This is a genomic window from Streptomyces sp. NPDC093225 (genome assembly GCF_044753805.1).
Classification (GTDB): Bacteria; Actinomycetota; Actinomycetes; order Streptomycetales; family Streptomycetaceae; genus Streptomyces.
This window is the reverse complement of record NZ_JBIVNX010000012.1, coordinates 110232-165409: the sequence shown is the minus strand read 5'-3', so window position 1 is coordinate 165409 and position 55178 is coordinate 110232. Positions and strand designations below refer to the sequence as shown.

Here is a 55178-nt window from a genome sequence, read left to right as displayed (position 1 = left end):
CTCGTCGATGCCCGCGGCCGGGAAGAACCCGCGCGAGACGAAGTCGTAGCCGTGCCCGGGGTCCTCGGCCGCCGCGGTGACGATCACCCCGCGCCGCGCGTACGCCCGCAGGGCCCCGAGGTCGGGGCGCACCTCGCGCACGGTCCGCTCGTCGCGCAGTTCGACGACCAGGTCCCCGATGTGCTCGGCCGTGTCGTGCACCGTGAGCACCTCGGTGCCGAGCGCGTCCGCGATGTCCTTCGGGGTGTCGACGGGCGTGAGGGAGGAGGTCGGGAAGTCCATCGTGTACGTGCCGTCGCCGGCCGCCTCCGCGGTCAGCAGCCCGCAGCGGGCCGTGAAGGTGACCGTGCCCCGGGCCCGGCCGGTGATGGCCAGCACGTGGGCGGCGGCCAGGGTGGCGTGGCCGCACATGTCGACCTCGACGGCCGGGGTGAACCAGCGCAGGGCCCAGCCGGCCGGGCCGCCGGGCGGGAGCGGGTGGACGAAGGCGGTCTCGGAGAGGTTCATCTCGGTGGCCACGCGCTGCAGCCAGGTGTCGTCGGGGAAGCCGTCGCCGTCCAGGACGAGGACGGCGGCGGGGTTGCCGGCGAAGGGCCGGTCGGTGAAGGCGTCGACGATTCGGATGCGCATGCGCTCGAACGTACGGGGGCGGGTGGGGGCTCCGACAAGGCCAATTCGGGGGAACTGGCCTGGTCGGGGCGCCGGCGGTCGGCCGGCGGTCACTCGTCGGTCAGTCGGCGATCAGGGGGAGGGCCGGGAAGGCGTGGTCCTCCCAGAGCAGCCGGGAGGCCTCTTCCGGGTACGCGGCGACGGCCGGATCCGCGTCGAGGAGCATGACCCGGCGCCGGTGCTCGTCGTACGCGGGCCAGCCGGGGTCGCCGTGCGCGGCGAACGCCGTCCACGCGGCGCGCATCCGGGCGGACAGGGCCTCCGCCTCGGGGGAGGGGTCCGGGCCGATCAGCAGGGCGGGCTCACCGCTGTGCAGGTTGCCGAAGACGAGCGGTACGTCGAGGCCGTGGCAGGCACCGAGGGCACCGCCCATGCCCGGGGCCGTCCAGGTCAGCTCGTAGGCGTGGACCCGGCCGCCGCCGGCGGCCTGCGCGCGGGCGAGGTGGAGGCTCGGCATGCGGAACAGCCAGTCGGCGTTGACCAGTTCCCAGAGCTCTTCGGGCCCGGCGGCCGGGAAGGACGTGCGGTAGCGGCGGGCGCCGTCCGGCCCGGGGGCGAGCAGGCGGAGGGCGGTCGCGGCCAGCTCCTCGGTGACCTCGCCGAGCAGGCCGTCGATCAGCGTGAACAGCCGGTGCTCGTCGCGGGTGTGGCCGACCAGCAGGTCGACGTCCCGGCCGGCGCCGTCGGCCAGTGCCTGCCACGGCGTGGCCGGCAGGACGTCTCCGTCGACGACGGGTGCGAAGGGGATCGGCCGGTGCGTGACCGGGCCCCACCGGTCCTCCCACTGCGCCATCTTCGCCGCGACCGCGTCGCCGGCGGCGGGCAGCTCGGACGGGGGTACGCGCGACAGGTCGGCCGCGGTGGGCCGCAGCCCGAGCTCGGCGGCGCAGGCGGCGGCGATGTCGGCGGCCAGCCCGGGCGTGAAGAACGTACCGGGCACGCTCTGGGCGACGGCCCGCCGGAACAGCCCGGCCGCGCGCGGTACGGCGGTCAGCGAGGCGACCGAGCCGGCGCCGGCGGACTGGCCGAAGAGGGTGACCCGGTCGGGATCGCCGCCGAACGCGCGGACGTTGTCGCGCACCCACTCCAGGGCGGCGACCTGGTCGAGCAGGCCCCGGTTGGCGGGGGCGTCGGCGAGGTGGGCGAAACCCTCCATGCCGAGCCGGTAGTTGAGGGTGACCACGACGGTGCCGGCCCCGGCCAGGACGGCCCCGTCGTACTCGGGCCGGCCGGCGTCCCCGATCACGTACCCGCCGCCGGGGATCCACACCAGCACCGGCAGCGCGGCGGTGGGGTCGGGGGTCCAGACGTTGAGGGTGAGCCAGTCGCAGTCGGTGGCCTCGGGCCCCTGCGGGGCCGCCGTGCCGAGGAGGCCGGACTGCGGGGGCGGCGGGCCGTACGAGAGGGCCGGCCGGACCCCGTCCCACGGGCGCACCGGCCGCGGCGCGGCGAAGCGGAGCGCGCCGACGGGCGGTTCGGCGTACGGGACGCCGCGGAAGACCGCGACCCCAGCCTCCAGGCTGCCGCGCAGCACCCCCGCTGCGGTGCGCACCTCGGGTCCGGGCGCGGCAGGGGAGGGCGTGGACTGCGGAGCGCTCACGGGCGGTCTCCTCTCGGCTCGACACCGGGGATCGTTCCACCCGGGCGCGGGGCGGGCCACTCGATTTCCGAGGGCGTGCCAGGGGGTGTCCGGGCCTGATGCGCCGGGCATCCCCAGACCTCCGGCCGGACCTCCGTCCAGATCTTCGGCTAGACGTCCGGCTCCCAGGCCACGAGGCGGTCGAAGACGTGGCGGTCGCCGTCGAGCTTCAGGGAGTCGACGGGGACGCGGCCGTAGAAGGCGAGGACGAGGTCGGCGGCGGCCCCCCGGGCGGAGGCGTCGGTCGCGTCCGGGTCGGTGGCGGGCGTGGGCGGGGCGGTGACCCGTGCGCCGTCCGCGGACAGTCGGAGGCGCCAGGAACGGCCCTCGGCGGCGTGGTAGTCGACGGTGGCGGGCTCGTGCGGCCAGGCGGCCGTCGTCGCGCAGCAGGTGGTCAGGAACTCGTCGACACCGTCGAGCGCCACCTCGTCCGGCAGCGGCTGCGGCGCACCGACGGTGATCTGGGCGTCGTAGGTGTGGACCGCGACCTCCTGGAGCTGGTGCCGGGCGACGGCGCCGCAGGTCTGCGGTGACTGCGAGTCGCCCCACCACGTCCAGCAACCGCGGTCCGGTCCGGCCTCCCGCAGCGCGTCCAGCAGCAGTTGCGTCGATGCCGCCAGCCAGGCCACCAGGGCTTCGCGCTCCCGGGGCGGGGTCGGGGCGCCCGCCGGCCCGGACGCGGCCGGGGGCGCGTCGGCGGGCCCCGCGGCCACGATGCCGGCCCACTTGCGACGTCCTTCGCCCAGGTGCTGTGCCAGGTCGAACAGCGTCCACTCGGGGCAGGTCGGTACCTGCGCGTCGAGGTCGGGTGCGGCGGCGATCGCGGCACGGAACGCGGTCGATCGCTCGTCGATCAGGCGCAGGAGGGTGGGGAGATCGAGGTTCGTCGTCACCCGGACCTTGTATCACCGCGCTCCGGAAGTCGAACTCGATTTTCCGGCGACGGGGTCCGCCGGGGCGGACACGTCACCGGTGCCTTCGGAGGGGGTTGTCGGACGATCGGTTCCGATATATCGTTGAAGCATCGCGATGGCATCGTGAGCCATCGCGACTGATCAACGAGCTCGACAGCCGGGCTCGACGTCGAAAGGAGCGCACCATGCGCGCACACGGACACGACTGCGGACATGACTACGGCCACGAGCGCGGCCACGACCGGGGCCGGGGTTTCGGTCCCGGCGGGCGGGGCGGGTTCGGCCCCGGTGAGAAGCCCGGCTTCGGGCCCGGGCGGCGGGCGGCCTTCGGCCCCTTCGGACCGCCGTTCGGCGGACCCTTCGGCGGCGGTGGCCGCGGGGGCGGTCGCGGCGGGATGCGGGGGCGGGCCCGGCGCGGTGACGTCCGCGCCTCGATCCTGGCCCTGCTGGCCGACCGGCCGATGCACGGCTACGAGATGATCCAGGAGATCGGCGAGCGCAGTGGCGGGGCCTGGAAGCCCAGCCCCGGCTCGGTCTACCCGACCCTCCAGATGCTGGAGGACGAGGGCCTGATCACCAGCGAGAGCGAGGGCGGCAAGAAGCTGTTCACGCTCACCGACACCGGTCGCACCGAGGCCGAGGCGGGGCCGCAGGCCCCCTGGGAGGAGGCCGGTCGCGGCGTCGACTGGGAGGCCATGCACGAGATCCGGCAGGCCGGCTTCGGCCTGATGGAGGCGTTCGGGCAGGTCTGGAAGACGGGCACGCCCGAGCAGCGCGAGAAGGCGGTCTCGGTCATCAACGAGGCCCGCAAGAAGCTGTACCTGATCCTGGCCGATGAGCACTGAGCCGCCCGGCACCGGGCCGGCGGCGTCCGGTCCGGCCGGCCCCGACCGGGTGCGCGTCGGGCCGGTGCCCGGAACCGACTGCGCCCCCGCGGACCGCCGCGGGGGTGCACGCGTACGCGGGGCGGGGTCTCAGGTCACGAGGCCTGCGAGCTTGCGCAGGGATTCGTTGAGGGTGGCCGTGGCGGAGTCCTTCAGCTTCCCCGCCATCAGGGCCACCGCCGCGCCCGTGAACTCGCCGTCGATGCGGACGGTGGTGGCGTCCGGGCCGTCGGGGGCGAGGGTGTAGCGGGTTCCGACGATCACGCCCATCGGTCCCTTGCCGCGGATCGCCAGGACGCGCTCGGCCTCCAGGGCCTCGACCGTCCAGACGACCTCCGCCGGGAAGCCCATCATCTTCATGTTCTCCTCGTAGGTGGTGCCCACCTCGAGGTGCTCGGGCCCGCCCTTCGGGAAGTTCGTGTGGGTCTGGCTCCACCGGCCGTACGCGTCCCAGTCCAGCAGCTGCGTCCAGACCTTGCCGGCGGGCGCCCCGATGCGCGCCTCCGCGGTGACTTCGGCCATGCGACCACCCCTTAGTCGTCGGTTCGGTGCGCGGAAGGTAGTCCGGGGCGGCGGAACATTCAATACTGACGACACGTCAGATTCGGCTGTTGATCACGGCCCGGACGCGAAGCCGTCTCAACAGGTGTCTCGGTGGTGACGGTCCTGACGGCGGCTGTCATGATGGCCGGATGCAAGCGTCAGGGAGAAACGCGGGACTGGGCCTGGCCCTGGTCTCCGCGGTCGCGTTCGGTGGTTCCGGTGTGGCGGCGAAGCCGCTGATCGAAGCGGGTCTCGACCCGCTCCACATGGTCTGGATACGGGTGACGGGCGCGGCCCTCGTGCTCAGCCCGCTCGCCTGGCGCCACCGTGACCTGCTGCGCCGCAAACCCGCCCTGCTCGCCGGCTTCGGCCTGCTCGCGGTGGCGGGCGTCCAGGCCTTCTACTTCGCCGCCATCTCCCGGATCCCGGTCGGCGTCGCCCTGCTGCTGGAGTACCTCGGCCCCGCGCTGCTGCTCGGCTGGATCCGGTTCGTCCAGCGCCGCCCGGTCACCCGGGCGGCCGCGGCCGGCGCCGCACTCGCCGTGGCCGGTCTCGCCTGCGTCGTCGAGATCTGGAACGGGGTCAGCCTCGACCCGGTCGGCGTCCTGCTCGGCGTGGCCGCCGCCTGCTGCCAGGCCGGCTACTTCGTGCTGTCCGACCACGGCACCGAGGAGGCGGACGCGCCCGACCCGCTCGGCGTCATCGCGTACGGCATGCTCGTCGGCTCGCTCGTGCTGACCGTCGTCGCCCGTCCCTGGAACCTGCCCTGGAGCATCCTCGGCGGCACCGCCGAGCTGGCCGGGACCCGGCTGCCGGCCCTGCTGCTGGTCGGCTGGGTGATCCTGATCGCCACCGTCTTCGCGTACGTCACCGGTGTCGTGTCGGTGCGCAAGCTCTCGCCGCAGGTGGCCGGCGTGGTGGCCTGCCTGGAGGCGGTCGTGGCCACCGTCTTCGCCTGGATCCTGCTCGGCGAGCACCTGTCCCTGCCCCAGATCGCGGGCGGCGGGCTCGTCCTCGCCGGCGCCTTCGTCGCCCAGACCGCCCGCGCGGCGCGGGCCGCGGACGCCCCGACCGGGCCCGTGGCGCGCGGCGGCCAGCCCGCCGAGGGCGACGCGGAGCCGGTGGCGCGGCCGGTCGCGGCGGCCGCGGTCGAGCCGGGGGCCGTCGCGGCGGCCGATGCCGGGTCGCAGGCGGCGCTGGACCGCGGGACGAGCGCGACATAAGGTGCTGCCCATGTATTCGACCGTGCTTTCGCCGCCCGCCGCGTAACGCGGGCGGCGATCCTCGGGCCCACCGGCCCGCCGTCACGCTGCGCCCCGGCCTCCAAGTTGCCGCGGGCGTAGCCGTGCTGCCCGCGTACGGAGCCGCGGACCCGGCCGTTCCCGGCCGTCCTCCGCCCTGTCCTCCTGTACAGCCGTACTTCGCGGAGAAGCAAACGTGTCGAACACTCCTTCCCCCTCTCCTGCCGCCGCGCCGTCCGCGGCCGCCCCGCACGTCGGACCGTCGTCCGTCGGGCGCAGCCTCGGCCAGCTCGCCGTCGCGGGTGCCGCCTGGGGCACCGCCGGGGCCGCGGCCTCGCTGCTCTTCCTGGCCAGCGACCTCGGGCCGCTGGCCCTGACGTTCTGGCGCTGCGCGGGCGGGCTGGCCCTCCTGCTCGGCGTGCTCGCGGTCCGACGGCGGCCGGCCGTCCCCGGCCCGCGGGTGCGCGACCTGCTCGTCACCGGCGTGCTGTTCACCGTCTTCCAGGCCGCGTACTTCGCGGCGGTCCAGGACACCGGGCTCGCCGTCGGCACGGTGGTGACCCTCGGCGCCGGGCCCGTACTGATCGCGCTCGGCGCCCGGCTGTGGATGGGCGAGCGGCTCGGCGGCGGGGGCACCGCCGCCGTCGCGGGCGCCCTGGGCGGCCTGGTGGTCCTCGTGCTGGGCAGCGGCGGCGGCACGGTGCGCCCGCTCGGCGTGGTGTACGCGCTGCTGAGCGCGACCGGGTACGCCGGGATGACGCTGCGCACCCGCTGGTTCGGGCGCACCGGCAACGGCGGCGACCCGCTGGTGACCACCGGGTGGTCGTTCGCGGTGGCCGCGGTCGGACTGCTCCCGTTCGCGCTGGCCGAGGGGCTGCTGCCGACGGTGGGCGACCCCGCGCGGGTGGTGCTGCTGCTCGCCTACACCGCGAGCGTGCCGACCGCGCTGGCGTACGCCCTGTACTTCACGGGGGCGGCCCGGGTGCGGGCCGCCACGGTGTCCGTGATCATGCTGATCGAGCCGGTGAGCGCCGCCGCGATCGCGGTGTTCGGCCTCGGGGAGCGGCTCACCGCGGCGACCGTCGCGGGCACGGTGCTGCTGCTCGCCGCGGTGGCCGGGCTGGCGATCGGCGAGGCGAGGCGGCCCGCCGCATCGAGCGGGCCCGCGACGGATTCCGTCACGGATCCCGTCTCGGATCCCGTCTCGGCGTGACCGTACGGGACGCGCCGCCCACCCCCGTGCGGCGGGGCGTCCCGCACCTCAGCGGCCGGCCGTCGGCAGGTACGCCGGCACGGCCGTGGCCGGGTCCAGGTCGGCGGCCGGGACCGGGACGCCGTAGGCCGGGGCGACCGGGACGACGCCCGCCCAGTAGGGGAGGGCGAGGTCCTCGGCGTCGTCGTTGGGGCCGCCGGTACGGATCTTCGCCGAGACCTCCGACAGGTCCAGGCGCAGCACGGCCGTGGCGGCCAGCTCCTTCTTGTCGGCCGGCCGTGAGTCGGCGGACCGGCCCGGGACCACCTGGTCGACCAGCGCGTCGAGGGCCGTGCGCCGCTCCTCCTCGTCGGTCACCTGGTGGGCGGTGCCGTGCACGACCACCGAGCGGTAGTTCATCGAGTGGTGGAAGGCGGACCGGGCCAGCACCAGACCGTCCACGTGCGTGACCGTCAGGCACACCGGCAGCCCCGGCTCCCGGCCCTCCGGCGACGCCCCCTGCGCGTCCCCGGCGGCCATCCGCACCGGGCGCGAGCCGGTCGAGCCGTGCACGTACAGGGTCCGGCCCACCCGGCCGTACAGCGTCGGCAGCACGACCGGGGCGCCGTCGCGGACGAAGCCGAGGTGGCAGACGTAGCCCTGGTCGAGGATCGCGTGCACCGTCTCGTGGTCGTACGCGGCGCGCTGGGGCGAGCGGGTCGGCACGGTGCGCTCGGTCGGGGCGTAGGAGGCGGTGTCCATGTGCGCAATCCTTTGTACTAGTGCATAATGTTCTTTGTGCTAGGAGAGTATGCAATCACGGGCGGTCGCGCCAACGAAATCGCCGCCAGCGTCGAGCTGGGCATCTCGTCGGGCGCACTGCCCCCGGGTTCGGTCCTCCCGCCCATGCGGGAACTCGCCGGCCGGCTCGGCGTGAACCCCAACACCGTGGCCGCCGCGTACCGGACCCTGCGCGAGCGCGGCCTGATCGACACGGACGGGCGGCGCGGCAGCCGGGTGCGGGCCAAGCCCGCCACCCTCGCCCGCGAGGCGATCCGCCTCCCGCTCCCGCCGGGCGTGCGCGACGTCGCCGACGGCAACCCCGATGCCGCGCTGTTGCCTCCCCTCGCGGACGCCCTGGCGGCCGCGGCGCGGCGGTACGCGCGCCGGCCGGGCCAGTACGGCGACGACGTCGTCGACCCGGACCTGGAACGGCTGGCGCGGGCCGCGTTCGACGCCGACGGGGTGCCCGCCGGGCCGGTGGTGCTCACCTCGGGCTCGCTCGACGCCATCGAGCGGGTGCTGGCCGCGCACCTCAAGCCCGGGGACCCGGTCGGCATCGAGGACCCGGGCTGGGGGAGCCTGCACGACCTGGTGCCCGCGCTGGGCCTGCGCGTCGTGCCGTTCGCCCTCGACGACGACGGGCCGCGCCCCGAGGGCGTGGCCGCGGCGCTGGACAAGGGGGTCCGGGCGCTGATCGTCACGGACCGGGCGCAGAACCCGACCGGGGCGGCGGTGACGGCCGGGCGCGCCGCCGAGCTGCGCGAGCTGCTGTCGCGCCATCCGCACGTGCTGGTGATCGACGACGACCACGGGCACGGCATCGTCGAGCAGCCGCTGCACACCCTGGCGGGCGCCACCCGCAGCTGGGCGTTCGTACGGTCGACGGCCAAGGCGTACGGGCCCGACCTGCGGCTGGCGGTCCTCACCGCGGACCGGGTCACGGCGGACCGCGTCGCGGGGCGGCACCTGCTCGGACCCGGATGGGTCAGCCACCTGCTCCAGTACGCCGTCGTGGACCTGTGGGAGCGCGGCACGCTCGACACGGCCGCGGTGGCCCGCTCCTACAGCGAGCGGCGGGACGCGCTGGTGGCCGCGCTCGAGCGGCTCGGGGTGGCGGCGCGCGGGCGCAGCGGGTTCAACGTGTGGGTGCCGGTGGCCGACGAGACGGGGGCGGTGGCGCGGCTGCAGGCGGCGGGGTGGGCCGTCGCGCCCGGGGCGCGCTTCCGGGTGGACTCCCCGCCCGCGGTGCGGCTGTCGGTGTCGCAGCTGGCGTCGGAGGACGTCGCGGAGCTGGCCCGGGCGGTGGCGGAGGCGGTGCGGCCGGGGCGCGGGGCGCGGTACGTCTGACCTGCGCCGGCCGGGCGCAGGGGGAGCGTACCCGCCGTCCGGGGAGCCGGACGCGGACGTGTCGCCCGGGGGACTCGGATGCGGACCCGAACCCGGACCACGGACCCCGGACACGATCACGGCCCCGGAACGCAGCGTGCGTTCCGGGGCCGTGATCGTGTGGGAGCGGGGGTCAGGTCGCCGCCGCCGGGCGGGGCCGGCTCTGGGTCAGGGCCGCACCGATCAGGACGATCACCGCACCGACCGGGGTGTTCCAGTGCAGTTCCTCGCCGAGCGCGAGCACGCCGGCCGCGGTGGCGATGACGGGGATGAAGTACGTGACCATCTGCGCGGTGGTCGGCCCGACCTCGGTCACGAGCGCGTACTGGGCCTGGAGCGCGTAGCCGGTGCCCAGCGCCCCCAGGGCCAGCACGGCCAGCGTGGGCATGAGCGCGAAGCCGGTGGGCACGCCGCTGAGCACCGGCAGGACCAGGCCCAGCTGCACGGTGGACAGCAGCAGCTGGCCCGCCGTCATCGCCAGCGGCGAGCCCTCGCGGGAGGCGAGCGTGCGCCGGACGTAGATCCAGCCGACCGGGTAGCAGAACGAGGCGAGCAGGGCCATCGCGGTGCCCTTGGCGTCCAGGCCCGAGAAGCCGCTCCAGGCGCCGAGCACCGTCAGCACGCCCACGAAACCGATGCCCAGCCCCGCGACCCGGCGCCGGCTCGGGCGGTCCTCGGAGAGGGCGACCAGCGACAGCGCCATGCCCCACAGGGGCGACGTGGCGTTGCAGATGCCGGCGAGGCTGGAGGGGATGGTGAGCTCGGAGTACGCGAAGAGCGTGAACGGCAGCGTGTTGAGCAGCACGGCGGCCACGGCCAGGTGCCCCCAGGTGCGCAGCCCCCGCGGCAGCCGCTCGCGGCGGACGGCGAGCGCCGCGCAGAGCACCGCCGAACCGAAGAGCACCCGGCCGAAGGAGACCTGCACCGGAGCGTAGGTCTCGGTCCCCACCTTCATGAAGAGGAAGCTGAAGCCCCAGACCACCGCCAGCACGGCGAACCGGATCCGCCAGTCGAGCACCCGCCGGCGGTCGGGACCGGCGGCAACGGTCCCCGGAGCGCGGGCCGGCGCCGCCGGCGCGGCGGAACGGTCGGGCGAAGGGATGGGGGCGGGGGTCGGGGAGGGGGCTGCGGGTGCGCTCATGCGTCCACCTTGCGGCCGTCAACCTCTTAGCACAAGCGAGAATTCATGGACCGGACCACGTAGCATCGCTTACATGTTGAACCTGGAGCGCCTGCGCACCCTCGACGCCCTGGCCCGGCACGGCTCCGTCAGCGGCGCCGCCGACGGCCTGCACGTCACCACCTCGGCCGTCTCGCAGCAGATGGCCAAGCTGGAGAAGGAGGTCGGCCAGCCGCTGGTGGCCCGCAGCGGTCGCGGCATCCGGCTCACCGACGCCGGCCGGCTCCTCGCCGACCACGCCGCGCGGATCATCTCCCAGGTCGAACTGGCCCAGGCGGACGTGGAGGCGCAGCGCGGCCGGGCGGTCGGCGAGCTGCGGATCGGGGCCTTCCCGACCGCCCTGCGCGGACTGTTCCCGAGCGCCCTGGTGGAGCTGCGCGCCGCCCACCCCGAACTGCGGGTGCGCACCTGGGAGATGGAGCCCGACGCCAGCCTGGGCGCGGTGGTGCGCGGCGACCTCGACCTGGCCGTCGGGATCGACTGGTACAACAAGCGCATGGCGGTGCCCGGCGAGCTGTTGCGCGCCGACCTGCTCGACGACGCGGCCGACGTCGCGGTGCCCGCGGACCATCCCCTCGCCGGACGCGCCGAGGTCGACCTGGCCGACTTCGGGGACGAGGACTGGATCTCCTGGAACGAGGGCCAGTTCTGCTACGAGTGGCTGGTCTTCACCCTGCGCGGCGAGGGCATCGAGCCCCGCATCCGGCACATCGCCGAAGAGCACCAGACGCAGCTGGCGTTCGTGGCCGCCGGGCTCGGGGTGTGCGTGACGCCCCGGCTCGGGCGCGGGCCGGTGCCGGCCGGCGTGCGGCTGCTGCCGGTGCGGGCGAGCGTGCGCCGGCACATCTACGTGGTCTGGCGGGCGGACGCGGACCGGCGGCCGTCGATCCGGGCGGCGGTGGACGCGCTGCGCGCGTCGGGGGCGCGGTACGCCGCGGCGTGAGCCGCGCGGCCGTACGCCCGGTCGCCGGCGGTACCTCGCGCGGCGGCGCCGGGCGTACCTCGGGCCCGCCCGCCCGGCCGCCGCAGGTCGTGTCAGAGCTTGCGGAAGTCCCAGGTGACGATCGATTCGGGGACGAGCCGCAGCCAGGCGTGGCGGCCGTCGTGGGGCATGGCGTCCAGGCCGAAGTTCTTGGCCGCGAACAGCCGCTCGGGCACGAGGAGTTCAGCGTGCGGCTCGCCCGTACGGGGGGCCTCGCCCACGAACTCCACCGTCCCCGACAGCTCCGCCCCGCGCAGGTCGCCGTACTCCTCGCCGGCGTCCACCACGACCGAGATCCGCGGGTCCTTGCGCAGGTCGGCCCAGCGGCGGCTGCGGGTGATCGAGTACAGCCACAGCGCCGTGCCGTCCCAGGCGAACCACAGGGCGCCGACGTGCGGCCGGCCGTCCGGCGAGACCGTCGCGACCCGGCAGGTGCGCTGTTCGGCCAGGAACGCGTCGAGTTCCCCGCGCGACATCATGATCCGGCGTCCCCGCCGCTGGGTCGTGTCCATTGCCCCGCCACCCCTTCACATCTGACTGTGTGTCAGGAAGCATGAGGGCTCTTCCGCCCGTACGCAACGACGCATCCAGGGGACGTCATGCCACAGGACGACCGGCTCGCCGCCCAGCTCGACCCCGCCACCACCGTCCTGCTGACCGTCGAGTGCCAGCAGGGCGTGGTCGGCGCCCACGGCGCCCTGCCCGAACTGGCAGCCGAGGCCCGCTCCTCCGGCGCCCTCGACCGGATCGCCGCCCTCGTGGCCGCCGCCCACGCCCGTGGCGTCCAGGTCGTCCACGCGGTGGCCGAGCGGCGCTCCGACGGGCGGGGCGCCAACACCAACGCCCGGCTGTTCCGGGCGGCCGGGCGGCTGCCCGTGCAGCAGCTGACCGGCTCCCCGGCCGTGTCGGTCGCCGAGCCGATCGAGGTGGCGGAGGAGGACCTCGTCGTACGCCGGCTGCACGGCCTCTCGCCGATCGCCGGCACCGACCTCGACCCGCTGCTGCGCAACCTCGGCTGCCGGAGCCTGGTCGTCACCGGCGTCTCGTCGAACGTGGCGATCCCGAACACCGTCTTCGACGCAGTGAACCTCGGCTACACCGCGGTGGTGCCCTCCGACGCGATCGCCGGCGTACCGGCCTCGTACACGCCCGAGGTGATCCGCAACTCGCTCGCCCTGGTCGCCACGATCACCACCACCGAGGACGTGCTCGCCCGCTGGCAGGCGTAGACCGCCGCGCGCCCGTCGTCGCGGCGCCGCTCACCGTCCGGCCGGCCGGCCGGCCTGGCGGACCGGGACGACGGCCACCGGGCACCGCGAACGGTGCAGCAGGGCGTGGGTGACCCGGCCGAGGTGGCCGTGCCGCCGCCGGGCCCCCACGACGACCAGGTCGGCATCGGCCGACGCGTCCAGCAGGGCCCGGTGGGCGGCGCCCTCGACCGGCCGCGTGCGCACCTCCACACCGGGGTGCTGCCCCATCGCCTCACGGAGTGCGTCGGTGAGGCCGGTCGGGGCGAGCTCCTCGTGCGCTCCGGGGGAGGACGCGGCCCGCGGCTGCTCCGCCACGTGATCGTGCCCGCGCCGGACCCGTACGGCCTCGAGGGCGCAGCCGCGGACCTCGGCCGCGCGCAGGGCGAACCGTACGGCGTCCGCTTCGCCGGCCGGGTCGTCGCCGACCCCCACCACCACCCGGCCGAAGACCCCGCTCCGGTTCGGTTCCGCACCGCGGACCACGACGACCGGGCACGCCGCGCCGGCCGCGACGGCAAGCCCCACCGACCCCAGGAGCATCCCGGCGATCTCGCCGCGGCCACGGGACCCGATGACCAGGGCGGACGATTCGTCCCCCGCTCGCAGCAGCGCCGAGACCGCGTCGTCGGGCAGCACGTCGCCCGACACCGTCATCTCCGGGGCGCGCTGCCGGACGCGTTCCGTGCACGCGGCGACGATGTGCTCCGCCATGAGCTCGTCGACGGGACGATCGGGGTCCGAGGGCGGGCCGACGCCTTCGTAGCGTTCCCACAGCGAGGCGTGGACCAGCCGCAGGGGCAGCCCGCGGCGGGCGGCCTCGTCCACCGCCCAGTCCACGGCCTGCAGGCTGGAGTCCGACCCGTCCACGCCCACGGTCAGGGGGTGTTCCATCCGGCCCACCGCCTTTCCCGGTGGCCACGGTGAAGACCACCCGCGCACACCGTCGCACCGTCCGTGATCCGCCGCCACCCGCCGCAGCCCACGCGGGTGTGCGGGGCCCCGGCGCGTGACCCGCCGGGGCCGTAGTCCTTCCGGACGGGCGCGCGACGCCATGCCGGTCGGGCACGCGCTCCACGGGCCGCGGGGACGGGGCTTGGGGGCTCATCCCGGGCCGAGGGCGAGGGTCGCGTCCTCCGTGACGGCCAGCGGCGTCGAGAAGGGACGGCCGTGACGCGTGAGGGCGTCGTGGAGCCAGCGGGCATCGGCGGGGGAGGCGCGCCGCAGCGTGAGCCGGCGCGCCCGGAAGGGGGTGAGGAGCAACCCGCGCAGGGCCCCCGTGGCCCGGTCGAGGCGGACGGTGTAGAGGACGCGGAGGTCGTCCCGGTACTGCTCGTAGCCCGTGATGCCCTCGTAGTCGTCGACGAGGTCTCCGCAGCCGTAGAGGATCAGCCGGTCGCGGTAGACCTCCAGGGGGCGGGGGTGGTGCGAGGAATGGCCGTGGACGAGGTCGGCGCCGCCGTCGACGAGGTCGTGGGCGAAGCGGACGTGCTCGGCGGGTATCCGGTAGCCCCAGTTGGAGCCCCAGTGGACGGACACGGCCACCCGGTCGCCGGGTCGGCGGGCCGCCTCGAAGCGGGCGACCAGGGCGGCCGCGGCCTCCCTCGAGGGGCTTCGGACGAGGGCGATGCCGCTGCGGTCCCCGGTGGCCGCCCAGTCGAGCGGGATGCCGCTGGACGGCATTCCCACCGAGAACACCAGGAGGCGGGGGACCTCCGCACGCGGTGAGCCCCTCGCGGACGAGCGGGGTACGAGTGCCACGGCCGCCGGCCGCCACGCGCCGACGGCGTCGCGCCCCGCGCCCGCCGTCCGCAGTGCGGCGGCGGCGAGGCTGTCGAGGGTCTCGGCCAGCCCTTCCCGGCCGAAGTCCAGCACGTGGTTGTTGGCCAGCGCGCACACGTCGGGCCGTGCGGCGACCAGGCACGGCAGGTTGGCCGGATGCATGCGGTAGTGGATGCTCTTGCCACGGGCGAACCCGCCCGCCCGCGTCACGCCGGTCTCCAGGTTCAGCACCCACGCGTCCGGGCCGGTCGCCCGCAGGACCTCCAGCAGATCGCCCCACGGCCACTCGAAGCCGGCGGGGCGCGGCACGGGTCCGTGCGCGGCCTCGGCGAGCTCGACGTACGTACGGGCGTCGGCCACGCCCGGCTCGGAGAGCTCCGGATCCCCGGGATGCGGCAGCACCTGATCGATGCCCCGCCCGAGCATCACGTCACCGGCGAGGCAGACGACGATCTCACCACCGGCCCCTGGGCCGCCGCCGGCGTCCACGTCTCCACGGTAGGCCCCGGCCCTCTGGAGGAGGGCCGGGGCCGCGAGGTCGGGATGCTGGAAGGGAGACGTCGACTGCGGGACGGGAGGGCCGTGTCCTGCGGGAGACGGTTTCCAGGCCGTCAACGACCAGGGGCAGACCGAAATGTGCGCCGAGCACTCGGAAGCGTTCCGCTTCCGCTTCTCCTTCCGTCCGGACTACGGCGGCGCGTGGGTCAACATCGGGCAGAACGTCTTCGTCCTGAAGTCCGGGCCCACCGGGTTCGGTTCGCGCCCGCTGCTCTTCTGCGGCGGCTCCGGCGACGGCACGGGCCAGCAGGTCGCGAACAACTCGGCGTCCGCCTACGACTGGTACGAGGGCTACTGCGGGAAGGTCTCCTACTATGCGGGCTACCAGGGCGCCTCCCGGGGCCTGGTGGACGACATCCGCAGCGGCAGCTCCGTCCGCAACGCCACCGAGGCGCTCGCGACGGGCTCGTGATGCGAGCCGGACCTCCGGCGGCAGGAGGCGCGACCGTCGTGGGTCGCGTCGGCGGCGGCCCGTCCCGCCCTGCGACGGGGGGCCGTGCGACCTAGACTGGAACGGAATCGCCAGGCCGGCCCTCCATGACACGATGCTCGTCCCGAGGGAGGTCGGTTCCCGTGGACCTCACCACCATCACCGAAGTCGTCCGGCGACCCTCCGAGAGGCCGGCCGCCGACTGGCGCGAGGGCGACGCCTGGCTGGCCGGCGGAACCTGGCTCTTCTCCGCGGAACAGCCCGACCTGCGCCGCCTGATCGACCTGACGGCGCTGCGCTGGGACCCCCTCGTCCCGAGCGGCGCGGGGCTCGAGGTCGGCGCCACGTGCACCATCCGCGACCTGTACGCCTTCAGGCCTCCGGACGACTGGACCGCGGGTCCACTGCTCACCGCGAGCTGCGAGGCCTTCCTGTCCTCGTTCAAGGTCTGGAACGCGGCGACCGTCGGCGGGAACATCTGCATGTCGCTGCCCGCCGGCCCGATGATCACGCTGACGGTGGCGCTGGAGGCCACGTACGAACTCTGGGCCCCCGACGGGTCCGAGCGCACCGTGGACGCCCTCGACTTCGTGACCGGCGACCACCGCAACGTCCTCGCCCCCGGCGAGATCCTGCGGCGCGTCCGCATCCCGGCGAACGCCCTCGGGAAACGCACCGCCCACCGCCGGTTCACGCTCACCCACCTCGGCCGGTCGACCGTCTTCCTCGTCGGTACGCGGACGCCCGGCGCGAACGACCTGCTGCTCACCGTCACGGCCGGGACCACGCGGCCGGTGCGCATGGCCTTCGACACGATGCCCGATGCGCCGACCCTGCAGCAGAGCATCGACGTCATCCCGGGCGACGTCTGGTTCGCCGATCCCAACGGGACCCCCGACCACCGGCGCCATCTGACGAAGCACTTCGCCGAGGAGATCCGCCGCGAACTCATGGACGGGGACCCGTCATGACGTACAGCGTCAACGGCAACGCCTTCGACCAGGAGCCGGAGCCGGGCCAGTGCCTGCGCACCTTCCTCCGCTCGCTCGGGCACTTCGGCGTCAAGAAGGGCTGCGACGCGGGCGACTGCGGCGCCTGCACGGTGTGGCTGGACGGCAGCCCCGTCCACAGCTGCATCACCCCCGCGTTCCGCGCGGAGGGCCACGAGGTGACCACCATCGAGGGCCTGGGATCACCCGGCGACCTGCATCCGGTGCAGCGCCGGTTCCGCGACGCGCCCGGATTCCAGTGCGGCTTCTGCACCGCAGGGATGATCATGACCTCGGCGGCGTTCACCGAGGCCCAGAAGGCGGACCTGCCCCGGGCGTTGAAGGGCAACCTCTGCCGCTGCACCGGCTACCGGGCCATCGAGGACGCGGTGAAGGGCGTCGTCGGCGTCGAGACGGCCGAGCCGGGAAGGGCCGTGGGGACGAGCGTGGGCGCACCCGCGGCCAACGACGTGGTGACCGGCCGGGCCGAGTTCACGATGGACACCCACATGGAGGGGATGCTGCACCTCAAGGTGCTGCACTCGCCCCACGCGCACGCCCGCATCCTCTCGATCGACAAGACCGCCGCCCTCGCGGTCCCCGGCGTGCACCGCGTCTACACCTGGGAGGACGTGCCGCGCAGACGTTTCACCACGGCCATCCACACCGACCACCTGGTCGACCCGGACGACACCTTCATCCTCGACGACACGGTCCGTTTCGTGGGCCAGCGCGTCGTCGCCGTGCTGGCCGACACGCCCGGCGCGGCGGCGGAGGGCTGCCGCAGGGTGGTCGTCGAGTACGAGCCGCTGCCGGCGGTGTTCGACCCCGAGGAGGCCATGGCCGAGGGGGCTCCGGCGGTCCACGGCGGCACGGAGGACCCCTTCGCCCACGATCCGGTCCACAACATCCTGCTCGAACTCCATGCGCACATCGGGGACGTGGCGGCGGGCTTCGCCGAGGCCGACGTGATCCACGAAGGCACGTACTCCTCACCCCGCGTGCAGCACGCACACCTGGAGACGCACGGCTCGATCGCCTGGATGGAGGACGGGAGGCTGAACGTCCGCACCAGTTCGCAGTCGCCGTCGATCGCGAAGGTCAAGCTGAGCCATCTCTTCGCGCTCCGCCCCGACCAGCTCCGGGTGTTCTGCAAGCGCGTGGGCGGCGGCTTCGGCGGCAAGCAGGAGGTGATCTCGGAGGACCTGGCGGCGCTCGCCACGCTGGACACCGGGCGGCCCGTCTGCTTCGAGTACACCCGCGAGGAGGAGTTCACCACCGCCTCGCCCCGGCACCCCATGACACTGACGATCAAGCTGGGCGCCCGGGTGGACGGCACGCTCACGGCCCTCCAGGTCCGCAACGTGTCGAACACCGGCGCCTACGGCAACCACGGCGGCGAGACGCTGTACGCCGGCGGCGCCGCCGTCATGATCTACCGCTGCCCCAACAAGAAGTACGACGCGTACTCGGTCTACACCAACACCGTGCCGAGCGGAGCGCTGCGCGGCTACGGGATGACGCAGCCGGCGTTCGCCATGGAGTCCGCCATGCACGAACTCGCCCTCGCCCTGCACATGGACCCGCTCGAACTGCGACGGCGCAACATCGTGCGGCCGGGTGACCCGCTCGTCGCCCTGCACGACGGCCCGGACGACGTGACGTTCACCGAGGACGGACTGGCGACGTGCATCGACCTGGTGGACCGGGCCATGGCCCGCTCGGCGGAGGAGCCGGACCTGGGCCCGGAGTGGCTCATCGGGTCCGGCGTCGCGAGCTCGATGCACGAGACCGCGCCCCCGACCGATCACATCTCCGAGGCCTGGGTCACGCTCGGCGACGACCTCATCTACGAAGTCGCCGTCGGCACCACCGAGTTCGGAGAGGGCACCTCCACCGCGCACGTCCAGATCGCGGCCGGGCAACTGGGCACCACGCCCTCCCGGATCCGCCTGGTGCAGTCCGACACCGACCGCACCGGATTCGACACCGGCGCCTTCGCGAGCGCGGGTCTGTTCGTGTCGGGCAACGCGGTGCTGCGGGCGGCCAACGCCGTGCGCGACCGCATCCTGGAGTTCGCCGCCGCCCACACGGGCATCCACGTCGTGATGTGCTCCATGGACGACGACGGCGTCACCTGCGGTGACCGGCGCGTGTCCCTGGCCGAGCTCGTGGCACTGGCCCGAGCGCGCGGCATCCGGTTCACCGCCGCCCGCAGGGCCTACGGCTCGCCCCGCAGCGTCACCTCCAACACCCACGGGTTCCGGATCGCCGTCCACCGGGTGACGGGGGAGATCCGCATCCTGTACAGCGTCCAGGCGACCGACGCGGGCGTGGTCATCAACCCCCAGCAGGTACGGGGACAGGTGGAGGGCGCCGTCGCCCAGGGCATCGGCTTCGCGCTGACCGAGAACTTCCTCCTCGACGCCGACGGGGCCGTGGTGAACCCGAACCTCCGCAACTACCGGATCCCCACCTACGCCGACGTGCCGCGCACCGAGCTGCTCCTCGTGGACTCGGCGGACTCCGTCGGCCCCCTGCGGTCGAAGGGCATGGCGGAGTGCGCCATCAACCCGGTGGCCCCCGCGCTGGCCAACGCGCTCCACGACGCCACGGGCGTCCGCTACCGGGCGCTGCCCCTGACCCCCGAACGGATCTACCGCCTGCTCGGCCAGAAGCAGCCCGCTCCCAAGGCCTGAGTCATGGACACCGACAAGCACGACGACGCCGTGGCGACGGCCATCATCGGCCAGAAGGTCCTGCCCGGTCGGGAGGGCGCGTACGAGGCCTGGCAGGACGAGGTGAACGCCGCAGCGGCCCGCTACCCCGGGTACCTCGGGGTGGAGGTCTCCCGGCCGACACCCCTGCAGCCCGAATGGGTCGTCGTCTACCGGTTCGACTCCATCCCCCACCTCCAGGCGTGGATCAACAGCGCGACCAGGCAGCAGCTGCTGGAGGTCGGCGACACGTATCTCGACGGCCCCGGAACCCAGCGCGTCCTCAGCGGCCACACCAAGGCCCCCGATCCGCTGGTGACCGCGGTGATCACGCACCGGGTCCCACCGGACCGCGTGGACGACTTCCTCACGTGGCAGCGTCGCATGAGTGAGGCGGAGAGCAGGTTCGAGGGATTTCGCGGAACCGAGATGTTCAGGCCGATCGAGGGTCTTCAGGACGAATGGACGACGCTGTACCGCTTCGACAGCGCCCAGCACCTCGACGCCTGGATCACCTCGACCGAGCGGCGGGAACTCCTGGCCGAGGGCCGGGAATTCAGCGATTTCCAGCTGACGGCGATCGACAACTCGTTCGGCAGCTGGTTCGCCTTCGAGGAGAACGGCACGGCGGCGCCCGCGCCCTCCGAGACGAAGACCGCCATCGCCGTCTGGGTCGGCCTGTACCCGACCGTCGTGTTCCTGACGCTCGCCCTGTCGCCGCTCCACATGCCGTTCTGGCTGGGGATGTTGGTGGGGAACCTGCTGTCCAGCCTCCTCATGACCTTCCTCACGATGCCCTTCTACGTGAACCGGCTGCTCAAACGGTGGCTGCGACCGCCCCCGGGCGAGCCGCCGGCGAGGAACAACCGGATCGGCCTCGGGATCGTCGCCGCGGCCACGGTGTTCTGGGTCGTGGTCTTCTTCCTCATGACGACGCAGATCTGGACACTTCCCTGATCGAGCGCGGTCGGCTCCTGCGGTTAGCCTGTGCGAATGCTCACAGAAGTGACCGCGACCCGTTACGTGACGCCCCTGCGCGAGGGCGGCTCGTTGCCGGGCATCGTCGAGGCCGACGACCTCGGCACGTACGTCATGAAGTTCACCGGCGCCGGCCAGGGGCGCAAGACCCTGGTCGCGGAGGTCGTCTGCGGCCGCCTCGCGCAGCGGCTGGGGCTGCGGGTGCCCGAACTCGTGCAGATCCAGCTCGACCCGGTCATCGGGCTCGGCGAGCCGGACCAGGAGGTGCAGGAACTGCTCAAGGCGAGCGGCGGCCTGAACCTCGGCATGGACTACCTGCCCGGCTCCCTCGGCTTCGACCCGCTGGCCTACCAGGTCGACCCGGTCGAGGCCGGGCGCGTGGTGTGGTTCGACGCGCTGATCAACAACGTCGACCGGTCCTGGCGCAACCCGAACATGCTGGTCTGGCACGGGGAGCTGTGGCTCATCGACCACGGCGCCACCATGATCTGGCACCACAACTGGCCCACCGCCGGGGCGGCGGCGGACAAGCCGTACAACGCCCACGACCACGCCCTCGCCCCCGTGGGCCCGGACATCGCGGCCGCGGCCGCCGAACTCGCCCCCCGCGTGACCCTGGACCTCCTCATGGACGTCGCCGCCGACGTGCCGGACGAGTGGCTGGTCGACGAGCCCGGCTTCGACTCCACGGACGCGCTGCGCCGGGCGTACGTCGACGTCCTCCTGCCGCGGGCCGCTACCATCCACGAGCGGATCTCGATGGAGAAGCCGGTCAAGGCCCCGCAGGGGCCTCCCGGTTGGCTCACCGACCACCTGACCGACTGGCCGCACCCGACCAAGAAGAAGAGCGAAGGCAAGTGAACGAGCGGGACGTCTTCGAGTACGCGCTGGTACGGGTGGTCCCCCGGGTCGAGCGCGGCGAGCTCTTCAACGCGGGCGTGGTGCTCTACTGCCGCGCCAAGTCCTACGTGGCCGCCCGGACCCACCTCGACGAGGCCAAGCTGCTGGCCCTGGACCCGGGCGCGGACGTGGCCGGCGTACGGGCCGCCCTGCGGGCCGTCGAGGGGATCTGCGCCGGCGGCGAGCGGGCCGGCCAGGCCGCCGGGGACGAGCCCGGGCGGCGCTTCCGGTGGCTGATCGCCCCCCGCAGCACCGTCGTCCAGCCGGGCCCCGTGCACACCGGTCTGACGGCCGACCCCGAGGCCGAGGTGGAACGCCTGCTCGACCTGCTGGTGCGCTGAGGCCGCGTACCGGGGCCCGCCGCCGGGGCCGGACGGTGGGCTGATCGGCGCGTGTGCGGCGGCCCTGGCGCACGGTGCCGTTGACACCGGGTGCCAGGGCTTCTAGCGTCAGCTCAGCTGAACCTACTAAGCGGTTGCTCAGAGGTCGCCGCCGCACCGCGCGGGCACCGGGCGCCGCACCCAAGGGCGAGGAGATCCCAGCATGTCCACCACCGAGCAGCGCGTCGCCATCGTGACCGGGGCCGCCCGGGGCATCGGCGCCGCGACCGCCGTCCGCCTTGCCGCCGAGGGCCGCGCCGTCGCCGTCCTGGACCTCGACGAGACCGCGTGCAAGGACACCGTGGAGGCCATCACCGCCGCCGGCGGCAAGGCCGTCGCCATCGGCTGCGACGTCTCCGACGCCGCCCAGGTCGAAGCCGCCGTCGAGCGCGTGGCCGCGACCCTCGGCGCGCCCACGATCCTCGTCAACAACGCGGGCGTGCTGCGCGACAACCTGCTCTTCAAGATGAGCGAGTCCGACTGGGACACCGTCATGAGCGTGCACCTGCGCGGCGCGTTCCTGATGGCCAAGACCGTCCAGAAGCACATGGTCGACGCGAAGTTCGGACGCATCGTCAACCTGTCGAGCAGCTCCGCGCTCGGCAACCGCGGCCAGGCCAACTACTCGGCCGCCAAGGCGGGTCTGCAGGGCCTGACCAAGACCCTGGCCATCGAGCTCGGCAAGTTCGGTGTCACGGCCAACGCCGTCGCCCCCGGCTTCATCGCCACCGACATGACCGCCGCCACCGCCGCCCGGGTCGGCATGGGCTTCGAGGACTTCCAGGCGGCGGCCGCCACCCAGATCCCGGTCCAGCGCGTGGGCCGCCCCGAGGACGTCGCCAACGCGATCGCCTTCTTCACCTCCGAGGCCGCGGGCTTCGTCTCCGGCCAGGTGCTGTACGTGGCCGGCGGCCCGCTCGACTAGCCGGCGCCCGCTCCGACAGACAGCCACGCACGGGACGAAAGGCACGCGCATGACGGAAGAGGCACAGGAGCACACCCGCGACCGGGCGCAGGAGCAGGGGCGGCGCCCCGACAGCGGCCGGGTCGCGCTGATCACCGGCGCCAGCCGCGGCATCGGCTACGGCGTCGCCGAGGCCCTGGTGGCCCGGGGTGACCGGGTCGTGATCACCGGGCGCAACGAGGACGCCCTCAAGGAGGCCGTGGAGCGGCTCGGCGCCGACCGGGTCGTGGGCATCGCGGGCAAGGCGCACGACGAGGCCCACCAGGCCGCCGCGGTGGACCGGGCCATGGAGGCCTTCGGCCGGGTCGACTTCCTGGTCAACAACGCCGGCACCAACCCGGTCTTCGGACCGCTCGCGGACATGGACCTCGGGGTGGCCCGGAAGGTGTACGAGACGAACGTGATCTCGGCCCTCGGCTTCGCCCAGCGCACCTGGCACGCCTGGCAGAAGGACCACGGCGGGGCGATCGTGAACATCGCCTCGATCGCGGGCCTCTCGCCCTCGCCGTTCATCGGCGCGTACGGCATGAGCAAGGCCGCGATGATCAACCTGACCATCCAGCTGGCGCACGAGATGGCCCCCGGCGTCCGGGTCAACGCGATCGCGCCGGCCGTGGTGAAGACCAAGTTCGCCCAGGCGCTCTACGAGGGCCGCGAAGCGGAGGCCGCGGCGGCCTACCCGCTGGGCCGGCTGGGCGTTCCGTCGGACATCGGTGGAGCTGCCGCTTTTCTCACGTCGGAGCAGTCGGAATGGGTCACGGGTCAGACACTGGTCGTTGATGGGGGAATCTTTCTCAATGCCGGAGTTGGGTGACCGATATCCGGACGGATTTCTTCCCTAAAGGGTCACAAACACCCATCTAATCGGACGAGTAATTGATCAAAAGCCCCATCGATCCTGACCATTGGATCGGTGGGGCACTGCGATATGGTCGGCCGGATCCCATGGTTGATCGAGGAGCGTGCACGTGTTCAACCGGACCAGATGCCTGCAGATCGCTGCGGCCCTTGCGTCCATATCCCTGCTCGCCGGCTGCGGCGTGTTTTCGGAAGATGACGAAAAGGGCAATCAGAAGCTCGTCGTGGGTACGACGAGCCGCCCCACGAACCTCGATCCCGCCGCCGCCTGGGACGGCTCCTGGGAGCTCTACCGGAACATCTACCAGACCCTCCTGGCCTTCCCCACCGGCTCCAGCAAGCCGCAGCCGGACGCCGCCCAGAGCTGCGAGTTCACCGACGCGGCCAACGAGTCGTACCGCTGCGTCCTGCGCAAGGGCCTGAAGTTCTCCGACGGCGAGGTGCTCGACGCCAAGGCCGTCAAGCACTCCCTCGACCGCATCCGCACGATCAACGACAAGCTCGGCCCCAAGGACCTCTTCGGCAGCCTGGAGCGCATCGAGACCAGCGGCGAGCTCACGGTCGTCTTCCACCTCAAGACGCCCGACGCCACCTTCCCCTTCGTGCTCGGCTCCCCGGCCGCCTCGCTGGTGGCGCCGAACCTGTACCCCGCCGACAAGCTGCGCACCGACGGCAAGGTCACCGGCTCGGGCCCGTACCTGCTCAAGGGCTACGACAAGCAGCACGCCGAGCTGGAGCGCAACTCCGGCTACTCGGGCTTCGCCGAGCGCAAGAACGACGCCGTGACGATCCAGTACTTCGACGAGTCGACGAAGATGGTCGCGGCGCTCAAGGCCAAGACCATCGACGCCACCTACCGCGGTCTGTCGGCCGCCGAGGTCAAGGACCTGCAGGGCTCCGACGCCCGCAAGCTCGGCATCCAGGTCGTCGACGGCGTCGGCTCCGAGATCCGCTACCTGGTCTTCAACCCGGCCGACGGCACCGTGGCCAAGCCCGCCGTGCGCAAGGCCATCGCCCAGCTCATCGACCGCGGCACCCTCGTCTCCACGGTCTACCAGGGCACCGCCGAGCCGCTGTACTCGATGGTCCCCAAGGGCGTGGCCACCCACAAGACGCCGTTCTACGACCGCTTCGGCCAGCCCAGCGGCACCAAGGCCCGGGCGATCCTGCGCGAGGCCGGGATCACCGAGCCGGTCCAGCTGACCCTGTCGTACACCACGGACCGGTACGGCTCCTCGACCGCGGACGAGTTCGCCGAGCTCAAGCGCCAGCTGGAGGCCAGCGGCCTGTTCAAGATCAAGCTGCAGGGCAAGCCGTGGAAGGTCTTCCAGCAGGGCTACAAGAACGGCGACTACGCCGTCTTCGGCCGCGGCTGGTTCCCCGACTTCCCGGACCCGGACAACTTCGTCGCGCCGTTCGTCGGCAAGGAGAACGCGGTCGGCACCCCGTACGACACCAAGGAGATCACCAACGAGCTGCTGCCCCGCTCGCGCCGCCAGAGCGACCGTGGCGCGGTCGGCAAGGAGTTCGAGCGGGCGCAGGAGATCCTCGCCCAGGACGTGCGACTGCTCCCGCTCTGGCAGGGCAAGCTGTACGTGGCGGCCGGCGAGGACGTCGCCGGCGCCGAGCGGGCCCTGGACCCGCAGACCGTCATGCAGATGTGGGAGTTCTCCCGCAAGACCAGCTGGTAGTCGCGCCCCGGGCGGGGAGTCCGGGACTCGGCCGACGCGTTGTCAGTGGTCGCCGGTAGGTTCTGGGGCAGTACAGAGAACGCTCTGTACGTGCTCACAGAATGTGCACCGGAGGTTGTTGACGTGACCGTGTCGCTGCCCGAGTCCTGGCTCCCCGTCCTCGGCGAGGAACTCGACAAGCCCTACTTCCAGGAACTCACCGAGTTCGTCGAGAAGGAGCGGGCCAACGGGCCGGTCTACCCGCCGCGCGAGCAGGTCTTCGCGGCCCTGGAGGCCACCCCGTACGACCGCGTCAAGGTGCTCGTCCTCGGCCAGGACCCCTACCACGGCGCCGGCCAGGGCCACGGCCTGTGCTTCTCCGTGCGCCCGGGCGTCAAGACCCCGCCCTCCCTGCGCAACATCTACAAGGAGATGAACGCCGAGCTGGGCCTGCCCGTCCCGGACAACGGCTACCTGATGCCGTGGGCCGAGCAGGGCGTCCTGCTGCTCAACGCGGTGCTCACCGTCCGCGAGGCCGAGCCCAACTCGCACAAGGGCAAGGGCTGGGAGAAGTTCACCGACGCCGTGATCCGCGCCGTCGCCTCCCGCCCCGACCCGGCCGTCTTCGTGCTGTGGGGCGCGTACGCCCAGAAGAAGCTCCCGCTGATCGACGAGAGCCGGCACGTGGTCGTCAAGGGCGCCCACCCCTCCCCGCTGTCCGCCAAGAAGTTCTTCGGCTCGCACCCCTTCACGCAGATCAACGAGGCCATCGCGGCCCAGGGCCATGAGCCGATCGATTGGCGTATCCCGGACCTCGGCGCGGGCGCCTGAGCGTCTGCGCGGCAACTCCGCCCGGTGACGGATAGCGTCGGGGCGATCACCGGGGCCGATCACTCCGGCCCCGGTGATCGCCCGTTTCGGTTTTTTCGCACGTGTTCGGGTGATCGCGCGTGTACGGGGCACGGGAGGCCACGGTGACGGACCAGCAGCAGGCGTCGGAGGACGCCGTCATGACCAGGATCGGGCAGGCGGTCATGCTCCTGCACGCCGGCGACCGGGCCGAGGCCCGCGACCGGCTCGCCGACCTGTGGACCGAGATCGGCCACGACGGCGACCCGCTGCACCGGTGCACCCTGGCCCACTACATGGCCGACGCCCAGGACGAGCCCGAGGCGGAGCTGGCCTGGGACCTGCGGGCCCTGACGGCCGCCGAGGGGCTCGGCGACGGCCGGCTCGCGCGCCACGAGCCGGCGCTGGTCGTGCGCGCCTTCTACCCCTCGCTGCACCTCAACCTCGCCGCCGACTACCTCAAGCTCCGCCGGCCGGACGCGGCCCGGTCCCATCTGGACCGGGCGCGGGCCGCGACCGACGCGCTGGGCGACGACGGGTACGGGGACGGGGTACGGGCCGCCATCGAGCGGCTCGAACTGCGGCTGCGGGGCGAGGAGGGGCGGCCCTACTCGCCGTAGACGTCCGAGCAGATCCGCGACTCCGGGCCGTCCTTCTTCCACTGGCCGAAGCGCCGCCCCACGGCGCACACGTCGGCCGGTCGCAGCGGCACCGGGGGCGCGGCCTCGGGGCGGCCCCGGCCGCCCGCGTGCGGGTGCTTCGGCTCCTTGGCGTGTCCCCGGCCCGGTGCGGCCGCCGCGGGGGGCTCCAGCTCGTCGGCGGGCGCCTCCACGGGCGCCGGGCCGGGTTCCGGTTCCGCGCGGGAGCCCGGGCGCGTTCCCGGCCGCCGGGCGGCGGCCACCGCCCCGTCCGCGGGCTTCGCGTCGGCCGCGGCGCCGGCCCCCGACGACGGGGCGGCGCGCTCCTCGGCCGGCGCCGCCTCCAGCGCCTCCAGGGCCGGGGCCCGGACGACCACCGGGGCGTCCCCGGGACCGCCGCGGGGCTCGTACCGCGGGTCTTCCGCCTGCTGCTCCGGCGGCACCGCGGTGGCCGCGGGCCGGAGCGCATCGGGGTTCACGTTCACGCAGCCGGAGACGGCCGAGACCGCGGCGGCGACTCCGAGCAGCAGCTTTGTCGTGGTTCGGGTGGGATGCACTCGCGCAACTCTGCTGTGCCCGCCCCCCGATGCGGAAACCAGGAGGCGAAATTCACCCCGCACGGGTGACCGGGCGATCCGGGGTGACGCGGCCGGTCGACGCCCTGCCCGGCGCGGCCCGCGGGGACCGTCCGGGACCCGGCGTCAGTCGCCCGTCGACCCGTCGACGTGCTCGCGCAGCAGGTCCGCGTGCCCGTTGTGGCGGGCGTACTCCTCGATCATGTGGGTGTACACCCAGCGCAGGCTGTACGGCTCGTCGGTACGCCGGCTCCGGCGCACCGACAGCTCGTCCAGCGACCGGGACGCGGCGATCTCGCGGGCCCGCGCGATGGCCTCCTGGCGGGCCGCCTCCGCCTCCTCGTAGGTGTGCTCCTCGGTCACGTGGAAGTCCCCGTCCTGGTCCTCCTCGGTGCAGTACAGGTCCGGGAGGTCCAGGTCGAGGGTGACCTGCTGGAACCACCAGCGCTCCACCTCGGCCATGTGCCGGGTCAGCCCGAGCAGCGTCAGCTCGGAGGGAGCCAGGACCGGCCGGCGCAGCTGCTCGTCGGTCAGGCCCTCGCACTTCGCGGCCAGGGTGGCGCGGTGGTAGTCCAGCCAGCCGTCCAGCATCTCGCGCTCGGCGGCGGTGGTCGAGGGCTCCTGGCGTTCGATCTTCGTCATGGCCGTCATCCTCATCGAACGCCGCGGCGAACGCCAGGGATTAAGCTGGCGGCGTCCCCCCCCCGGTACCCACGCTCAGGAGGCGCCCCGGTGAAGGTCGGCTGCATCGGACTCGGCGACATCGCGCAGAAGGCCTACCTTCCGGTCCTCGCCGCCCGCCCGGACCTCGAACTGCACCTCCAGACCCGCACCGCCGCCACCCTCGACCGGGTCGGCGCCACGTACCGGGTGCCGGCGGCGCAGCGACACTCCGACCTCGACGCGCTGCTCGACCAGGGACTCGACGCCGCCTTCGTGCACGCCCCGACCGAGGTCCACCCCGAGATCGTCGCCCGCCTCCTGGAGGCCGGCGTGCCCACGTACGTGGACAAGCCGCTGGCCTACGAGTACGCCGCCTCCCGGCACCTCGTCGAACTGGCCGAGAAGCGCGAGGTCTCGCTGGCCGTCGGATTCAACCGCCGCTTCGCGCCCGGCTACGCGCAGTGCGCCGAGCACCCGCGCGAGCTGATCCTCATGCAGAAGAACCGGGTCGGCCTGCCCGAGGACCCGCGCAGCCTCGTGCTGGACGACTTCATCCACGTCGTCGACACCCTGCGCTTCCTGGTGCCGGGCCGGCCCGACGACGTCACCGTGCGGGCCCGGGTCCGCGACGGGCTGATGGAGCACGTCGTCCTCCAGCTGTCCGGCGACGGCTTCACCGCGATCGGCGTGATGAACCGCCTCTCCGGTTCCACGGAGGAGGTCCTGGAGGTCTCCGGCCAGGACACCAAGCGCCAGGTCGTGAACCTCGCCGAGGTGATCGACCACAAGGGCCAGCCGAGCGTGCGGCGCCGCGGCGACTGGGTGTCGGTCGCGCGCCAGCGCGGCATCGAGCAGATCGTGGACCACTTCCTGGCCGCGGTCGAGATGGGCGCCGTGCTGAGCGCCCGCGACGCGCTGCTCACCCACGAGCTGTGCGAACGGGTGGTGCGGGAAGCGCTGGAGCAGGCGGCCTGAGCGGCCGTACGGTCCGCAGGGCCTCCCGCCCGCACAGCGCCACCAGCACCAGCAGCGCCCCGTAGGGCACCCAGTCGCCCAGCCGCACGTACAGGGTCGTGCCGTGCGCCAGCGGGACGTCGTAGACGGCCGCGGCACGCCGGTCGGTGCCGAGGCGGGCGCCGATCTGCTCCCCGCCCGGGCCCCGGACCACGCTGACGCCGGTCAGGGTGGCGTGCACGAAGGGGCGGCCCGTCTCGGCGGCGCGCAGCGCGGCGAGCGAGGCGTGCTGGGCGGGGGCCCAGCTGTCCTGGAACGTCGAGGTGGCCGACTGGGCCACGAGCAGGGCCGCGCCGTCGCGGGCCAGCCGGCGGCTCATGTCGGGGAAGGCGGACTCGAAGCAGACCAACGGGCCGACGGGCAGCCCGGCGGCGGGAGCCGTGTCGGGGGCGGTTCCGGGAGTGGTGCCGGTGCCGGGCCGCGCGTCGGCCCGCGGGGCCCCGGCGGACCGGCCCGCGCCGCCGGCCCCGTCCTGCCCGGCGGCGCGGGCGGGCAGCCGCATCACGACCTGGGCGCTGCCGCGGCGCCGGTCCTCGTCGGCCGCCCGGCCGACCGAGGTGGCCCAGCCGAGCAGCGACCGCGCCGGCACGTACTCGCCGAACGGCACCAGCCGCATCTTGTCGTACCGCTGCCCGGTCGGGCCCGAGGGCCCCACGAGCACCGAGGACTTGAATATCCCCGGCCGGTCCGAGCGGCGCGCGTCCACGTTCACCAGCAGCGGCGCGCCCACCTCCGCCGACAGCCGGGCCAGCCGCCGGGCCAGGTCGGGCCTGGCCGCGAGGTCGGCGCCCACGCTCGACTCGCCCCACACCACCAGGTCCGGGTGCGTCCCGACCAGCTGCCGCGTCAGCCGCTCCTGGGCCGCGAACCGCACGTCCGCCGCATCGGGGCCGTCGATCATCCCGGGCTGTACGAGCGCCACCCGGACCAGCCCCGACACCTCGGGCCGGGGCGCCCAGGCCCACACCGCGCCGGTGAGCACCGCGCACGCCGTCACCCCGCCGAGGCCCACGGTGGCGGTCCGGCGGCCGCGCGGGCCCGGGCCCGGCTCCCGGGCCAGCAGCAGCACCCACGCGCAGTTGACCGCGACCACGACCGCGCTGACGAGCCACACCCCGCCCACCGACGCCAGTCGGCGCGCCGCCGGCACCTGCCACTGGCTGGCCCCCAGCAACCCCCACGGGCCGCCCAGCCCCTGCCAGGAGCGGGCGAGTTCCGACAGCAGCCAGCCGGAGGGCAGCACGAGCAGCGCCCAGGCGGCCCGCCCCGGCCCGGGGGAGCCGGCGAGCAGGTGCCGGGCGAGCATCCCCCACGGGATCCACAGCGCCCCGAGCAGCGCGGCCAGCGGCAGCAGGAACACGTGCAGGCTCGGCAACAGCCAGTGGTGCACGGCGAGGACGAAGCCGGTTCCGCCGAGCCAGCCGTCCAGCGCGGCCCGTCGCGCCGTCGGCGCCCCGCGCGCCAGCAGCAGCCACGGGACGAGCGCCACGTACGCGAACCACCACAGTCCCGGTGCCGGGAACGCGAGGGCCGGCAGCGCGCCGGCCAGCAGCGCGGCCGCGCCACGCCACCAGGGGGAGGCGAGGAGTGCCCGCGCCCGCCCGGACCGCCACCACCGCATGAGCCCCATAAGGCGCCTCCCCTACCAGTGTGGGTCGGGATCAGCGCGCCGTCGCGGGCTCCGGGGGCGCGAACTGCCGCCACTTCTCGTGCACGGTCACCGACCGCAGCCGCCAACCGTCGGCGGTGCGCGCCAGCAGGAACGTGTAGCGGCCCCCCGCGGTGAAGTTCGGGGCGGTGTCGGTGTCCTCCGGCTCCCTCAGCCGCATGGGGTTGAGGAAGTCGGCGCGCACCTCGGCCCGGTCGCCGGGCGAGCCGCCGGCGTCCTCCAGTTCGATGCGGCGGTTGACGATCAGGTGCTGGCGCACGGGGAACATGAGCATGGTCTGCTCCAACCACCCCGCGACCTGCTCGGCGGGGCCCTCGATCCCGCCCGCGGAGGTGTAGTCGGCCCGGCCGTCCCGGGTGAACAGGGCGCGGTAGGCCGCCCAGTCGCCGTCGTCGACGGCGTTCGCGTACCCGGTGACCAGGGCGTCCACGGCCAGTCGGTCCATCACGGTCGCGAGGTCCACACGCTGCGTCATCGGGTCATCATGGGACACCCCGGCGTCGAGGCCAAGGCCCGTGCGACCCCGGATCGTCGCGCCGTCCGGACACCGCCCCCGACGCCTCCCGGGGGACCCGGCGGCCCGACGTGCCCGGTCGACCGCGCGGTCAGCCCCCGGGAAGCGCGTCCCGCTGCCGTACGACGACCAGGAACGCGTCGGTGGCGAGGTCCATCACCACCTCCGCGGCCACCCCCTCCCGCATCCGCTCGGCCGCGTACTCCTCCGCGGGCCAGCTCCCGTGCGGACTACCCGCCGGAAACCGCTCCAGTACCACTCGGCCACCCATCGGGCACCCCCAGGCTCCTCGCGACGGCCGCACCGCTGCGCACCGCCTCCCCGGGCACAACGACGCCAAGCCTGCCGGGGAACGTTCCCGTACTCCGGCGCGTCGTCGTGCGCGGGGCCCGGGTTCACCCGCCCGGCGGGTCAGAGGGGGTGGCCGGTGGTGGCGTCGACGTGGGCGGGGACGGTTCCGTGGCGGGTTCCGGTGGTGCGGGTGCCGGTGGGCTCGAAGAGGAGGAGGCGGGCTCCCGAGGGGGCGTGGGGCTTGTGCTCCGTGCCGCGCGGGACCGTGAAGACCGAGCCCCCGGGGAGGTGGACGGTGCGCTCGCCGGCCGGTTCGCGCAGGGAGATCCACAACTCGCCGTCGAGCACGAGGAAGAACTCGTCGGTGTCGTCGTGCGCGTGCCACAGGTGCTCGCCCGCGACCTTGGCCACGCGGACGTCGTAGTCGTTGACGCGGGTGACGATGCGGGGGCTCCACAGGGCCTCGAAGGAGTCGAGCGCGGCGGCCAGGGAGACGGGACCGGGGGCAGGGGCAGGGGCGGGGGCGGTGCGTTCGTCGGTCATGGCTCCAGGGTCCGGCCTGGCCGGGGCCCGGCGTGAGTGCTAGGAATCGCACATGACGCAAGGATCCTCGCAGTCCCCGCACCGGGTGGTCGTGATCGTCGACGAGAACTCCAACCCCTTCGAGCTCGGGTGCGCGACCGAGGTGTTCGGGCTGCGCCGGCCCGAGCTGGGCCCGGACCGCCTGTACGACTTCCGGCTGTGCGCGCCCGAACCGGGCACCCTGATGCGTGACGGGTTCTTCACCTTGTCCGGGGTGGCGCCGCTGGCGGCGGCGGAGGAGGCCGACACCCTGATCGTCCCCAACCGGCCGGACACCGAGGTGCCGCGCCGGCCGGCGGTGCTGGCGGCCGTGCGGCGGGCGCACGCGCGCGGGGCGCGGCTGATCGGCTTCTGCAGCGGCGCCTTCACGCTCGCGGAGGCGGGGGTGCTCGACGGGCGCCGGGCCACGGCGCACTGGCAGTGGGCGGACGAGTTCCGGGCCCGGTTCCCCGCCGTCCACCTGGAGTCCGACGTGCTGTTCGTCGACGACGGGGACGTCCTCACGTCGGCCGGCAGCGCCGCCGCGCTCGACCTCGGGCTGCACGTGGTCCGCCGTGACCACGGCGCCGAGGTGGCCAACTCGGTCAGCCGGCGGCTGGTGTTCGCGGCGCATCGCGACGGCGGCCAGCGGCAGTTCGTCGAGCGGCCGGTGCCGGAGCCGCGCGACGAGTCGCTGGGGCCGCTGGTGGCCTGGGCGCAGGAGCGGCTGGACACCCCGCTGAAGGTGGCCGACCTCGCCGTACGGGCGGCCGTGAGCCAGGCGACCCTGCACCGGCGCTTCCGCGCCCAGCTCGGCACGACCCCGCTGGCCTGGCTCACCGCCGAGCGGCTGGCGCTGGCCTGCCGGCTCATCGAGCGCGGGGAGCCGCGGCTGGAGGTCGTGGCCCGCCGCAGCGGCCTCGGTACGGCCGCCAACCTGCGGGCCCTGATGCGGCGGGAGACGGGGCTGACGCCGTCGGCGTACCGGGCCCGGTTCGGGCCGGGCGGGGGTCGGGCGGGGTGAGTCCCGGGTCCGGAGGCCGGGGTCGGGGGCGCGGGCCGAGGGCCGGGGCCGAGGGTCGGGGGGACCGCTACTGGCCGGACTCGCCGGCGTGCGGGCTGAGGACGTCGGTGCCGACGAGGACGTAGAGCGCCAGGCCGAGCAGGATGCGGTAGATCACGAAGGGCATGAAGGACTTCGTGGTGATGAACTTCATGAACCACGCGATCACCGCGTAGCCGACGACGAAGGCGATCACCGTCGCGAAGATGGTCTGGGGCCACGCCACGTGGCCCTCGCCTATCGCGTCCTTCAGCTCGTAGCCGCCCGAGGCCAGCACCGCCGGGATGGCGAGCAGGAAGGAGTAGCGGGCCGCCGCCTCGCGGGTGTAGCCCATCAGCAGGCCGCCGCTGATCGTGGCGCCGGACCGGGAGACGCCCGGGACCAGTGCCATCGCCTGGCAGACGCCGAAGACCAGGCCGTCGCGGACGCCCAGCTCGCGCAGCGTCTTGCGCTCCCGGACCGCCCGGTGCCGGCCGCCGGCCTCGTCGCGGGCGGCGAGCCGGTCGGCGACTCCCAGCACGACGCCCATGACGACCAGGGTCGTCGCGGTCAGTCGCAGGTCGCGGAACGGACCCTCGATCGCGTCCTTGAGCGTGATGCCGAGGACGCCGATGGGGATGGATCCGACGATCACCAACCAGCCCATGCGGGCGTCGTGGTCGGAGCGCATCGACCGGTCGGTGAGCGAGCGGAACCAGGCGGAGACGATCCGCACGATGTCCTTGCGGAAGTAGATCAGCACGGCGGCCTCCGTGCCGATCTGGGTGATCGCGGTGAAGGCCGCACCCGGGTCGTGCCAGTTCGCGAACGCCGCGGTCAGCCGCAGGTGGGCGCTGGAGGAGATCGGCAGGAACTCCGTGAGCCCTTGGACGAGACCGAGGATGAAGGATTCGAACCAGCTCATGACGGGGTGCGCTCGTCCTTGTGATCGTGGGGCGGGTCGCGTCCGATGCTAGGGCCCGTTCGGGTGATCTTTGACCGCAGGGGCGCGCCGTCCGTGATCGTGCACGGCAGCCGGATCGTTCTTCATCCGGGCGCCGTCAGCTGTTCATCAGATGGTCATTTCTGAGACCCGGAGGGCAGCCGGTGGCGGTGCCGCCAGGCCACGGCGGTGGCGGCCAGCGCGGAGACGGCGATGAAGCCCGTGGCCGCCAGGAAGACGGGGGAGCCGGGCGAGGCGGCGCGGCTGCCGGCGACGACGTACGCGGCGGTGTTCGGCACGGTGCCCAGCGCCGTCGCGACGAGGAACGGAACCCAGCCCACCCGCGAGACCGCCGCGCAGTAGTTGGCGGCGGCGAACGGCAGGCCCGGGAAGAGGCGTACGGCGAGCATCGACCGGAAGCCGTGCCGGTTCAGCTGCCCGTCCGCGGCGGTCAGCCACCGCCCGCGGACCAGCGGCCGCAGCGCGTCCCGGCCCAGCAGCCGGCCCAGGCCGAAGGCCGCCGCGGCGCCCAGGACGGTGCCGGCGACCGCGGAGGCCAGGCCGCCGAACGTGCCGAAGACCGCGCCCGCGGCCAGGTTCAGCAGCGGCCGGGGCACGAAGGCGGCCGTGCACACGCCGTAGCCCGCGGCGAAGAGCAGCACCGCCCCCGCGCCGCCCACCTGCGGCGGCGGCCAGCCCTCGGAGAGGAGGCGCTGGGGTTCGTAGACGACCGCGCCCACCGCCGCCGCGGCCAGCACGAGGACCAGCAGCCCCAGCCGGCACCAGGGCCCGAGCAGCACCCGCGCCCAGCGCGCGGACGGTCCCGCCGGGCCGGGGGCGTCGGTGGCGTCGGTGGCGCCGGTGACGAGGGAGTCGTGGGACGCCCCGTCGGCCGCGGCGGTGGCGTCGACCGCGACGGCACCGGCCGGGTCGGCGGCGCTCGGGGCGGCGCCGGCCGGGGCGGCGGCCGTGCGTACGGACGGTGGCCGCCCCGCCGCGGGGGAGGCCGCGGTACGGGCGGGGGCGTCGACCGGCGGCCGGGCGGCGGGGAGGGGCATCCGGGCAGGCTAGCCGAAGCCACCGCGGGGCCGCCGTAACCTGGACCTCATGCCGACCCCCGCCGGACCGGCCCGCGACGCCGCAGCCCCGGCTCCCACGGTCCCCGCCAGCGGGCTCGCCGACATCGTCCTGGCCCGCCTGACGGCGGTCTACCCCACCGCGGCCGATCCCGTACGGGCCGCCTCGGCCGCCGCGTACATGAAGGACGTCGCGCCCTTCCTCGGCATCCCGACGCCGCTGCGCCGCACGCTCTCGCGCGAGGTGCTCCTGGGCACCGCCCGCCCCACCGAAGCGGACTGCGCCGCGATCGCGCTGCGCTGCTGGGGACTGCCCGAGCGCGAGTACCAGTACTTCGCCGTCGACTACCTGCGCCGGTACGCGAGCCGCTGCTCGTCCGGGTTCCTGCCGGTGGTCCGGCACCTGATCGTCACCGTGCCCTGGTGGGACACCGTCGACCTGCTCGCCGCCCACACCGTGGGGCCGCTCGTGGCCGCCGATCCGGCGCTGACCGCCGTGATGGACGCGTGGATCGAGGACGACGACCTCTGGCTCGCCCGCACCGCCCTCCTGCACCAGCTGCGCTACCAGGCCGCCACCGACCGCGACCGCCTCTTCGGGTACTGCCTGCGCCGCGCCGACCACCCGGACTTCTTCATCCGCAAGGCGATCGGCTGGAGCCTGCGGGAGTACGCCAAGACCGACCCGGCGGCGGTGGCCGCGTTCGTGGACGGTGCGCGCGACCGGCTCTCGCCCCTCTCGGTCCGCGAGGCGCTCAAGAACCTCTGAGCCGCGGCCGGAGCGGGGCGGCCGTGGACCCCGGGCTATCCGCGGACAGGGGGGTGCGCGAGACTGCGGGCGTACGCAGACGGTGGTCCGCGGCCGGGACGGCGGCGGACGGGACGGACGGGGGCCGGGATGGGCGGGACGGCACTGGTGCTGGGCGGCGGCGGGCTCACCGGGGTCGGCTGGGAGGCGGGCATCCTGCACGGGCTCGCCGCGGCGGGCACCGACCTCTCCACCGCCGACCTGGTCGTCGGCACCTCGGCGGGCTCGGTGGTCGGCGCGCAGCTCGCCTCCGGCCTGCTGACCCCGGCCGAGCTGTACGAGCGTCAGCTGGGCGACCCGTCGGGGGAGATCCCGGCGCGGATGGGCCCGGGCCTGCTGGCCCGCTACGCGGTCGCCGTGCTGCGCTCCAGGACCCCCGAGGCGTACGGCGCGACCATCGGCGCCATGGCGCTGGAGGCGGGCACCGCCGACGAGGCCGAGCGACTCGCCGTGATCGGCGACCGGCTGGTCTCCCACGAGTGGCCCGAGCGCCGGCTGCTCGTGACGGCCGTGGACGCGCTCACCGGGGAGTTCCGCGCCTTCGACCGGGAGAGCGGCGCCGGTCTGGTCGCCGCCGTCGGCGCGAGCTGCGCCGTGCCGGGCGTGTGGCCCCCGGTGACCGCCCTGGGCCGCCGCTGGATCGACGGCGGCACCCGCTCGGGCACCAACGCGGACCTCGCCGCCGGCTACCGGCGCGTGGTGATCCTGGCCCCGATCGCCGCGGGCGGCGGGGTGCTGACGTCCGCACGGACGCACGCCGAGCAGCTGCGGGCCCAGGGCTCGCGGGTACTGCTGATCACGCCCTCGCGCGAGGCGAAGCGGGCCTTCGGGCGCAACGTCCTCGACCCCGCCCACCGAGCCCCCGCCGCCCGGGCCGGCCTGGCCCAGGCCGCCGAGCACGCCGCCGAGGCCGCCGTGCTGTGGACGGATCGGGCGTGACGGACTTCCAGGGGCAGGGCCTCGGCACCGCGGTGCCGCGCTCCGTGCTGGACCGGGGCCCGTACCGGCGCGCCGCCGCGACCGGCGACAATGGCCGGGTGGACGAACCGGTACCCGTCATGCGCGAAGTGGACAGCGGCACGGCCAAGCTCATGCCCGACGTGGACCGCGAGCGGGCCTGGCTGCTCACCCTCGACGGCGCTCCGCAGTCGTACGTGGACCTCGACGACCCCCGGCACGTCGAGTTCGAGTACGCCCGCCGGCTGGCCCACGTGATCGACTGGGCGGCGCCCGAGGGCACCGCGCTGGACCTCGTCCACCTCGGCGGTGGGGCGCTGACCCTGCCCCGGTACGCGGCGGCCACCCGCCCCGGCTCCCGCCAGGACGTCGTCGAGTACGACCGGGCGCTGATCGAACTGGTCCAGGAGCGGCTGCCGTTCAGCGGGGCCACCGTCCACGTCCAGGACGCCCGCGCCTGGATCGAGGCGGCCCCCGGCAGCAGCGCCGACGTGATCGTGGCGGACGTCTTCGGCGGCTCCCGCGTGCCCGCGCAGCTCACGTCCGTCGAGTACGCCCGCCAGGTCGCCCGCGTGCTGCGCCCCACCGGGATCTACGCGGCCAACCTCGCCGACGGGGCGCCCTTCGGTTTCCTGCGCTCGCAACTGGCGAACTTCACCGCCGCCTTCCCGTACGTCGCGCTGATCGCGGAGCCCGCGGTGCTGCGCGGCCGCCGCTTCGGCAACGCCGTCCTGCTGGCCGCCCACACGGAGCGCGACCTCGCGCCGGTGGCCCGGTGGTGCGCGGCCGACGCGTTCCCCGCCCGGGTCGAGCAGGGCGCGGCGGTCACCCGGTTCATCGCGGGCGCCCGGCCGGTGGACGACGCGGCGGCCGCCCCGTCACCCCAGCCGCCGGACGGGGCCTTCGGCATCGGCTGACGCGCCGCCCGGCGGGGTGCTCGGCGGGGCGCTCGGTGTGGTGCCCGGCAGGGCGCTCGGCGCGGTGCCCGGCGCGCGGCTCGTCGTGGCGCCTCCGCCGGACCCGTCCGCGGTCCAGCCTTCGGCCGATCCGGCGACGTCCTCGGTAGCCGTTTGGCCCCCGCCCGCCACCGGCGCCGGAACGGTGCGCCGCGTCATGCGCCGTACGTCCGGCACCGCCAGCACCGCGGCCGTGACGGTCACCACGAGCGCGGCGCACCCCCACAGCGCCGAGGTCCGGCCGACCAGGGACTCCACCGGCCCGGCCACCGCGGTGGCCAGCGGCAGCATCGACAGCGAGCCGAACCAGTCGTACGCGGACACCCGGGAGAACTTCTCCTCCGGTATCTCCTGGTGCATCGTCGTCATCCACGAGACGCCGAACACCTCGATCGCCGTACCGCTGACGAACATCACCGCGCACAGCACGCCCACCGGCGCCGGCACCGCCAGCGCGGCCGAGGGCAACGCCAGCGGGAACACGCACACCGTGGCGACCAGCAGCAGCCGCCGCGGCTTCCAACGGGTCATCAGCAGCGCCCCGGCGATGGTCCCGGCGCCGAAGGTGCCCAGCGCCAGCCCCCAGGGTCCCGCCCCGCCGAGGTGGTCCCGGGCGACCAGCGGCCCGTACACCGACTCGGCCGCGCCGACGACGGCGACCACGACGGAGAACTGGAGCACGATGCTCCACAGCCACGGCCGGGACACGAACTCCTGCCAGCCCTCGCGCAGATCGGCCAGCATGCCGCCGCCGGCCGCCCGCTCGGGTGCGTGGCTGACGTCGAGGAACGCGCGCAGCGCGCCCGCCACCGCGAAGGCCGCCGCGTCGACCGCCAGGACCCAGCCGGGGCCGACCGCGGCGATCAGCGCGCCGCCCAGGGCGGCCCCGCCGATGCCGGCGCCGTTCATCGCCATCCGGAAGAGCGCGAAGGCCCGACCCGCCTGCTCCCCGGAGACGCTGGAGAGCAGCATGCCCTCGGCGGCGGGGTTGAAGAAGGCCTGGCCGGTGCCGCCGAGCGCGGAGAGCAGCATCATCTGCCACAGCCGCGGCTCGCCGGCGAGCACGAGCAGCGCGAAGGCGCCCTGCGAGAGGAAGTTGAGGGCGTTGGCCGCGACCATCACGTGGTGCCGGGGCATCCGGTCGGCCAGTGCCCCGCCGATCAGCAGGAAGAGGACCAGCGGGAGCGTGCGGGCGGCGGCCACCAGGCCCACGTCACCGCCCGAGCCCCCGGACTGGAGCACGGCGAAGGCCGCCGCGATCAGGGCGCCGTGGGAGCCCAGGTTCGTCACGACCGCGGCGGCCGTCAGCAGGGTGTAGTTGCGGCCCGCCCAGGAGGGGCGGGCCGCGGTGAAGCGACCTGCGGAACTCATCCGGTGGTGAGCCGGACGCTGCTCAGGATCTTCTTGATGACGGTGCCGGACAGCTCGTCCTTGACGTGGTCGGGTCCGTAGAGGACCCAGGTCGAGAAGTCGCCCTTGGCGTTGCGGAAGCTGAAGGCGATGGACTTGCCGTCGGTGGAGCACTTGTGCTCCTTCTTCAGCTTGCTCGCCTTGGCCGTGGCGTAGTGGCCCGTCAGACCCGACTTGGTGGTGAACGGCTTGGCCTTGGCGACCTTCACGGTGCCCTTCGGCGCCTTCTGCGCGTACGCCGCCCACACCCAGCTGCCGGCCTCGTTGTAGGCCGCGGTGGCGGTGTCCTTGGCGCCCTGGGCGCCCTTGGTGCCGGTGCCGGCCAGGGAGTAGTCCTCCGTGTCACCGTCCTTGTCGCTGTCGACCTCGCACCACTTCTCCTTGTAGAAGGCGGGTGCGGAGAAGCTGATGACGGGCAGGCCGTCGTTCTTCTTCTCGTCGGCGAAGCCGGAGTAGGTGTCGGGCTTGGCGACCCGCCACTCCGGCGGCACGTCGAAGGCCGTGCCGTACTTCGGGTTGACGACCACCTTCCAGCCCGGGATGACCGGCTTGACCTCGCCGCCGGCGCGCGGGTTCGCGGTGGGCGAGGCGGGGGAGCTGGCCGACGGCGTGGCACTCGGCTTGCCGTCCGCCTCGTTCTTGTCCTTGTCCTTGTCCTGGGTGAGGACGTAGGCGCCCATCACGGCGCCGGCCACGACCACCACGGCCGTGGCGATGATCGCCACCATCGTGGTCTTGCGGCGGCCGGAGGGGACGCTGGCGCCCTGGTCGTAGCCCGGCTGCGCGTACTGCCAGCCCTCGACCGTCTGCGGCTGCGGCGCGCCCTGGGCGTACGGGTTCGCCGGGTCGAAGCCGGGCGGCTGGGCGTACGGGTTGGTCGGGTCCGGCTGCTGCGGGTAGCCGTAACCGCCGGCCTGCGCGGGCGGCTGCTGGGGCGGGAAGCCGTATCCGCCGGCCTGCGCGGGCGGTTGGTCCTGCGGGAAGCCGTAACCGCCGCCCTGGGGCGGGGTGGGGGGCTGGTCCTGCGGGAAGCCGTAACCGCCGCCCTGGGGCGGGGCCGGCGGCTGCTGCGGGTAGCCGTAACCGCCCGGCCGGGCGGGCTGCTGATAGGGGTTCGGGGTTTGGTCCGACCCGGGCTGGGCGGGCTGCTGGTACGGGTTCGGGTTCCCGTCCTGCGGGTTCTGGGTCCCGCCCTGGTTCTGGTTCCCGTCCTGCGGGTTCTGCTCGCCCCCGGGCGGCTGCTGTCCTGGCCACATGGCTCGTAACCATAGAGGGGCCCGGTGACAGGGGCTACGGCCGCCCCCGGACCAGGTCTGGCCAACGCTGCCTACTCGTGGGTAACATCCACGCCCATGAGCGCAGATCAGATGAACGTAGGCGAACTGCTCGCGGCCACCGTGCCGATGGTCAAGACGCTGAACCTGGAGTTCCTGGAGACCACGCCGGAGCGCGCCGTGCTGCGCCTGCCGGACCAGCCGGAGTACCACAACCACATCGCCGGCCCGCACGCGGGCGCCATGTTCACGCTGGCCGAGTCCGCCAGTGGTGCGATCGTCATCGCCGCGTTCGGCGACCAGCTCTCGCGCGCCGTGCCGCTCGCCGTGCGCGCCGAGATCGGCTACAAGAAGGTCGCCAAGGGCGTCGTCACCGCCACCGCCACCCTGGGCCGGCCGGCCGCCGAGGTCGTCGCCGAGCTGGACGCGGGCGGCCGTCCCGAGTTCCCGGTGAAGATCGAGATCCGGCGCGAGGACGAGGCCGTGTCGGGCGAGATGACCGTGATCTGGACGCTGCGGCCCAACTCCTGATCCTGCGGTGCAGGTCTGCCACGAGCCCCCGCCGTCGGGGCGCCCCCGCCGTCCGGGGCGTCCCGGGGTGGGGGCTCGTGGTGTGTGTGGGGGCGTCGGGGGCGGGGCAAGGGCGGGTGCGGGTGTGGGTGGGTGCGTGTGGGTGCGGGTGTGGGTGGGTGCGGGTGTGGGGGCGTGACGGGTGCCGCCGTTCGTAGGGGCATCCGGTGTCGGGGTGGGCTCGCTTCGTGGGCCGCCCCGCGGTGTGTGGGTCCCCGCGGCGCTTGAGCCGGTATGGCCTGCAGGCCCTGCGGCAGGCCCACCCCGGAGGCTTTGGGCCTTCGGCCTGGCCTTCGGCCACCTCCGGCCCGGGCCTGCCTCCGGACCAGCCTGCCATACCGGTTCAAGCGCCTGCCCCACACACCACGGGGCGGCGCGGGGGTGGAGATGCTGCCGTCGGTTCGGTTCGGTTCGTTCGTTCCCATTTCGCTTCGGTTCGGCCGTGCCCCATTTCGATTCTGTTCGGTTCCGTTTTGTTTGGTTCGGCCCTGCCCGGTTCGGCCCTGCCTGGCTCGGCCCTGCCCGGTTCGGCCCTGCCCGGCTCGGCACTGCCCTGCGCTGCCCGGCCTGGCTCGGCCCTGCCCGGCGTGCGGGATCTGGTGGGCGCCCGCGCGGGGGGCGCGCGTGCCCGTCAGTCGGGTTAATCCCGGAGCCCGACCGTGCGTTGCCCGGGGCGCCGACCGTGTCGGCCGCCGGCCGGGGAGCACAGTGGCCCGCGCGGGGAGTTCCGGCGCGGGGCTGCCCGCACTTCCGTGCCGTACCGCCGCGTGGTGGCGCGGTGGCAGGCAGCGCGAGGAGTGAACGCCGATGGCCGAGGCCGTGTCCCGCCGTACCGCGATGCGCCTGCTCGGCGCCGCCGGCGTCGTGACGGGGGCCGCCGCCTGCGGGGCGCCCCTCCCGGACCCCGGCCCCGGCACCCGCGCGGCACCCGCCGAGGAGGCCGGCCGCGCCGCCCGTCCCGCTGCAGGACCGGCCGGGCCCGGCAGCGAGGCCCGGGTCGCGGCGCTGCTCGAGAAGCTCACCCTCGACGAGAAGATCGGCCTCCTGCACGGCGCCCGCGACCCCGCGCCGCTGGGGCAGGCCGGGTACGTGCCCGGCGTCCCCCGCCTCGGCATCCCGGACCTGCGGCTCGCCGACGGCCCGGCCGGGGTCCGGGTCACCGCGCGGGCCACCGCCCTGCCCGCCCCCGTGCTGCTCGCCTCCGCCTTCGATCCCGGCCTCGCCCGCGAGTACGGCCGGGTGATCGGCCGCGAGGGCCGCGCCCTCGGCCAGGACGTGCTGCTCTCGCCGATGGTCAACCTCATCCGCACCCCGTACGCCGGCCGGAACTTCGAGACCTTCTCCGAGGACCCCAAACTCACCGCCGACCTGGTCGCCGAGGTGGTCCGCGGCATCCAGGACGAGGGCCTGGTCGCCACCGTCAAGCACTACGCCCTCAACAACCAGGAGCAGGGCCGCACCTCCGTCGACGTCGTCGCCTCCGAGCAGACCCTGCACGAGACCGAGCTGCGCGGCTTCGAGTCCGCGGTCGCCGCCGGCTGCGGCTCCGTCATGGGCGCCTACAACAAGGTCAACGGGACCTGGGCGTGCGAGAACAGGCAGCTGCTCGAGGAGCAGCTGCGCACCCGCTGGGGCTTCACCGGCTGGGTGGTGTCCGACTGGGACGCCACCCACAGCACGGCCGCCGTCACCGCCGGACTCGACATGGAGATGCCCGGCGGCACGCACTTCGGCGCCGGCCTCAAGAAGGCCGTCACCGACGGCACCGTCCCCGTGACCGCCCTCGACCGCTCGGTCCGCAGGATCCTGACCACCCTCGACCGGTTCGGGCTGCTCGACGGCACGCCGCCGGCCCGGCCCGTCCGCGATGCGGCGGCCGGCGCCCGGACGGCCCGCAAGGTGGCGGTCGCCGGCGCCGTCCTGCTGCGCAACGTACGCGGCACCCTGCCGCTCGCCGGGCCGGCGGCCCGCGGCCTCGCCGTCATCGGCCCGACCGGCGGCGTGCCCTTCGTCAGCGGCGGCGGCAGCGCCCACGTCGTGCCCGACCGGGCCGACGGCCCGCTGACCGCCCTCCGGGCCCGGGCGGCCCGGGCCGTGAAGGACGCGAAGGTCACGTACGCCCTCGGCGAGGACCTGTACGGCAGGCCGCTGCCGGCCGCCGCGCTCAGCCCCGCTCCCGCGCTCGACGACCGGCGCGTGGCGGCCGGCCGCACCTGGACGTACGAGGGCGTCCTCGGCCTCCCCGCCGCCGACGAGTGGACCCTGCTCGTCCACTACACCGGGCGCCGGCCGGCCGTCACCCTCGACGGGAAGGAGGTCTTCCCCGCCCGGGCCGGCGTCGCAGACCATTTCGCCGGCGGCCTGCTCGGCACCGCCCCCGACGGACTCACCGTCCGCCGCAGCACCCTGCGCCTGACCAAGGGCACCCACCGGCTCACCGTCACCGCCCAGGGCGGCGCAGCGGGCCAGCGCTTCCGGCTCCGGCACACCAGCGGCGCCACCCGCGCCGCCGACCTCGACGCGGCCGTGCGGACGGCCCGGGCGGCGCACAGCGTCGTGCTCTTCGCGTACGAGGACGCCACCGAGGGCCGCGACCGCACCACCCTCGCCCTGCCCGGCGGCCAGCAGCGCCTGATCGAGGCCGTCACCGCGGCCAACCCCCGCACCACCGTGGTGCTCAACACCTCGTCCAGCACCACCATGCCGTGGCTCGCCGCCACCGGAGCGGTGCTCCAGATGTACTACCCCGGCCAGGAGGGGGCCGCCGCCACCGCCGCCGTGCTCTTCGGGGACGAGGACCCCGGCGGCCGCCTCACCCAGACCTTCCCCACCGCCGACGGCGTCCACCCGGTCGCCGGCGACCCCGTGCGCTACCCGGGCGTCGGCGGCCGGCAGGAGTACACCGAGGGCATCCACGTCGGCCACCGCTGGTACGACGCCCAGCGCGTGGCCCCGCTGTTCCCGTTCGGGCACGGGCTGTCGTACACGACCTTCCGCTACGAGGACCTGCGGCTGCTGCCCGGGCCGGGCGGGCTGCGCGTGGAGTTCACCGTCCGCAACACCGGGAAGCGGCGCGGCACCGAGGTGGCCCAGGTGTACGTGGGACCCTCCCCGGACCTCCACCTCGACCAGGCCGTACGCGTGCTGGCCGGCTACCACCGGCTCACGCTCGCACCCGGGCGGGCCCGGCGCGTGGCCGTCACCGTCGAACCGCGCACCCTCTCGTCCTGGGACCCCGCCCGGCACGCCTGGGTGCTGGGCACCGGCTCCCGCACCGTGTACGTGGGGCGCTCCTCGCGGGAGCTGCCGCTGCGGGCCAGGGCCGTCGTCCGGGAGGCGCCGGACCGCTGACGGCCGGCGCCGGGCGCCCGGGGTTCGAACAGGTAGGCTGCCGGAGGTGCCGCAGGGGCGCGCACCGGGGCCGCGCCCCAGCGAAGCGGAGGACCTACCGGTGCACATCCAGGAATGGCTCGAGACCGTACCGGCGGTCAGCATCTACGTCCTGGTCGGACTCGTGATCGGCCTGGAGTCGCTGGGCATCCCGCTGCCGGGCGAGATCATCCTGGTCAGCTCGGCGCTGCTCGCCTCCCAGAACCACCAGATCGACCCGCTCGTGCTCGGCGCCTGCGCCAGCGCCGGGGCGATCATCGGCGACTCGATCGGCTACGCCATCGGCCGCAAGGGCGGCCGTCCGCTGCTCGCGCGGCTGGGGCGCCGCTTCCCGAAGCACTTCGGCGAGCAGAACGTGGCCGCCGCCGAGCGGTCGTTCCAGAAGTGGGGCATGTGGGCCGTGTTCTTCGGCCGCTTCGTCGCCCTGCTGCGGATCTTCGCCGGCCCGCTGGCGGGCGTCCTGCAGATGCCCTACTGGAAGTTCCTGACCGCCAACGTGCTCGGCGGCATCGTCTGGGCCGGTGGCACCACCGCGGTGATCTACTACGTCGGCGTGGTCGCCGAGGCGTGGCTCAAGCGCTTCTCGTGGCTCGGCCTGGTGCTGGCGGTGCTCGTCGGCCTGACGTCGATGCTGGTCATCAAGCAGCGGGCGAAGAAGGCCGCCGCGGAGGCGGAGGCGGAGGCCGGAGCGACGCCCGGCACCGTCGAGCCCGCGGCCGCGCCCGCCGAGTAGCCGTCCCGCGACCGGCGGTCCCGGCCGCCGCCGCCCCGGCCGACGACGCCGCGCCCCCATCGCCTACCGTGCAGGTGGGCGCGCAGCGAGAAACCGATGCGGTACGGCAAGGAGAAGGCGATGGCGCAGCAGGCACTGGTCCACGGAGTCGGGGGCAAGGAGCCCCAGGTCCACCCGGAGGCGTTCACCGCCCCCACGTCCGTCGTGATCGGCGACGTCACCCTCGCGGCCGGCGCCAGCGTCTGGTACCACGGCGTGCTGCGCGCCGACTGCGGCCCGATCGTCATCGGCGCCGACAGCAACATCCAGGACAACTGCACCGTGCACGTCGACCCCGGCTTCCCGGTGACCGTGGGCGAGCGGGTCTCCGTCGGCCACAACGCGATCCTGCACGGCTGCACGGTCGAGGACGACGTCCTCATCGGCATGGGCTCCACGGTCCTCAACGGCGCGCACATCGGAGCCGGTTCGCTGGTGGCCGCCCAGGCGCTGGTCCCGCAGGGCATGGTCGTCCCGCCCGGTTCGCTGGTCGCGGGTGTGCCCGCGAAGGTGCGGCGGCAGCTGACGGACGAGGAGCGCGAGGGCATCAAGCTCAACGCGCTGATGTACCAGGAGCTGGTGAAGGGGCACCGCGAGGCGCTCGGCGGCTGACCCCCACCCACCGCCCGCGGGCGCGCCTGCCGGCCGGGTGACGGCACGCCGGTGGGGTGAAGATCACAGGCCGCCGGCCCGGACGCCCGGGCCGGCGGCCATTACCGTGTCGGGGTGCCGAAGAACAGAAACACGTTCTCATCCTGGCGGCAGCGGGCCGCCAACCGCGCCGTCCACGCGGCCTGGCGCTGGATGCAGCAGGCCGGGGCCGTCACCGCGCAGACCCCCGGACGGCTGCGCTTCGGCGCGATCGGGACCGGTACGCGGCTGGCGTTCCCGCAGGGCACGATCTTCGGCGAGCGGTGGATCCGGATGGGGGACTACTGCATCATCGGCGAGCAGGTCACGCTGACCGCCGGGATGATGCCGGACCTCGACCTCGGCAGCGAGCCGCTGCTCGTCCTCGGCAACGGCGTGGTCCTCGGCCGCGGCAGCCACGTCATCGCCGACACCCACATCCGGATAGCCGACGACGTCTTCTGCGGCCCCGGTGTCTACATCACGTCCACGAACCACAGCTACGACGACCCGCACGAGCCCGTCGGCCGGCAGTGGCCGCGCAGCGAGCCGGTCGAGATCGGCCCCGGCTGCTGGCTCGGCACCGGCGCGGTGATCCTCCCGGGCGCGAAGCTGGGCCGCAACGTCGTGGTGGCCGCGGGCGCCGTCGTCAGGGGAGAGGTGCCGGACCACGCGGTGGTGGCGGGCGCGCCCGCGAAGGTCGTACGCCGCTGGCAGCCGGAGACGGGCTGGCAGCCCCCGCTGCGCACGCCCGCGCCGGTGCCGATCCCCGACGGCGTCACCCCCGGCCAGCTGCGGGCCCTCGCCGACGCGGAACGCGCCGGGCTGCTGGACGCGCTGGAGGGCTGACGGCCCCCGGCCGTCCCCACCGGTCGGGCCCGCCGCCGGCCCACGAGTTTCCTCAAGGACGGCGACGCGTCGGCCTGTCTGTCGCGGCAGCACACCGGAACCGCCGGCAAGGACGGGGTGCGAGCGTGACCGGGCTCTGCTGGAGTGCGGCGGATCATGCAGCGCGCCAACGAGCTCAAAATGCGTTGGTTGTTTCCTCTGTGAAGTGCACGGCAATCGATTGATTGCCGCCGATGAACGTAAGGACCCGCTCGCGCGCCGGTAGGCCGACCGTGGGTGCTGTCAGATTTGTCAGCTCTCTGAACACCTCACCGAAAGTGTCGTCGGTATCGATGGACTGCAAAGTCCCACCGTAGCGTATGGTTCTCGAAATAAAAGGAGGATCGAGCGAGGTTCCGATCGTGAAGCTTTCCTCCATCTGGAATTCCGAAACCAATTCGGAGACTCTTACAGGCTCCCCCTTGCGAACGGTGATGCCGCCACTCGGGAACTCCAAGATGTCCCGCTGGGCAGAATCGGACACCCCGAAAAGGTTGCCCGTGATGGTCATTACGGGAACCGCGGACGTAAAGTTGCCGACGATTTCAACAACCTGCAGCTTGATCGTCATGGGCATAGCGCGCTGTCCCTGTCTTGGTGGCAGAAAGCATGGCGATTATGAGTATGGGACCACCGGTGATAGCTCGCAAGCAGGGGCAGGCCATTCGCTCTGAACCCGGTCAGGTGCGGATTCTGGCGCCCGCACGTTCGCCGTGTTGTGATCGCGCTCCCCCATGACGCCGCGCGCTGATCCGACCGGAATTCAAATACTGCTCCACCATGCCGGCCATATCGGATCGGGACCCGTCCCAGCAGGGCTTGGTCAGGTTGGTATCGCCGTGGGTATGTCGCGGTGACAGGCGTGGCAGGCGCCGGTCCAGAGCCTTGTGGATCTCGCGTGCAGCGGGCCGGATCCGCAGCGCCTCGAACCGCGAGTAGGCCGGCCGGGGCGGGCGCCCGCGGCCGCTGCGGGGCGGGGTGTGCGGCCCCCGGTGTCACACACCAGGCAACGACACGGCCCTCAACCGGACGCGCCACCAACGAATGAACCTGACCAAGCCCCCTAGCCTGTGGCCAGGAGCACCGTGCCGGCGAGTGCCAGGCCCGCGCCCGCCGCCTGCACGGCCCTGAGCCGTTCCTTGAGGACCCCGCGTGCGGCCAGCGCCGTCACCACGGGGTAGAGCGAGGCCAGCACCGCGGCCACCGTCACCGGACCGTGCTGGGCGGCCAGCGCGTAGGTGCCGTTCGCCGCGACGTCGGCCAGGCCGACGAAGGCGAGGGCGGGCAGCGCCGCCCACAGCACGGAGGGGCCGGACCCGGCGGGCAGCACCGGCTGCCCGCGGCGGGCGGAGAGCCACAGGGCCGTGCCGCCGGCCGCGACGTTGGTCACCCGCTGCACGAACAGGGCGAGGAACAGCCCGGTCACCGTCGTCGACGCGTGCGAGATCAGCGCCATCACGGCGCCGAAGCCGAAGGCCGCCAGCAGCGTCAGCAGCACGGCCCTGCGCTGCACCGGCGCGCCGCGCAGCTCCGGGCCGCCGGCGAGCACGATGCCGGCCACGGCGACCACGACGCCCGCGATCTGACCGACCCCGGGTCGCTCGCCGACGGCGAGGCCGATGCCCACCGGCACCACCACGCCCAACGAGCCCAGTGGTGAGACCACGCCCATCGGCCCCAGTGCCAGGGCCTGGTAGAAGGCGATCATGGCGACCGGGCCGACCAGGCCGGCGGCCACGGCGAACCACAGCTGCGGCCCGGCCTCCCGCCACGCCCCCGTCGCGACGACCACCGTGCCGAGCACCGCCACCGCGATGACCTGGGAGGCGACGACCACGGTGAGCGCCGGCAGCCGCCGGGTGAGCAGCCCGCCCCCGAAGTCGGCGAAGCCCCAGAGCACGGCTGTGGCCAGGGCGAGCAGGGTGGTCATGGCGGGCCTCGCAGTACAGTGCAGTGAACACGGTGGTGCAGTGCACGATAGTGCACTCAGTTGGACTGTGTCATCCAAAATATTGGACTGTGCGGGGCCTCGTGGCCACGCACGGCACGGGGAGGACGAGCGGAACGGTGTCGGACCTCGAACAGCTCACACAGGCGCTGGCCCGCAACCTCAAGCGGTGGCGCACCGAGCGCAACTTCACCCTGGACGCCCTCGCGGCCCGGTCCGGAGTGAGCCGGGGCATGATCATCCAGATCGAGCAGGCCCGTACGAACCCCAGCGTCGGCACCACGGTCAAGCTCGCCGACGCCCTCGGCGTCAGCATCACCACCCTCCTCGACCACGACCGCGGACCTGAGGTCCAGGTGGTAATGCCCGGTCAGGGGGTGCGCATGTGGTCCACCGAGGGCGGCAGCGCGTCCACCATGCTCGTCGGCGACGACCGGCGCGGCCCGCTGGAGATGTGGTCCTACGACCTCGCCCCCGGCGAGGGCACGGACTCCGACCCGCACCTCGCCGGCACCGTCGAGATGATCCACGTGACCGAGGGCGAGCTGACGCTGGTCGTGGGCGACCGGGAGTACGCCCTGCCCGCCGGGTCCGCCGCGACCTTCGAGGCGGACCTCGGCCACGGCTACCACAACCGCGGCGCGGAACCGGTGCGCATGACCCTCGCGGTCTCCATCCCGCCCGTCAGCCGCCACCGGCCGGCGGACGCCCCGGCCGGCTGACCCGCGGACGGGGCCGGCGGCTCAGCCCAGGACCGGGATCTCGATGGCGGGGCAGCGGTCCATGACCATCTCCAGCCCGGCCTCCCGGGTGCGTCGGTACGCTGCCTCGTCGATCACGTCCAGCTGGAACCAGACGGCGTCGGCCCCGATCTTGACCGCCTGGTCGGCCACGTCCCCGGCCAGGCCGCTGTTCACGAACACGTCGACCACGTCGACCTCGAACGGGATCGCCTCCAGCGACGGGTAGCCCTGCTCGCCGTGCACGGTCTCCGCCTTCGGGTGCACCGGCACGACGCGCTTGCCGTACCGCTGCAGCACGCGGGCGACGCCGTACGCGGCCCGGTCCTGGTTGGAGGACAGGCCCACCACGGCCCAGGTGTCGCCCAGCTCGGTGAGGATCTTGCGGATGGTGGCCGGATCGCCGTACACGTGCGGTCTCCCGTCGTCCGTCTGTCGTCGTCTGCCCCGGGTCCGTCCGGTGGGCGTCCGGGGGTGCCGTCTCGCGGCTGTCGTCTACCCAACCCCGCCGCCCGCCCGACGCATTCCCCCAGGCCGATTAGGGTGGGTGGGTGAAGGCAGACCAGTACGTGACGGTGGCCCGCGAGGGCGTGCACGAGATCGAGATCAACCGCTCCCGCTTCATCTGCGCGCTCGCGCCGGCCGCGACCGAGGAGGAGGCGCAGGAGTTCGTCGCGCGGATCCGCCGCGAGCACCCGACCGCCACGCACAACTGCTTCGCGTACGTCATCGGCGCCGACGCCGCCGTCCAGAAGGCCAGCGACGACGGCGAGCCGGGCGGCACGGCCGGGGTGCCGATGCTCCAGATGCTGATGCGCCGCGAGGTGCGGTACGCGGTGGCCGTCGTCACCCGCTACTACGGCGGGGTCAAGCTCGGCGCGGGCGGCCTGATCCGCGCGTACGGGGGAGCCGTCGGCGAGGCCCTGGACGCGCTGGGCACCCTCACGCGGCGGCGCTACCGGCTGGCCACCGTGACCGTCGACCACCAGCGGGCCGGCAAGACCCAGAACGACCTGCGCGCCACCGGCCGGGCCGTGCTCGACGTCCGCTACGGGGACGCCGTGGACATCGAGATCGGCCTGCCGGAGGCCGACGTCGAGGCCTTCCGCGCCTGGCTCGCCGACACCACGGCCGGGTCGGCCGGCTTCGAGCTCGGCGGCGAGGCGTACGGCGACGCGTGAGGTGCGGCGGCGCGTGAGCTGAGGCGGGTGGGCGTCCGGGAGGCGCCGGCGCCTTCCGGACGCCCACCGCCCAGTCCCGGCCATGCCGTCCCCCGACCGGCCGTGGCCGCCTACGCTGCGGCGGACCGGACACATGACCGGACTCCAGGGGGGAATCCGCATGGCACGCAGCAGGATCGGGCACTTACTCCTCCGCGCCGTCGCCACGGCCGGACTGCTGGTGGGGCTCGCGGCCGGGGGAGCCGCGGCCGACGACGACGTGCCGGAGCTGCCCACGCTCCAGCAGCCCGTGGTGGAGGGCACGTTCGGCTTCACGGGCGAGGCGGGCGACGAGGTCACCCAGGGGCTCTCGGAGAACTGGGACGGAGCCGAGGACCAGAGCTTCATCGTCCAGCGGAGCAGTCACAGCAACATGCTCCTCGTGGAGGCCAAGGCCCCGGACGGTACGTGGTGGGGCGTCGACCTCGGCGCGCCGGGCGGCCGGAAGCTCACCGCCGGGACCTACACCGACGTCGCGCAGTTCCCCTTCCACGGGGACCGGCCCGGACTCGACTTCAGCGGTGCGGGGCGCTGGTGTTCCCAGGGTGCTCTGACCGGCAGCTTCACCGTCACCGCCGTCGACTGGACCGAGGAAGGCTGGCTCAACTCCGTCGACGCCCGCTTCGAGCAGCGCTGCAAGGGCAGCACGGGCGCGTCCCGCGGGTACTTCCACATCCGCTCCACCCCGGCCCCGCCGGTCCTGAAGCTCTCCGTCTCGGGCGCCCGGACCGGCGGCGTCACGCCCGGGGGGAGGGCCGTGCTGCACGGCACGGTGCGCTGCACCAAGACGTCGTCCGTCAACGTGGCCGCCCACCTGGAGCAGCAGCAGGGCGCGGCGACGGTGACCGGGTGGCTGGTGGAGAGCGTCGACTGCACGGCCGGCAGGTCGGTGCCGTGGGAGGGGGAGGTGCGCCCGTACGGCGGTGCCCGCTTCCTGGACGGCTGGGCCGACGCCACCGTCGACGCCCGGGCCGACGACTGGGACTACGCGCTGGAGGTGCACGTGCAGAAGGCGCCGAGGGTCTGCCTCGGCGCCTGCGGCAGCTGACCGCGGTGCCCGGCGGGGCCGGCCGTTCCCGGTCGGCCCCGCCGGCTGCCTAGCGCGCCGAGAGCAGCCGGTCGGCGTGGCGCAGCGCGTGCCGGGCCACGGCCGTGCCGAGCCGGACGCCGGCCTCGTCGGCGGAGCGCGAGTGGATGCCCGACCAGACCCGGGCGTCGACGTTCTCACGGGTCAGCTGGCGCCAGGCGGTGTACGTCCGGATCACCCCGGGCGCCGTCGGGCTGGTGAGCCGGAACGGGGCGGTCCGGGCCCCGGTCAGCGCGGTCAGGATGGTCTCGGCCGCGCCGGCGTACGTCGCGTGACCGCTGGGGTAGTCCGGGTGGGCCGGGGTCTCGTGCAGCGGCGTCCAGGCCGGGTCGGTACCGATCGACCCGGTCCGCAGGGCCGTCACCGGGCGCCAGCGGAGGTAGGTGTACTTGCTGTCGGAGGTCGCGATCTGCGTGTCCACCAGGGCCGCGTGGAAGAGGGCGACCAGTGCGGCGCGCTCCGCGGCCGGGGCGGCCGAGCGGGTCACGGCCACCCGCAGCGGGCCGGTGAAGAGCGGCAGCGAGCCGCCGTACCAGAACGTGGCGGTCTCGGTCTGACGGGCCGTGCGCACCGCGCTGTCCTCGGCCCCGTACGCACGGACCTCCGCGAGGTCGGCCCGGTAGCGGCGGGAGCCGAGCGCGGGCGGCGGCCCGAGCCGGTACTCGGCGGGCGAGTCGAGCAGGAAGGGCTTCGCGAGCCGGTTCCCGTACTGCTGGGCCGGGGCGAAGCCGGCCGGGGTGGGCCGCCACACACCGGGTGCCGCGGGCGGCACCGGGAAGGGCGCGTTCACCGAGGCCGGGTCGAGGCCGTCGCCCTCGCGGGCGGCCAGCGCCCGGCGGGCCTGGCGGGCGCCGGCCGCGACCCCGGCCCGCTCGGCCCGCCCGTCGGGGATCCCCTTCAGGGTGGCGGCCAGGGCCGAGTCGAGCCGGGCCGCCTGTGAGGGGGCCAGCGCGCGCAGCGCGTCGTGCACGGCGGAGGCGACGGCCGCGTCCTGGAACGGGGCGCGGCCGCGGCCGGCCGGGGCCTGGCCCGCGGCGCGCGCGGCGGCGAGCCAGCTGATGGCCCAGGTACGGCTGTTGGTGATCTGTGTCGGTGCGCCGGCGGCGGCCACCGTCTCCGCCGTCACGTCGTACCAGCGGGTGACGACGGCGGCGCGGTCGTGGGACGGTCCGGGCGCGGGCGTGCCGGCCTGCGCGGGCACGGCCGTGGCGGCCAGCAGCAGGGCGGATCCGAGGCTGAGGAGCGCGGGGCGCTTGATCGGCATGTCGTGCAGCCAAGCAAGGCCGGGGCGGGCGGGCAAGGGCGGCAATCCGGTCATCACGTACTTGACATGGGTGCGTCATGCGGCTGTCACGCCCCGCGCGACTCAGAACAGGGGCCCCGCCGCCGGGGGCTCGAAGTGCCGCGCCACGTCCTCGGCCGCGACCCCCGCGAGGGTCCGGGGCGACCACCGCGGCGTGCGGTCCTTGTCGACCACCTGCGCACGGACGCCCTCGGCCAGGTCCGGGTGGGACAGGGCCGCCAGGGACACGGCCCACTCCTGCTCCAGGACCGCCTCCAGGGAGTCCAGCCGCCGGGCCCGCCGCAGCGCCTCCAGCGTGACCTTGAGGGAGTGCGGCGAATGGGCCAGCAGCACGGTCGCGGCCTCCTTCGCGGCCGGCTCCCCGCTGCCGGAGAGCCGCTCGACGACCTCCTCGACGGTGTCGGCCGCGTAGCAGTGGTCGATCCACCCGCGCTCCGCCGCCAGCGGCGCCGGCGGCGCCGGCTCGGCGAAGGCGCGTACCGCGTCCGTGCCGTCGCGCTCCACCGCCGCGAGCAGTTCCGGCAGGCGCGCGGAGGGGACGTACACGTCGGCGAAGCCGCACAGCAGCGCGTCGCCGGCGGTCATCGCGGCCGCCGTAAGGGCCAGGTGCGTGCCCAGCTCGCCCGGCGCCCGGCCCAGCAGGTACGTGCCCCCGACGTCCGGCACGAACCCGATGCCCACCTCGGGCATGGCCACCCGCGAGCGCTCGGTGACGATCCGCACGTCGCCGTGGGCAGAGAGGCCGACCCCGCCGCCCATCACGATCCCGTCCATGAGCGCCACCCACGGCTTGCCGAAGCGGGCGATCCGGGCGTTGAGGTGGTACTCGTCCCGCCAGAACCCCCGCGCCCACCCGCCGTCGCCCAGCGCCGAGGCGCGGATCGCCCGGATGTCCCCGCCCGCGCACAGCCCGCGCCCGCCCGCCCCGTCCAGGACGACCGCCCCGACCGCGGGGTCGGCCTCCCAGTCGTCGAGCGCGCGGGCGATCTCCCGGACCATCTCGTGGGTCAGGGCGTTGAGCGCCTCGGGGCGGTCGAGAGTGATTCGCCCCACTTTGCCGAGCTTCCGCAGCAGTACAGACATGCGGCCGAGGATACGAGGGACGGTCAAGGGGCGGCGGTCCGTTAGCGTGGTGTGCACAGCACGGCGGGACGAAAGCGGCAGCAGGCGGAGGCGGACGTGGGGCGGCGGAAGCCGGGGGCGGGCCAGTGAGACTTCTGCACACCTCCGACTGGCACCTGGGACGCGCCTTCCACCGCGTGAACCTGCTCGACGCGCAGGCCGCCTTCCTCGACCACCTCGTCGAGACCGTCCGCGCGCACCGGGTGGACGCCGTCCTGGTCGCCGGTGACGTGTACGACCGCGCGGTGCCCCAGCTCGCGGCCGTCGAGCTCTACGACCGGGCCCTGCACGAACTGGCCGCCCTCGGCGTCCCCACCGTCATGATCTCCGGCAACCACGACTCCGCCCGCCGCCTCGGCGTCGCCGCCGGCCTGCTCGACCGGGCCGGCATCCACCTGCGCACCGACCCCGCCGGGTGCGCCGACCCCGTCGTGCTCTCGGACGCCCACGGCGACGTCGCCTTCTACGGCGTGCCCTACCTGGAACCCGCCCTGGTCAAGGACGAGTTCGCCGCCGAGCGGGGCAGCCACGAGGCGGTGCTCGGCGCCGCCCTGGACCGCATCCGGGCCGACCTCGCCGGCCGTGCGGCGGGCACCCGCTCCGTCGTCCTCGCGCACGCCTTCGTCACCGGCGGCGCGGCCAGCGACAGCGAGCGGGACATCACGGTCGGAGGCGTGGCGGCCGTACCCGCCGAGCTCTTCGCCGGCATCGACTACGTCGCACTCGGCCACCTGCACGGCTGCCAGCGCATCACCGAGCGGGTCCGCTACTCCGGCTCCCCGCTCGCGTACTCCTTCTCCGAAGCCGACCACCGCAAGTCCACGTGGCTGGTCGACCTGGGCCCCGGCGGCGAGCTGACCGCCGAGCGTCTCGAGACCCCCGTCCCGCGCCCGCTCGCCCGGATCCGCGGCCGCCTCGACGACCTCCTGGCCGACCCGGCCCTCGCCCCGCACGAGGACGCCTGGGTGGAAGCCACCCTGACCGACCCGACGCGGCCCGCCGAGCCCATGGCCCGGATCGCCGCCCGCTTCCCCGGCACCCTCAGCCTCGTCTTCGACCCCGAGGGCGGCGGCCCCGACAGCGGCGCCTCCTACGCCCAGCGGCTCAAGGGCCGCACCGACCAGCAGATCGCCGAGGACTTCGTCGCCCACGTGCGCGGCGGCACCGCCCCCGACGAGGCCGAACGCACCGTCCTGGCCGGGGCCTTCGACGAGGTCCGCGCCGACGAGGCACTGCGGGAGGGCGCCCGATGACGGGGTCCCCGCCCGGCCCGACCCGGCTCCTCGCGCACCGGAACCCGGAGGGCGCCGTCCGATGAGGCTGCACCGCCTGACCGTCACCGCCTTCGGCCCCTTCGCCACGGCCCAGGAGGTCGACTTCGA

Annotated in this window: 56 protein-coding genes (2 of these 56 cut by a window edge); 32 read left to right on the top strand and 24 right to left on the bottom strand. The window is 74.3% G+C overall.

The features are described from left to right. The 3 genes from ACIQCH_RS14345 to ACIQCH_RS14335 form a co-directional block, all read right to left on the bottom strand. Positions 1–630, bottom strand: partial view of a PhzF family phenazine biosynthesis protein gene (locus tag ACIQCH_RS14345; protein WP_402580983.1) — the 5' portion only. Its footprint begins 192 nt before the window's first position; 630 of the gene's 822 nt are visible here — the first part of the coding sequence; its start codon is at positions 628–630; the stop codon falls past the left edge of the window. A 100-nt stretch (positions 631–730) separates the two neighbouring features. After that, a complete protein-coding gene (locus tag ACIQCH_RS14340) occupies positions 731–2269 on the bottom strand; it encodes a carboxylesterase/lipase family protein (RefSeq protein WP_402580982.1) in 1539 nt (512 codons plus the stop codon). A 149-nt stretch (positions 2270–2418) separates the two neighbouring features. Continuing rightward, complete coding sequence (locus ACIQCH_RS14335) at positions 2419–3201, bottom strand: maleylpyruvate isomerase family mycothiol-dependent enzyme (RefSeq protein WP_402580981.1); 783 nt, start codon at positions 3199–3201, stop codon at positions 2419–2421. A 206-nt stretch (positions 3202–3407) separates the two neighbouring features. Here ACIQCH_RS14335 and ACIQCH_RS14330 point away from each other — a divergent pair, with 206 nt between their 5' ends. Next, complete coding sequence (locus tag ACIQCH_RS14330; protein ID WP_402580980.1) at positions 3408–4067, top strand: PadR family transcriptional regulator; 660 nt, start codon at positions 3408–3410, stop codon at positions 4065–4067. A 129-nt stretch (positions 4068–4196) separates the two neighbouring features. On the opposite strand, the gene ACIQCH_RS14325 is transcribed toward ACIQCH_RS14330, so the two are convergent. Further along, entirely contained in the window at positions 4197–4628 is a 432-nt protein-coding gene (locus ACIQCH_RS14325) for an SRPBCC family protein (protein ID WP_402580979.1), read from the bottom strand. A gap of 170 nt (positions 4629–4798) precedes the next feature. Between ACIQCH_RS14325 and ACIQCH_RS14320 the strand changes: the two genes are divergently transcribed. Together ACIQCH_RS14320 and ACIQCH_RS14315 are read left to right on the top strand one after the other, a co-directional pair. Beyond that, positions 4799–5872, top strand: a complete 1074-nt coding sequence (locus ACIQCH_RS14320) for an EamA family transporter (protein ID WP_402580978.1) — start codon at positions 4799–4801, stop codon at positions 5870–5872. Between the two features lie 214 nt (positions 5873–6086). Next, positions 6087–7103 carry a DMT family transporter gene (locus ACIQCH_RS14315; RefSeq protein WP_402580977.1) on the top strand — a complete coding sequence of 339 codons (1017 nt, stop codon included), beginning with the start codon at positions 6087–6089 and terminating at the stop codon, positions 7101–7103. A gap of 48 nt (positions 7104–7151) precedes the next feature. Here ACIQCH_RS14315 and ACIQCH_RS14310 read toward each other — a convergent pair whose 3' ends face one another. Beyond that, on the bottom strand, positions 7152–7844 hold the full coding sequence (locus ACIQCH_RS14310; protein WP_402580976.1) for a pyridoxamine 5'-phosphate oxidase family protein: 693 nt from the start codon (positions 7842–7844) through the stop codon (positions 7152–7154). Between the two features lie 36 nt (positions 7845–7880). On the opposite strand from ACIQCH_RS14310, the gene ACIQCH_RS14305 reads away from it, so the two are divergent. Continuing rightward, positions 7881–9212, top strand: coding sequence for an aminotransferase class I/II-fold pyridoxal phosphate-dependent enzyme (locus ACIQCH_RS14305; RefSeq protein WP_402580975.1), 1332 nt, complete (start codon positions 7881–7883; stop codon positions 9210–9212). Between the two features lie 172 nt (positions 9213–9384). On the opposite strand, the gene ACIQCH_RS14300 is transcribed toward ACIQCH_RS14305, so the two are convergent. Further along, positions 9385–10392 carry a DMT family transporter gene (locus ACIQCH_RS14300; RefSeq protein ID WP_402580974.1) on the bottom strand — a complete coding sequence of 336 codons (1008 nt, stop codon included), beginning with the start codon at positions 10390–10392 and terminating at the stop codon, positions 9385–9387. A gap of 73 nt (positions 10393–10465) precedes the next feature. Here ACIQCH_RS14300 and ACIQCH_RS14295 point away from each other — a divergent pair, with 73 nt between their 5' ends. Continuing rightward, positions 10466–11374 carry a LysR family transcriptional regulator gene (locus ACIQCH_RS14295; protein WP_402580973.1) on the top strand — a complete coding sequence of 303 codons (909 nt, stop codon included), beginning with the start codon at positions 10466–10468 and terminating at the stop codon, positions 11372–11374. 92 nt (positions 11375–11466) lie between these two features. On the opposite strand, the gene ACIQCH_RS14290 is transcribed toward ACIQCH_RS14295, so the two are convergent. After that, positions 11467–11925 carry a pyridoxamine 5'-phosphate oxidase family protein gene (locus ACIQCH_RS14290; RefSeq protein WP_402580972.1) on the bottom strand — a complete coding sequence of 153 codons (459 nt, stop codon included), beginning with the start codon at positions 11923–11925 and terminating at the stop codon, positions 11467–11469. Between the two features lie 87 nt (positions 11926–12012). Between ACIQCH_RS14290 and ACIQCH_RS14285 the strand changes: the two genes are divergently transcribed. Beyond that, a complete protein-coding gene (locus ACIQCH_RS14285; protein ID WP_402580971.1) occupies positions 12013–12642 on the top strand; it encodes a cysteine hydrolase family protein in 630 nt (209 codons plus the stop codon). 30 nt (positions 12643–12672) lie between these two features. Here the strand turns inward: ACIQCH_RS14285 and ACIQCH_RS14280 are convergent, their stop codons facing one another. Both ACIQCH_RS14280 and ACIQCH_RS14275 read right to left on the bottom strand, forming a co-directional pair. After that, positions 12673–13554: a universal stress protein gene (locus tag ACIQCH_RS14280; RefSeq protein ID WP_402580970.1), complete on the bottom strand. Its 882-nt coding sequence runs from the start codon at positions 13552–13554 to the stop codon at positions 12673–12675. Positions 13555–13764: 210 nt separating this feature from the next. After that, positions 13765–14931: a CapA family protein gene (locus tag ACIQCH_RS14275; protein ID WP_402580969.1), complete on the bottom strand. Its 1167-nt coding sequence runs from the start codon at positions 14929–14931 to the stop codon at positions 13765–13767. Between the two features lie 145 nt (positions 14932–15076). Here ACIQCH_RS14275 and ACIQCH_RS14270 point away from each other — a divergent pair, with 145 nt between their 5' ends. The 11 genes from ACIQCH_RS14270 (at position 15077) to ACIQCH_RS14220 (ending at position 26355) form a co-directional block, all read left to right on the top strand. Next, complete coding sequence (locus tag ACIQCH_RS14270; protein WP_402580968.1) at positions 15077–15412, top strand: hypothetical protein; 336 nt, start codon at positions 15077–15079, stop codon at positions 15410–15412. A 161-nt stretch (positions 15413–15573) separates the two neighbouring features. After that, positions 15574–16401 carry an FAD binding domain-containing protein gene (locus ACIQCH_RS14265; protein ID WP_402580967.1) on the top strand — a complete coding sequence of 276 codons (828 nt, stop codon included), beginning with the start codon at positions 15574–15576 and terminating at the stop codon, positions 16399–16401. After that, positions 16398–19118: a molybdopterin-dependent oxidoreductase gene (locus tag ACIQCH_RS14260; protein WP_402580966.1), complete on the top strand. Its 2721-nt coding sequence runs from the start codon at positions 16398–16400 to the stop codon at positions 19116–19118. The genes ACIQCH_RS14265 and ACIQCH_RS14260 overlap by 4 nt, the downstream gene beginning before the upstream one ends. Before the next feature lie 3 nt (positions 19119–19121). Next, positions 19122–20093 (top strand): antibiotic biosynthesis monooxygenase, encoded by a 972-nt coding sequence (locus ACIQCH_RS14255; protein WP_402580965.1) that lies wholly within the window; start codon positions 19122–19124, stop codon positions 20091–20093. A 36-nt stretch (positions 20094–20129) separates the two neighbouring features. Further along, positions 20130–20975 (top strand): HipA family kinase, encoded by an 846-nt coding sequence (locus ACIQCH_RS14250; RefSeq protein ID WP_402580964.1) that lies wholly within the window; start codon positions 20130–20132, stop codon positions 20973–20975. Beyond that, a complete protein-coding gene (locus ACIQCH_RS14245; protein ID WP_402580963.1) occupies positions 20972–21355 on the top strand; it encodes a DUF3037 domain-containing protein in 384 nt (127 codons plus the stop codon). Before ACIQCH_RS14250 ends, ACIQCH_RS14245 begins: the two co-directional genes overlap by 4 nt. A gap of 202 nt (positions 21356–21557) precedes the next feature. Further along, positions 21558–22319 carry a 3-oxoacyl-ACP reductase FabG gene (gene fabG, locus ACIQCH_RS14240; protein WP_402580962.1) on the top strand — a complete coding sequence of 254 codons (762 nt, stop codon included), beginning with the start codon at positions 21558–21560 and terminating at the stop codon, positions 22317–22319. A 49-nt stretch (positions 22320–22368) separates the two neighbouring features. Then, positions 22369–23172 (top strand): SDR family oxidoreductase, encoded by an 804-nt coding sequence (locus ACIQCH_RS14235; protein WP_402580961.1) that lies wholly within the window; start codon positions 22369–22371, stop codon positions 23170–23172. A gap of 154 nt (positions 23173–23326) precedes the next feature. Continuing rightward, positions 23327–24907 (top strand): ABC transporter substrate-binding protein, encoded by a 1581-nt coding sequence (locus tag ACIQCH_RS14230; protein WP_402580960.1) that lies wholly within the window; start codon positions 23327–23329, stop codon positions 24905–24907. Between the two features lie 123 nt (positions 24908–25030). Beyond that, positions 25031–25717, top strand: a complete 687-nt coding sequence (locus tag ACIQCH_RS14225) for a uracil-DNA glycosylase (RefSeq protein WP_402580959.1) — start codon at positions 25031–25033, stop codon at positions 25715–25717. Positions 25718–25860: 143 nt separating this feature from the next. Continuing rightward, positions 25861–26355, top strand: coding sequence for a hypothetical protein (locus tag ACIQCH_RS14220; protein ID WP_402580958.1), 495 nt, complete (start codon positions 25861–25863; stop codon positions 26353–26355). Here the strand turns inward: ACIQCH_RS14220 and ACIQCH_RS14215 are convergent. Both ACIQCH_RS14215 and ACIQCH_RS14210 read right to left on the bottom strand, forming a co-directional pair. Next, a complete protein-coding gene (locus tag ACIQCH_RS14215) occupies positions 26343–26930 on the bottom strand; it encodes a hypothetical protein (RefSeq protein WP_402580957.1) in 588 nt (195 codons plus the stop codon). The genes ACIQCH_RS14220 and ACIQCH_RS14215 overlap by 13 nt on opposite strands. Before the next feature lie 144 nt (positions 26931–27074). Further along, positions 27075–27599, bottom strand: a complete 525-nt coding sequence (locus ACIQCH_RS14210) for a DinB family protein (RefSeq protein WP_402580956.1) — start codon at positions 27597–27599, stop codon at positions 27075–27077. Positions 27600–27680: 81 nt separating this feature from the next. Between ACIQCH_RS14210 and ACIQCH_RS14205 the strand changes: the two genes are divergently transcribed. Next, positions 27681–28586: a Gfo/Idh/MocA family protein gene (locus ACIQCH_RS14205; RefSeq protein WP_402580955.1), complete on the top strand. Its 906-nt coding sequence runs from the start codon at positions 27681–27683 to the stop codon at positions 28584–28586. On the opposite strand, the gene lnt is transcribed toward ACIQCH_RS14205, so the two are convergent. The 4 genes from lnt to ACIQCH_RS14185 form a co-directional block, all read right to left on the bottom strand. Next, positions 28531–30255 carry an apolipoprotein N-acyltransferase gene (lnt, locus tag ACIQCH_RS14200; RefSeq protein WP_402580954.1) on the bottom strand — a complete coding sequence of 575 codons (1725 nt, stop codon included), beginning with the start codon at positions 30253–30255 and terminating at the stop codon, positions 28531–28533. The two genes, ACIQCH_RS14205 and lnt, sit on opposite strands and share 56 nt — an antisense overlap. Before the next feature lie 31 nt (positions 30256–30286). Further along, on the bottom strand, positions 30287–30769 hold the full coding sequence (locus tag ACIQCH_RS14195) for a nuclear transport factor 2 family protein (protein WP_402580953.1): 483 nt from the start codon (positions 30767–30769) through the stop codon (positions 30287–30289). Positions 30770–30899: 130 nt separating this feature from the next. After that, positions 30900–31079 (bottom strand): hypothetical protein, encoded by a 180-nt coding sequence (locus ACIQCH_RS14190; protein WP_402580952.1) that lies wholly within the window; start codon positions 31077–31079, stop codon positions 30900–30902. Between the two features lie 140 nt (positions 31080–31219). Continuing rightward, a complete protein-coding gene (locus ACIQCH_RS14185; RefSeq protein WP_402580951.1) occupies positions 31220–31642 on the bottom strand; it encodes a cupin domain-containing protein in 423 nt (140 codons plus the stop codon). Positions 31643–31694: 52 nt separating this feature from the next. Between ACIQCH_RS14185 and ACIQCH_RS14180 the strand changes: the two genes are divergently transcribed. Next, a complete protein-coding gene (locus ACIQCH_RS14180; protein WP_402580950.1) occupies positions 31695–32684 on the top strand; it encodes a helix-turn-helix domain-containing protein in 990 nt (329 codons plus the stop codon). Positions 32685–32751: 67 nt separating this feature from the next. Here the strand turns inward: ACIQCH_RS14180 and ACIQCH_RS14175 are convergent, their stop codons facing one another. Further along, positions 32752–33627, bottom strand: coding sequence for an undecaprenyl-diphosphate phosphatase (locus ACIQCH_RS14175; RefSeq protein WP_402580949.1), 876 nt, complete (start codon positions 33625–33627; stop codon positions 32752–32754). A gap of 155 nt (positions 33628–33782) precedes the next feature. Then, the gene (locus ACIQCH_RS14170; protein ID WP_402581001.1) at positions 33783–34445 is read right to left on the bottom strand and encodes a TVP38/TMEM64 family protein; all 663 of its coding nucleotides are present in this window, start codon (positions 34443–34445) and stop codon (positions 33783–33785) included. 307 nt (positions 34446–34752) lie between these two features. Here ACIQCH_RS14170 and ACIQCH_RS14165 point away from each other — a divergent pair, with 307 nt between their 5' ends. The 3 genes from ACIQCH_RS14165 (at position 34753) to ACIQCH_RS14155 (ending at position 37403) form a co-directional block, all read left to right on the top strand. Continuing rightward, positions 34753–35490 carry a DNA alkylation repair protein gene (locus ACIQCH_RS14165; protein ID WP_402580948.1) on the top strand — a complete coding sequence of 246 codons (738 nt, stop codon included), beginning with the start codon at positions 34753–34755 and terminating at the stop codon, positions 35488–35490. 129 nt (positions 35491–35619) lie between these two features. Further along, complete coding sequence (locus ACIQCH_RS14160) at positions 35620–36468, top strand: patatin-like phospholipase family protein (RefSeq protein WP_402580947.1); 849 nt, start codon at positions 35620–35622, stop codon at positions 36466–36468. Positions 36469–36566: 98 nt separating this feature from the next. After that, the gene (locus ACIQCH_RS14155; RefSeq protein WP_402581000.1) at positions 36567–37403 is read left to right on the top strand and encodes a spermidine synthase; all 837 of its coding nucleotides are present in this window, start codon (positions 36567–36569) and stop codon (positions 37401–37403) included. Here the strand turns inward: ACIQCH_RS14155 and ACIQCH_RS14150 are convergent. Together ACIQCH_RS14150 and ACIQCH_RS14145 are read right to left on the bottom strand one after the other, a co-directional pair. Continuing rightward, positions 37365–38813, bottom strand: coding sequence for an MFS transporter (locus ACIQCH_RS14150; protein ID WP_402580946.1), 1449 nt, complete (start codon positions 38811–38813; stop codon positions 37365–37367). The two genes, ACIQCH_RS14155 and ACIQCH_RS14150, sit on opposite strands and share 39 nt — an antisense overlap. Continuing rightward, the gene (locus tag ACIQCH_RS14145) at positions 38810–40108 is read right to left on the bottom strand and encodes a hypothetical protein (RefSeq protein WP_402580945.1); all 1299 of its coding nucleotides are present in this window, start codon (positions 40106–40108) and stop codon (positions 38810–38812) included. Before ACIQCH_RS14145 ends, ACIQCH_RS14150 begins: the two co-directional genes overlap by 4 nt. A gap of 96 nt (positions 40109–40204) precedes the next feature. Here ACIQCH_RS14145 and ACIQCH_RS14140 point away from each other — a divergent pair, with 96 nt between their 5' ends. The 5 genes from ACIQCH_RS14140 (at position 40205) to ACIQCH_RS14120 (ending at position 46337) form a co-directional block, all read left to right on the top strand. Next, positions 40205–40657, top strand: coding sequence for a DUF4442 domain-containing protein (locus ACIQCH_RS14140; RefSeq protein WP_402580944.1), 453 nt, complete (start codon positions 40205–40207; stop codon positions 40655–40657). Positions 40658–41503: 846 nt separating this feature from the next. After that, positions 41504–44047, top strand: coding sequence for a beta-glucosidase (locus ACIQCH_RS14135; protein ID WP_402580943.1), 2544 nt, complete (start codon positions 41504–41506; stop codon positions 44045–44047). Positions 44048–44147: 100 nt separating this feature from the next. Then, positions 44148–44819, top strand: coding sequence for a DedA family protein (locus tag ACIQCH_RS14130; protein WP_402580942.1), 672 nt, complete (start codon positions 44148–44150; stop codon positions 44817–44819). A 120-nt stretch (positions 44820–44939) separates the two neighbouring features. Continuing rightward, positions 44940–45470: a gamma carbonic anhydrase family protein gene (locus ACIQCH_RS14125; protein WP_402580941.1), complete on the top strand. Its 531-nt coding sequence runs from the start codon at positions 44940–44942 to the stop codon at positions 45468–45470. 114 nt (positions 45471–45584) lie between these two features. Beyond that, positions 45585–46337 carry an acyltransferase gene (locus ACIQCH_RS14120; RefSeq protein ID WP_402580940.1) on the top strand — a complete coding sequence of 251 codons (753 nt, stop codon included), beginning with the start codon at positions 45585–45587 and terminating at the stop codon, positions 46335–46337. Between the two features lie 175 nt (positions 46338–46512). On the opposite strand, the gene ACIQCH_RS14115 is transcribed toward ACIQCH_RS14120, so the two are convergent. Then, on the bottom strand, positions 46513–46947 hold the full coding sequence (locus tag ACIQCH_RS14115; protein ID WP_402580939.1) for a hypothetical protein: 435 nt from the start codon (positions 46945–46947) through the stop codon (positions 46513–46515). A gap of 492 nt (positions 46948–47439) precedes the next feature. Beyond that, positions 47440–48306: an EamA family transporter gene (locus tag ACIQCH_RS14110; protein ID WP_402580938.1), complete on the bottom strand. Its 867-nt coding sequence runs from the start codon at positions 48304–48306 to the stop codon at positions 47440–47442. Between the two features lie 137 nt (positions 48307–48443). Between ACIQCH_RS14110 and ACIQCH_RS14105 the strand changes: the two genes are divergently transcribed. Then, the gene (locus ACIQCH_RS14105; protein WP_402580937.1) at positions 48444–49046 is read left to right on the top strand and encodes a helix-turn-helix domain-containing protein; all 603 of its coding nucleotides are present in this window, start codon (positions 48444–48446) and stop codon (positions 49044–49046) included. A gap of 21 nt (positions 49047–49067) precedes the next feature. Here ACIQCH_RS14105 and ACIQCH_RS14100 read toward each other — a convergent pair whose 3' ends face one another. After that, positions 49068–49475 (bottom strand): CoA-binding protein, encoded by a 408-nt coding sequence (locus tag ACIQCH_RS14100; protein WP_402580936.1) that lies wholly within the window; start codon positions 49473–49475, stop codon positions 49068–49070. Between the two features lie 140 nt (positions 49476–49615). Here ACIQCH_RS14100 and ACIQCH_RS14095 point away from each other — a divergent pair, with 140 nt between their 5' ends. Together ACIQCH_RS14095 and ACIQCH_RS14090 are read left to right on the top strand one after the other, a co-directional pair. Then, positions 49616–50245, top strand: a complete 630-nt coding sequence (locus ACIQCH_RS14095; RefSeq protein WP_402580935.1) for a YigZ family protein — start codon at positions 49616–49618, stop codon at positions 50243–50245. 160 nt (positions 50246–50405) lie between these two features. Beyond that, a complete protein-coding gene (locus ACIQCH_RS14090) occupies positions 50406–51332 on the top strand; it encodes a hypothetical protein (protein ID WP_402580934.1) in 927 nt (308 codons plus the stop codon). A 49-nt stretch (positions 51333–51381) separates the two neighbouring features. On the opposite strand, the gene ACIQCH_RS14085 is transcribed toward ACIQCH_RS14090, so the two are convergent. Both ACIQCH_RS14085 and ACIQCH_RS14080 read right to left on the bottom strand, forming a co-directional pair. Further along, positions 51382–52635, bottom strand: coding sequence for a vanadium-dependent haloperoxidase (locus tag ACIQCH_RS14085; RefSeq protein ID WP_402580933.1), 1254 nt, complete (start codon positions 52633–52635; stop codon positions 51382–51384). A 102-nt stretch (positions 52636–52737) separates the two neighbouring features. Beyond that, on the bottom strand, positions 52738–53757 hold the full coding sequence (locus tag ACIQCH_RS14080; RefSeq protein WP_402580932.1) for an enoyl-CoA hydratase/isomerase family protein: 1020 nt from the start codon (positions 53755–53757) through the stop codon (positions 52738–52740). 125 nt (positions 53758–53882) lie between these two features. Between ACIQCH_RS14080 and ACIQCH_RS14075 the strand changes: the two genes are divergently transcribed. Next, positions 53883–55049 (top strand): exonuclease SbcCD subunit D, encoded by a 1167-nt coding sequence (locus ACIQCH_RS14075; protein WP_402580931.1) that lies wholly within the window; start codon positions 53883–53885, stop codon positions 55047–55049. Positions 55050–55110: 61 nt separating this feature from the next. Beyond that, on the top strand, positions 55111–55178 hold the 5' portion of the coding sequence (locus ACIQCH_RS14070; RefSeq protein WP_402580930.1) for an AAA family ATPase. Its footprint extends 2950 nt past the window's final position; only the first 68 of its 3018 coding nucleotides appear in the window; the start codon lies at positions 55111–55113; its stop codon lies off the right edge, out of view.

Excerpts from the sequence above, each read along its gene's own strand:
- ACIQCH_RS14325 (WP_402580979.1), bottom strand. The coding sequence starts at position 4,628 with ATGGCCGAAGTCACCGCGGAGGCGCGCATCGGGGCGCCCGCCGGCAAG.
- ACIQCH_RS14160 (WP_402580947.1), top strand. The coding sequence starts at position 35,620 with ATGGGCGGGACGGCACTGGTGCTGGGCGGCGGCGGGCTCACCGGGGTC.
- ACIQCH_RS14125 (WP_402580941.1), top strand. The coding sequence starts at position 44,940 with ATGGCGCAGCAGGCACTGGTCCACGGAGTCGGGGGCAAGGAGCCCCAG.
- ACIQCH_RS14195 (WP_402580953.1), bottom strand. The coding sequence starts at position 30,769 with ATGACGCAGCGTGTGGACCTCGCGACCGTGATGGACCGACTGGCCGTG.
- ACIQCH_RS14270 (WP_402580968.1), top strand. The coding sequence starts at position 15,077 with ATGTGCGCCGAGCACTCGGAAGCGTTCCGCTTCCGCTTCTCCTTCCGT.
- ACIQCH_RS14185 (WP_402580951.1), bottom strand. The coding sequence starts at position 31,642 with ATGACCGACGAACGCACCGCCCCCGCCCCTGCCCCTGCCCCCGGTCCC.
- lnt (WP_402580954.1), bottom strand. The coding sequence starts at position 30,255 with ATGGGGCTCATGCGGTGGTGGCGGTCCGGGCGGGCGCGGGCACTCCTC.
- ACIQCH_RS14320 (WP_402580978.1), top strand. The coding sequence starts at position 4,799 with ATGCAAGCGTCAGGGAGAAACGCGGGACTGGGCCTGGCCCTGGTCTCC.
- ACIQCH_RS14175 (WP_402580949.1), bottom strand. The coding sequence starts at position 33,627 with ATGAGCTGGTTCGAATCCTTCATCCTCGGTCTCGTCCAAGGGCTCACG.
- ACIQCH_RS14330 (WP_402580980.1), top strand. The coding sequence starts at position 3,408 with ATGCGCGCACACGGACACGACTGCGGACATGACTACGGCCACGAGCGC.
- ACIQCH_RS14310 (WP_402580976.1), bottom strand. The coding sequence starts at position 7,844 with ATGGACACCGCCTCCTACGCCCCGACCGAGCGCACCGTGCCGACCCGC.
- ACIQCH_RS14110 (WP_402580938.1), bottom strand. The coding sequence starts at position 48,306 with ATGACCACCCTGCTCGCCCTGGCCACAGCCGTGCTCTGGGGCTTCGCC.
- ACIQCH_RS14290 (WP_402580972.1), bottom strand. The coding sequence starts at position 11,925 with ATGGACACGACCCAGCGGCGGGGACGCCGGATCATGATGTCGCGCGGG.
- ACIQCH_RS14250 (WP_402580964.1), top strand. The coding sequence starts at position 20,130 with ATGCTCACAGAAGTGACCGCGACCCGTTACGTGACGCCCCTGCGCGAG.
- ACIQCH_RS14210 (WP_402580956.1), bottom strand. The coding sequence starts at position 27,599 with ATGACGGCCATGACGAAGATCGAACGCCAGGAGCCCTCGACCACCGCC.
- ACIQCH_RS14300 (WP_402580974.1), bottom strand. The coding sequence starts at position 10,392 with ATGAGCGCACCCGCAGCCCCCTCCCCGACCCCCGCCCCCATCCCTTCG.
- fabG (WP_402580962.1), top strand. The coding sequence starts at position 21,558 with ATGTCCACCACCGAGCAGCGCGTCGCCATCGTGACCGGGGCCGCCCGG.
- ACIQCH_RS14285 (WP_402580971.1), top strand. The coding sequence starts at position 12,013 with ATGCCACAGGACGACCGGCTCGCCGCCCAGCTCGACCCCGCCACCACC.
- ACIQCH_RS14260 (WP_402580966.1), top strand. The coding sequence starts at position 16,398 with ATGACGTACAGCGTCAACGGCAACGCCTTCGACCAGGAGCCGGAGCCG.
- ACIQCH_RS14255 (WP_402580965.1), top strand. The coding sequence starts at position 19,122 with ATGGACACCGACAAGCACGACGACGCCGTGGCGACGGCCATCATCGGC.
- ACIQCH_RS14135 (WP_402580943.1), top strand. The coding sequence starts at position 41,504 with ATGGCCGAGGCCGTGTCCCGCCGTACCGCGATGCGCCTGCTCGGCGCC.
- ACIQCH_RS14180 (WP_402580950.1), top strand. The coding sequence starts at position 31,695 with ATGACGCAAGGATCCTCGCAGTCCCCGCACCGGGTGGTCGTGATCGTC.
- ACIQCH_RS14090 (WP_402580934.1), top strand. The coding sequence starts at position 50,406 with ATGGCACGCAGCAGGATCGGGCACTTACTCCTCCGCGCCGTCGCCACG.
- ACIQCH_RS14115 (WP_402580939.1), bottom strand. The coding sequence starts at position 46,947 with ATGACGATCAAGCTGCAGGTTGTTGAAATCGTCGGCAACTTTACGTCC.
- ACIQCH_RS14145 (WP_402580945.1), bottom strand. The coding sequence starts at position 40,108 with ATGTGGCCAGGACAGCAGCCGCCCGGGGGCGAGCAGAACCCGCAGGAC.
- ACIQCH_RS14150 (WP_402580946.1), bottom strand. The coding sequence starts at position 38,813 with ATGAGTTCCGCAGGTCGCTTCACCGCGGCCCGCCCCTCCTGGGCGGGC.
- ACIQCH_RS14280 (WP_402580970.1), bottom strand. The coding sequence starts at position 13,554 with ATGGAACACCCCCTGACCGTGGGCGTGGACGGGTCGGACTCCAGCCTG.
- ACIQCH_RS14190 (WP_402580952.1), bottom strand. The coding sequence starts at position 31,079 with ATGGGTGGCCGAGTGGTACTGGAGCGGTTTCCGGCGGGTAGTCCGCAC.
- ACIQCH_RS14080 (WP_402580932.1), bottom strand. The coding sequence starts at position 53,757 with ATGTCTGTACTGCTGCGGAAGCTCGGCAAAGTGGGGCGAATCACTCTC.
- ACIQCH_RS14235 (WP_402580961.1), top strand. The coding sequence starts at position 22,369 with ATGACGGAAGAGGCACAGGAGCACACCCGCGACCGGGCGCAGGAGCAG.
- ACIQCH_RS14140 (WP_402580944.1), top strand. The coding sequence starts at position 40,205 with ATGAGCGCAGATCAGATGAACGTAGGCGAACTGCTCGCGGCCACCGTG.
- ACIQCH_RS14295 (WP_402580973.1), top strand. The coding sequence starts at position 10,466 with ATGTTGAACCTGGAGCGCCTGCGCACCCTCGACGCCCTGGCCCGGCAC.
- ACIQCH_RS14085 (WP_402580933.1), bottom strand. The coding sequence starts at position 52,635 with ATGCCGATCAAGCGCCCCGCGCTCCTCAGCCTCGGATCCGCCCTGCTG.
- ACIQCH_RS14165 (WP_402580948.1), top strand. The coding sequence starts at position 34,753 with ATGCCGACCCCCGCCGGACCGGCCCGCGACGCCGCAGCCCCGGCTCCC.